The organism is Bradyrhizobium sp. 160, assembly GCF_023073735.1.
Taxonomy (GTDB): Bacteria; Pseudomonadota; Alphaproteobacteria; order Rhizobiales; family Xanthobacteraceae; genus Bradyrhizobium.
Genome location: NZ_JADPKD010000054.1, coordinates 402,092 through 456,542, shown reverse-complemented (window position 1 = coordinate 456,542; position 54,451 = coordinate 402,092). Strand labels below are relative to the sequence as shown.

Below are 54,451 nucleotides of genomic sequence, written 5' to 3'. Positions count from 1 at the left end.
CGGCTCCGCGATCATCACGACACATGATCGCCCCTCTCGGATGAGCCGGGATGGGCGACACATACGTCATTTCCGAATTTCGGTAAAGCGGAATATTTTTGCGCGACGGGATTGACAGAGCCGCGACACAGGCGCGGCAGCGTCGCCCGGCTGGAGTGGAAGCGCAATTCAGCGCCGTGCGCGCAACCAGAGGCCCGGGTTACACTGCGTTCCATCGGGTTACGAGAGGAGCTACGTGCAAGTGAGTGCGGGCGACCTCGCCGCTGCGATCGTTGCGAATATGCAACGGTTCCCCACGGTCTGAAGCCGGTCAAAAGAAACTCCCATTACGGCCACGAACCGCTCTCACAACGTCGTGAGACTAGCAGGGGAACTACGATGCGTGCACAGCGCGTTTGGAAAGTGAATGGGGCCGCCAGCATCGGGCAGCTCCAATCGAGACTGGATGACCTGAACAAGCGGCTTGGCCAGCTCGAAGGCCAGCATCCCGAGAGCTGGAAGATCGAAGAGCTGAGATCGAGCGCGCTCAGGCTGTCGCGCGAAATCGACGATATCCGCTGCGCCGAGGCGACGGCCGCGCTGAGCGAGTTGCTGCGCAAGTAATCAGGCCTATCGCAATTCGCTCGCCGGCCAAGGAACCAACCTCGCGCACCACCATTTCCATGCTGAGCATGGAGCAAGACCATGACGGCATCGCGCGCCTCGCACCGTGAGGGATTTCGCATGACGTCCGATCCCGAAGAGTCGGTGAGGCTGCAAGGCTATGGCGAGATGACGTTGCGCACCGCGATCGCGACGCTGATGGCGCTGGCGCCGCGCGAGCGATCCGACGCTGCCATCTTCCGCATCCGTGACGGCTCGCGCCTTGCCAGGCGCGAGATCACCGACCTCGCATCGGAATTGGGCATGGCGCCGCTCGCCGACGTCAGGTCTCCAAGACTCGTCCCGGAGCAGCACTGGCAGGACATCGTCCGCGGCATGGTGCGCGAGGCGCCGCTGCCCTCGCTGATGGTGGCGTTCTTGGTCGGCGTGCTTGTGGCGCGGCGTTGATCCTCACGCGGCGGCGCGGACCGATTTCGCGCGTTGCTCCAGCGCATTGATCGTCAACACGAGATTCTCACGTCGCGCGCGAAGGTTTGTCGCGAGCAGCGGATAGGACGGGTCCTTCACGTCAAACGCTCCGGCCTTGGCCTCTTCTTCGAGGATGTCGGAATTCATGAGCTGAACGCGCCACCACAAATCCGCAATCAGCGCGCTGAGCCGAAGCTCTCCAGTGGAGCCAAAACGGGACACTTCTTTCATTGTTTGCCTCACCCTGAAACAGTCCCTCCGCTGGGGACTGCCGATGGTCCTGACTGAGCAAACGGAATGCCAAGGCTGCAGGCCGGTCTAATACGCCGACCTGCACAACTTCTGGCCTGTACAGGGTCGACCGCAACCGGCGCGACCGAAAGGCGCGTTGATCGGCGTGAGCCATGCCACCCCGACAGACGTCCCTGCTAGGCCAAATCGACCGTGGACCCGCCCCGAAAATCGCTGCAAAAAGGCGCTCCCGAAGCGCCGGCGGCCGGTCTGCCAAGCCTTTAGGAATACGTCGACTTTTGGAAGAATGGTCGGAGTGGCAGGATTCGAACCTGCGACCCCTGCGTCCCGAACGCAGTGCTCTACCGGGCTGAGCCACACTCCGACAAGAAGGCGGCTTATAGCGTCGGGTTTGGCGCACCGCAAGCGGCCGAGTTGAGGAATTTTATCCCTGTGAAAATGGGTCTCGAAACGCTGATTTTGCCGGCCGGAGAGGCTGCGGCCGCGGCCGCGGCCCGAGCGCTCGCGGCCGGCGGGCTGGTCGCGTTTCCGACCGAGACGGTCTATGGGCTCGGGGCCGATGCCGCCAATGCCGCTGCAATCGCCCATCTCTACGCCGCCAAGGGCCGTCCTGCCTTCAATCCGCTGATCGCCCATGTCGCGGACGTTGCCGCCGCGCGGCGGATCGGGCGGCTCGATGCGCGCGCCCTTAAGCTTGCAGAGGCGTTCTGGCCGGGGCCGCTGACGCTGGTGGTGCCGAAGACGGAGAACTGCCCGGTAGCAGAGCTCGCGACCGCCGGTCTCGATACGGTCGCGATCCGCATCCCCGCCCATCCGGTGGCGCAGGCGATCCTGCACGCCTTTGGCGGGGCGGTGGTGGCGCCGTCCGCAAACATCTCCGGCCATGTCTCGCCGACGCTGGCCGACCATGTCGAAAGCGACCTTGCCGGACGGATCGACCTGATCGTCGACGGCGGGCCGGTCGAGGTCGGCGTCGAATCGACGATCGTCGGCTGCTTCGAGACCTTGATGCTGCTCCGCCCGGGCGGGCTGTCGCGCGAGCGTATCGAGGCCGTGCTCGGCGCATCCCTGGCGCGGCCACCCGCGGAGACCGAGAGCGGGGACAGCCAGCCGCTGGCGCCGGGCATGCTGGCTTCGCATTACGCGCCGCGCGCCCATGTACGGCTCAATGCGCACGAGGTGAAGCCGGACGAAGCGCTGCTGGCATTCGGCCCGGGGCGCCTGCCCGGCTTTGAAGCCGCCGCCGCTGTCATGAACTTGTCGCCCGCCGGCGATCTCGATGAAGCCGCCGCCAATCTGTTCGGCTATCTTCGCAGCCTCGATGCCAGGGGGCCACGCGCGATCGCCGTGATGGCGATCCCCGAAGAAGGACTTGGCGAAGCGATCAACGACCGGCTGCGCCGGGCGGCGGTTGCCCGATAGCGGATGATCCGGACTCTAAGGGACGCGTTAGCGAAAAGTGTGCGGCGGTTTTCCGATCAGATCATGCGCAAGGTATAAGTAGCGGAATGAAAGACGACCACATGAACATCAACACATCCGCCACCCCGCCGCTTGCGCCTGATTTGATCGAACAATTCCGCAAGATCGTCGGCGAGCGCCACGCGATCACCGATGCCGCCGACATCGAGGCTTACGTCACCGAGGAACGCAATTTGTTTCACGGCCGCTCGCCACTGGTGCTGCGTCCGGGCTCGACGGCGGAAGTCTCGGAGATCTGCAAGCTCGCCTCCGCGCACAGGATCGCGCTGGTGCCGCAGGGCGGCAATACCGGCCTCGTCGGCGGGCAGACGCCGCACAATGGCGAAGTGGTGGTGTCGCTGCGGCGGCTCGACAAGATCCGCGAGGTCGACACCGCCTCCAACACCATGACCTGCGAGGCCGGCGTCGTGCTGCAAATCGCGCAGCAGAAGGCGGCGGAGGTCAACCGGCTGTTTCCGCTCTCGTTAGGTGCCGAAGGCAGCTGCACTATTGGCGGCAATCTCTCGACCAATGCCGGCGGCACCGCCGCGCTCGCCTATGGCGTCGCGCGCGAGATGGCGCTGGGGCTCGAAGTGGTGCTGGCCGACGGACGCGTGCTGAACGTGCTGTCGAAGCTGAAAAAGGACAACACCGGCTACAATCTGCACAACCTCTTCATCGGCGCGGAAGGCACGCTCGGCATCATCACGGCGGCGACTTTAAAACTGTTTCCGAAGCCGCGGGCGGTCGAGACCGCCTTCGTCGGGCTGAAGTCGCCGGCCGCGGCGCTCAAACTGCTGACGATCGCGCAAGGTGAGGCCGCGAATGCGCTGACCAGCTTCGAGCTGCTGTCGCAGATGGCGGTCGACTTCTCCATCCGCCACGGCGTCGACGTGCGCGATCCGCTCGCAGAAAAGCATCCCTGGTACGTGCTGATGGAATTGTCTTCGCCGGGCGAGGATGCCCGCACGCCGCTGGAGACGATCCTGACCCGCGCCATGGAAGAGGAGATCGTCGACGACGCCGTGATCGCGGCCAATCTCACCCAGCGTGCCGGCTTCTGGAAGCTGCGCGACGAGATGTCGGCGGCGCAGAAGCCGGAAGGCGGCTCGATCAAGCACGACATCTCCGTCCCCGTCGCGGCCGTGCCCGCCTTCATCGCCGAGGCGGATGCCGCGGTGGTGAAGCTGATCCCCGGCGCGCGGCCGGTGCCGTTCGGTCACCTCGGCGACGGCAATCTGCACTACAACGTCAGCCAGCCGGTCGGCGCCAACAGTGCGGACTTTCTGGCCCGCTGGCACGAGATGAACGCGGTGGTGTTCGAGATCGTGCTGCGCATGGGCGGCTCGATCTCGGCCGAGCACGGCATCGGCGTGCTCAAGCGCGACGAACTGCCCGAGGTGAAGGACAAGACCGCGATCGAGCTGATGCGATCGATCAAGGCGATGCTCGATCCGCTGGGAATCATGAATCCGGGGAAGGTGCTGTGAGCGCTCTTGCGATCGACGCCATCGAGGACGCCGATGTCGAGCCGGTGGTGGCGCTGTGGCAGCGCTGCGGCCTGACCCGGCCGTGGAACGACCCGCGTGCCGACATCGCACTGGCGCGCCGCCGTGACAATTCCACGGTGCTGGTCGGCCGCGAGGGCGGCGCGATCGTCGCCACAATCATGGTCGGCCATGACGGCCATCGCGGCTGGGTCTATTACGTCGCCGTCGATCCTGATCGCCGCAAGCACGGCTACGGCCGCATCATCATGGCAGCAGCCGAGGACTGGCTGCGCGCGGCCGGAATTCTCAAGCTCCAGCTCCTGATCCGGCGCGAGAACGCGCAGGCCAATGCCTTCTACCAGTCACTGGGCTTTACGGAATCCACCTCGGTGATGTTCCAGAAGTGGCTCGACGGCCGCGAGACGACTCCAAGCAACTGAGATCGAGCCATGACCATTTCCGACCGTGTCCGCATCAAGGACGTCCGCGTGCTCTCGGACAACTGGGCGCCGCTGAAGAACACCACGTTCGAGTACCGGCGCGCCAATGGCGAGTGGCAGACGCAGCACCGGGAAACCTATGAGCGCGACAACGCCGCAGCCGTGCTGCCGTATAATCGCGTGCGGCGCACGGTGATCCTGGTGCGCCAGTTCCGCTTGCCGGCGTTCATTCGCGGCTATGACGATCTGCTGATCGAAGCCGCCGCCGGCGTGCTGGATGACGCCGCCCCCGAGGTCCGCATCCGCGCCGAGGCCGAGGAGGAAACCGGCTATCGCCTGCACGACGTCCACAAGGTGTTCGAGGCCTTCATGAGCCCGGGCGCCATCACCGAGAAGCTGCATTTCTTCATCGCCGAATACGAGCCGGAGATGCGGGTCAGCGACGGTGGCGGCCTCGCGCACGAGGGCGAGGACATCGAGGTGCTCGAGCTTGCCATCGACGAAGCGCTGGCGATGATCGGCGACGGCCGCATCATCGACGCCAAGGCGATCATGCTGCTGCAATATGTGGCGTTGCACGTGTTCAGGTGAGCTTGCGGCTGGCTTCTTCCCTTCTCCCCTTGGGAGAAGGTGGCGCGAAGCGCCGGATGAGGGGTATGCTTCCCCGAACTCCTGAGGGAGTTGGGCTCGCGGAGAGATACCCCTCACCCGTCTCGCCGCGACGCGGCGAGCCACCCACTCCCACAAGGAGAGAGGGGAAGAGCGCGGCTCGCTCTATCAAGCCTGCAATCCTGTCCCGCGTCCTCCTCGCCCCCATTGAGCGCCCCCAAATCTATCTCTAGTCTGGCCCCTAACCAAGAACCAGGAGACGCGCCCATGTCCGCTCCGCGCGACGACGAATTCGGCTTTGCGCCCGACTACGATTCTCCCGTCCCTTACATGCAGCGCACGCGCGACTATTACGCGGCGATCGGCTACACCACGCCGTATCGCTGGGCGCATTACACGGAGGCACCGTTCCAGCCGCTGAAGAAGAAAGTGGCGCAGTCGCGCGTCACGATCATCACCACGGCCGCACCGTTCGACCCGAGCAAGGGCGACCAGGGGCCGGGCGCGGCGTATAATGGCGGCGCGAAGTTTTACCAGGTCTATGACGGTGATACGTCGAAGCAGCACGATCTGCGCATCTCGCACATCGGCTACGACCGCAAGCACACCAGCGCGACCGACAGCGGCACCTGGTTTCCGCTGCCGCAGCTGCTGAAGGCCAGCGCCGCAGGCCGCATCGGCGAGGTCGCCCCGCGCTTCTTCGGCGCGCCGACCAACCGCAGCCATCGCGTCACGCTCGACACCGACGCGCCGGAAATCCTGGCGCGCTGCCTCGCGGATGCGGTTGATGTCGCGGTGCTAGTGCCGAACTGCCCGGTCTGCCACCAGACCACGGCGCTGGTGGCGCGGCACCTGGAGCGGAACGGCATTGCCACCGTGATCATGGGCTGCGCCAAGGACATCATCGAGCACGCCGCCGTGCCGCGCTTCCTCTTCTCGGATTTCCCACTCGGCAATTCCGCCGGCAAGCCGCATGACATCGCCTCGCAGGCGCAGACGCTGGAGCTGGCACTGCGGCTGCTGGAGACCGCAAGCGGCCCGCAGACGACGATGCAATCGCCGCTGCGCTGGAGCGAGGATGCCTCCTGGAAGCTCGACTACAACAACGTGGCGCAGCTTTCGCCGGAAGAGCTGGCGCGCCGGCGCGCCGAATTCGACAAGCAGAAGGAGATCGCGCGCGGCAACCGCGCCGCCTGACGTCCTCCACCAAAGAAAGAAAAAAGGGAGAGCGACGTGACGCGACCGTTCGAGGGCGTGAAGATCCTGGACTTCACGCAAGTGCTGGCCGGCCCCTATGCGAGCTATCAGCTCGCGCTGCTGGGCGCCGACGTCATCAAGGTCGAGCGGCGCGAGGGCGAGGACATGCGCCGCACGCCGCTCAGCCGCGAATGGGCCGAGCGCGGGCTGGCGCCGGCGTTCCAGGCCATCAACGGCAACAAACGCAGCCTGACGCTGGACCTGCAAAAGCCCGAGGCGATCGCGATCGTGAAGAAGCTCGCGAGCCAGGTCGACGTCGTCATGGAAAATTTCCGTCCCGGCGTGATGGACAAGCTCGGCATCGGCTACGAGGCGCTATCCGCCATCAATCCGAAGCTGATCTATTGCGCGGTGTCAGGCTTCGGCCAGACCGGGCCGGACCGCCTGCGGCCCGGCTATGACGGCAAGATGCAGGCGTTGTCGGGCATCATGGCGATCACCGGCCATCCCGAGACCGGACCGACGCGCGCGGGCTTTGCGGTGTGCGACGTGCTGTCGGGCGCGACCGCGGCGTTCGGCGTGTCGAGCGCACTGTATCAGCGCGACCGCACCGGCAAGGGCCAGCTCATCGACGTCTCCATGCTGGAGGCGACGCTGGCCTTCCTCTCGGGCCAGATCGCGGATTGGTCCGTTGCAGGCCATCGTCAAACACTCTCGGGCAACCAGGCGGTGAGCCGCAGGACCACGGCCAACCTGTTCAAATGCGGCGATGGTCACATCCTGCTCGCCGTCAACAACGAGAAGCAGTACCGCGCGCTCATGGTTGCGCTCGGCCGCGAGGACGCGCTGAGCGATCCGCGCTTCGCCGACTGGTTCTCCCGCAACGAGAACGAGGGCGCGCTTCGCGCCATCATCGAGGCAGCGCTGGCGGCACGGCCGGCGCGCGAATGGGAGACGATCCTGGAAGATGCCGGCGCACCCTGCGCCAGCATCTGGAAGGTCGAGGAGGTGATCGACCACCCGCAAATCAAGGCGCGCGGCGCGATCCAGGAGCTGGACACGCCTTATGGCCGCCTGCGCTTTGCCGGCAGCGGATTCAAGCTCGCCCATGGCGGCGGCAAGCTGGACCGCATGGCGCCGGAGCTTGGGGCGGATACGGATGCGGTGCTGGGCGAGTTGGGGTTCGATGCGGCGGAGATCGCGGCGCTGAGGGCGAAGGAGATCGTGTAAGCCGCGACATATGCCGCTGCCGTAGGGAGTGGGCAAAGGCGCAACGCGCCGTGCCCACCACCTGTCGATTTCTTGGCGCACGACGGTGGGCATGCTTCGCTTCGCCCACCCTACGGCATCGGCGATCAGAATAACGACCCCTGCCCGTCATCCACCGACCCAACCGCCGCCTTCCGCACTCCCTTCTTCGGCTTCACGACGTCCGCCTCCATCTCCTCGGCGCTGATCGGCAACAGCAACTGCTCGTCGTCATTGGCGACGCGGTTGACGCGGGTGGAGACCGGGTGCCAGGCGAATTCGCCAATGCGCGGAGCGGTCATCAGCGGCAGGATCGCGTCGATCTCGTCGCTGCGGCAATCGAGCCAGCGCTCGAAATCGCGCGGGCTGATGGTGACGGGCACGCGGTCATGCAGCGCCGCGAGATCTTCGCCGGCCGCTGCCGTGACGATGGCGACCGTGTCGAGCTCCTCGCCGTTCGGCCCAATCCAGGTTTCGAACAAAGCGGCAAAGCCGAGCGGCGCGCCATCGGCGCGATGGATGAAGAAGGGCTGCTTGCGGCCGCCCTCCACCTTCCACTCGAAATAGCCGTCCGCCGGGATGAGGCCGCGCCGGCGGCGAATCGCGTGTCTGAAGGCGGGCTTCTCCAGCACCGTCTCGCAGCGGGCGTTGATCAGGAGCGTAAACCCGCGAGGATCCTTGACCCAGCCCGGCAAAAACCCCCAACGCATCAGGCGGAAATGGCGCGCGCCGTTCTCGATCCATACGACCGGAATCGGCTGCGTCGGAGCCACGTTGTATCGGGGCGGAAAATTCGGCTGCTCGATATAGCCGAACAATTGCCGCAAAGCCGCGGGGGCCGAAGTTATGACAAAGCGTCCACACATCCCAGGGGGTCTATATAGGGTCCGTTCAGGTCCTTTTAACCCCGAACGTTAACACTGCGGCGAATGAGCTCAACGGCCTCCCAGCCCGCGCGGACGCATGTACAGACGGGCCCCGAGGCCGCCGCCTGGGCCGAGCGGCTGCGCGTCGCCAACATCAACCCGCGGACGGGGCTTGCCACCGACTATCTCAACCATTTCAATGAAGCGGTGATGCTGCTGGAAATGGTCCCTGACATGCCGGAATGCGCGGAAGATTTTCTGACCTGGACGCCGCTATCCTATGCCGAGCATTTCACGGCGTCGAATTTTAAGGCGCGCGACCTCGCCATCGAGGCTTATGAGAAGGCCGATCCCAAGGTGCGGGCCCAGTTCGACCACATCACGGACACCATGACCTCGATCCTGACCGCGGTCGGCTCGGCCATGCGCGAGGTCGACAAGGACACGACGCGCGTTCGGCTCGCCGAGCAGGCCACGGCATGGGTCAAGCCGCTGATCGCGGCCTGCGGCGGCATCATCAATGGCGGCGCGGAAGCCGACATCGACACCATCATGGCGAACTGAGCCGTGGCTTCCGCGGTCCAGCCGTCCCATCCCCAGATCGCGGTCAGTGCCGCGATTTTTCGCGACGGCAAGGTGCTTCTGACCCGCCGCGCCCGTTCGCCCGCAAAGGGGTTCTATTCGCTGCCCGGGGGTCGGGTCGAGTTCGGCGAATCGCTGCACCAGGCCCTGCTGCGCGAAGTCGACGAGGAGACCGGGCTTGCCATCGACATCATTGGCCTCGCCGGCTGGCGCGAGGTGCTGCCGGCCGCAGCCGGAGCCGGTCATTACCTGATCATGTCCTTTGCCGCCCGCTGGGTGGCCAAAGAACCGGTTCTGAACGACGAGCTCGACGACTACCGCTGGATCGCCCCGGATGCCATCGCAGGCCTGGGCGAGCTCAAGCTGACCGGCGGACTGGAGGAGGTCATCCAATCCGCCGCACGCCTGATCGGAGACTGACGCTCCGCCTTGCGTGCAACGCCCCGAGGAGGCATACACCCCGCCAATGTCCATGCGACTTCTGGCCATTTTCGCCCTGATTCTCGCTTGCGCCTCTGCGCCCGGCCGGGCTCAGGACGTGGCGGCGCCGTTTGACGGCGATTTGCAGCGGCTGGCGGAGATCCTCGGCGGGCTGCATTATCTGCGCGGCATCTGCGGGTCCAACGAGGGCAACAAATGGCGCAGCGAGATGCAGGCGCTGATCGATGCCGAAACCCCCTCCGGCGATCGCCGCACCCGCATGATCGCCGCCTTCAACCGCGGCTATAACGGCTTTCAGCAGACCTACCGGAGCTGCACGCCGGCAGCGACGGTGGCGATCCGCCGCTATATCGAGGAAGGCTCCAAGATCTCGCGCGATCTCACGGCGCGTTACGCGAACTGAGCTCTCCGTCCGGTTCGCACTGCGCGCGGCCCGGAAATGACGCGGATGGAACTCCGTCATCGACTTTGTTCACAGGCGTTAACCGTTCTTAAAGATGTGGCCTAGCGGTCGTTAACGCCCGTGCTACACCTCTCGCACAGCGCATCGCCGTGGATCGCGCCCCAGCCCTGACCGAGTTTCATGAGCCAGCCGATTTCCTACGCCCCCGCCCGCGCGCCGCTGCCCGATCACGAGCAGAAGCAGGCTGCGCTGAGCTATCTCAATGAGGCCTGGGCCGAGGCGCGCCACGACGGCGTCGACGGCGATTGCCTGGCGCAGGCGAGCCTGTTCGCGGCCTTTGCCGAGCTCGTCGGCACCTATGGCGAGGACGCGGTGGCGAAGTTCGTCGAGAGCTTTCCTGGCCGCATTCGCAATGGCGAGTTCTCGGTCGGAATCTCCAGACAATAACCTGTTCGAAAAATAACCCCGCCACGGCACGGGGCCGGTTGACGGATGAATGACTCTGCGACGTGCTCGCGAAGTCTGCCGCGTTTTATCGCACGGAAGCGATTGAGCGCGGACAAGCTTAGTCTGGCGATGACCGGGAGACATTCCCGATGCGATCGGGAATGCGCCCCCGGCGTCAGGGCTCGACATTCAGAGTCGCCTTCATATTGGGATGGTAGCGACAATAGTAATCGACCGTTCCCGCTTTCTTCACCACGAACGTCGCGGACTTCTTCGGCGGCAGAGGGACGTCAAAATCGCCGTTGGTCGCGGTGGCTGTGTGAGCGAAGATGTCCTTGTTGATCCACTCAACGGTGTCACCGACTTTTGCCGACATTTCGGCCGGTGAGATCACGAGATTGTCCATCGTGATTTGAATGGTCGCCGCACGCGCCGGGACGACCAGCAACATGACCGCAAGCGCGATCGAAGCGAGGCGTCCCGGCTTCATCGCACTCTCCTATTTTAGCTCGGCCGCGACGTGCTCGGCGTGCTGCTGATGACCCTGGAAGATCTTCAGGCCGGTCTGCAACAGGCTCTTCAGCTCGTTATTGCTCGCGGACGGAATGAGCTGGGTCTCCAGCGCGGCGTTGACCGCCTTGTGGTAGGCGACCTCGTTCTGGACATAGGCCTTGTCGAAGGCGGCGCCGCTCAGCTTGTCGAGCTCAGCCAGCTTGTCGGTTGCCTGCTTGGACAGCGCGCGGCTGGTGTCGTTGTCTTCAGGCGTGACGTTCAGCTTCTTGACCAGCGCGAGCGCCTGCTTGTTGACGGCCTCATGGTCGCGCACCATGTCCTCGGCGAAGGCCTTGACGTCCTTGTTCTTGGCCTTCTTCATCGCCTGCTTCGCTGCGTTGATGTCGATCACGCCCGCGGTGTAGGCAATATGGGCGATCTGCGGATCGGTGGGCTTGTCGGCTGCACTCGCGCCTTGCAGCAGCCCAAAACTCGACAACAAAAGGGCTGCGGCGGCCGCGCTCCATCGAATGAACATGGTTTGATACTCCTGTGGTGCCGGACGTTTGGCCGGCGCGTTGCTTCACAGGAATTGGATGGGTATTTCGCGCAAACGTTCCCGAAAACTTTAGCCGCTGAAGCCGAGCCGCTTCAGCACTGATACGGTCAAGCGCTCACATCGCCATCCGGCGAACGGGAACGCATTCATCACCACCGGCCCGATCTCCTTCTCGACATTCTCGCGCAGCATGGTGCGGGCGCGGTGCAGCCGCGTCTTCACGGTCTCGGGCTTTACGCCGAGCAAATCGGCGGTCTCCTCGATGGTCATCCCCTCCATGACCCGGGCAACGAAGACCATGCGGAAGACATCCGGCAACTCGTCAATTGCGCGTTCGACCACGCGCTGGATTTCACGTTGGGCCATGGTCCTTTCCGGATCGCCTGCGGGAGAAACGGGAAACTTGATGATCTGCGCATCGAGCGCGGCATTAGGTATCGCGCCGAGCTCGACATCGGGCTTTCGGCTGCGCATCCGGCCGAGCGCCTCGTTGATGGCGATGCGCGACAGCCAGGTCGACAACCCGGCCTCGCCCCGAAAACCGTCGAGGTGGGTGAAGGCCCGGACATACGTCTCCTGCACCACATCCTCGGCCTCGCTGTCACTGCGCAGGATGCCGCGCGCGAGGCGGTAGAGCCTGCGGTTGTTGGCCTGCATGATCTCGCGCAAGGCGGCCTCGTCACGGCCCCGCGCTCGGTCGATCAGCTCTGCTTCCGCGGTTCTAACGCCGGCGGACAGGCCGGCTGCGGTCGGTTGCATTGCGGTTACCCATCTCCGTTCGATCTGGCTATTGGATGCAGGCTCTGAGGAAAGGTTCCCGAGTTTCTTAGGCTCCACTGGAGCCGAGAAGATAAGAAGCGCCTTTCTTAATCCGTCTCGATCGGCAAGGCGGGATCCCTCGCCCATTCGCCCATCGAGGCGTCATAGAGCGTGAGCTTGTCATAGCCGAGCTGGGTCAGCAGGAACAGGTCGATCGTCGCCGAGATGCCGCCGCCGCAATACAGGATCACATTCTTATCGCGCGTAACGCCTTGGGCGGTGAATTTGTGCTCGGCATCGGCCAGTGTCGTCAGCGTTTTGTCGGCATTGGTGAGCGTCGCGGCGGGAACGTTGACGCTGCCGGGAACGCGGCCTGGCCGGCCGTAGCGGCTCGGCTCGAGACCGCGGTGAAACTGCGGACCGAGCGCGTTGACGATCACCGTCGCGGGATCGCCGATCCGCGCCTTCACGATGTTCTTGTCGACGAAGTAGCCTGGGCGAGGTGCAGCCTGGAACGTGGTGGTCGGATAGCCCTTCGGTACGCCTGATACGACCGGCCGCCCCTCGTCCTTCCATTTGTCGAAACCGCCGTCGAGCACAAGCGCATCGACGCCGAGCGAGCGCAGCATCCACCAGAACCGCGTCGACCACATCATCGTGCCGATACTGTAGAGCACGATGGTTTTGTTCGCGTCGAGGCCGTGGCGGCCGAAGGCGGCCTCCAGCTGGGCCAGATCCGGCATCATGAAAAACTGCTGCGCCGAGGCGTCGGAGAACTCGCCTTGCAGATCGAGGAAATCGGCGCCCGGAATGTGGCCGGCCGCAAACGTCTTGTCGCCTGGCACCGCGCGATAAGGCAGGTCGCTGCCCGGCGGCACCGGCTCGTTGTAGGTCGTACAGTCGTAGAGGCGAAGGTTGGGATTGTCGAGGATGGCTGCGAGTTGCTCGGTGGTGATGAGGGGTGTCCGTGGGGACATTACTCTCTCCCAATTGAACTTGCGCTTCCGGGCACGCTGTCGTCGCCTGCGAAGCGGGCAATCCAGTATTCCAGAGGCGGCAATCGTATCAGCCAATTATCGCGGCGGATTACTGGATGCCACGCCTTCGCGTGGCATGACAACGGAAGGAAAGGTTTGACCGAACTCTCTACGCCCTCAAGGTCTCCAGAAACCGCACCGGCTCGCCTTGCGAGGCCGTCACCAGCTCGCCTTGCCACATCACGCGGCGACCGCGGATGAAGGTGCCGACGGGCCAGCCGGTGACGCGCAACCCGTCGTAGGGGGTCCACCCGGCTTTGGAAGCCACCCATTTGTTGGTGATGGTCTCGCTGCGCTTTAAGTCGACGATGGTGAAGTCGGCATCGTAGCCGGCCGCGATGCGGCCCTTGCAGGCTATGTTGTAGAGCCGCGCGGGACCGGCGCTGGTGAGATCGACGAACCTCGCCAGCGACAGCCGGCCGGCATTGACGTGATCGAGCATAATCGGCACCAGCGTCTGCACGCCGGTCATGCCGGAGGGCGAAGCCGGATAAGTCTTCTGCTTCTCTTCCAGCGTATGCGGGGCGTGGTCGGAGCCGAGCACATCGATGATGCCCTGCTCGATGCCGCGCCAGATGCCGGCGCGGTGATCTGCCCCGCGCACCGGAGGATTCATCTGCGCCAGCGTGCCGAGCCGCTCGTAGCATTCCGGCGCGACCAGCGTGAGATGATGCGGCGTCGCCTCGCAGGAGGCGACGTCCTTGTGATCGCGCAGGAACTCAATCTCTTCCTTGGTCGAGATGTGCAGCACGTGGATGCGCTTGCCGGTCTCGTGCGCGAGCTTGACGAGGCGCTGCGTCGCCATCAGCGCCGCGGTCTCGTCGCGCCAGATCGGATGCGAGCGCGCGTCGCCCTCGATGCGCAGCGACTTGCGGTCGTTGAGGCGATACTCGTCCTCGGCGTGGAACGCGGCGCGGCGACGGATGACCTGAAAGATGCGGCGGAGGCTCTCGTCGTCCTCCACCAGCAGCGCGCCGGTTGAGGAGCCGATGAACACCTTGACGCCCGCGCAACCGGGCGCGCGCTCCAGCACCGGCAGGTCCTGTACGTTCTCGCGGGTGCCGCCGATGAAGAAGGCGAAATCGCAATGCATGCGGTGATGGGCCCGCTTCACCTTGTCGGTGAATTCGGCTTCCGTTACCGTTAACGGAGAGGTGTTCGGCATCTCGAACACGGCGGTGATGCCGCCCATCACGGCACTGCGCGAACCCGTCTCGAGGTCTTCCTTGTGGGTCAGCCCGGGCTCGCGGAAATGCACCTGCGTGTCCATCACGCCGGGCAGGATGTGCAAGCCCTGGCAGTCGATCACCTCCGCTGCGCTGGATTGCGACAGCGCGCCGATCTCGGCGATGCGGCCGCCCGTGATGCCGATGTCGCGCAAGCCCTCGCCGTCCTGGTTGACGACGGTGCCGCCTTTGAGGATCACGTCGAAACGCTGGGTCATGGCTAAGGGCCTCTCTCATCCCCAAGCGCAGGGCTCGAGGTCTTGTCGTTTATGGCTTGCGGGCTTACGTTCCGCAGCAACATGTCGCAAGAGATTTTCGTATGAAATCAGCGTTTCTTCCCGACCGGGGCGTGGTCAAGGTCGCGGGCGAGGATGCGCGCAACTTCCTCAACGGCCTCGTCACCACCGATCTCGACAGGCTCAAGCCGGGCCTGGGGCGATTCGGTGCGCTGCTGACGCCGCAGGGCAAGATCATCGTCGATTTCCTGATCACGGAGGTGCCCGCCGGCCATGGCGGCGGGTTCCTGATCGATTGCCCTAAAGCGCTGGCCGAAGGCCTCGCCACCAAGCTGAAATTCTACAAGCTGCGCGCCAAGGTCACGGTGGAAAACCTCTCCGATGCGCTGGGCGTGCTCGCGGCCTGGGACGGCCAGCCTGCCGCTCAGCCCGATCTCGGCTTCGCCGATCCGCGCCATAGCGAGCTCGGCTACCGCATCCTAATCCCCGAGGATCTCAGGCAGAAGCTGTCCGATCTCATCGGCGCCGAGCTCGTCGATGCCAGCGAATACGACGCCCACCGTATCGCGCTCGGCGTGCCGCGCGGCGGGCTGGATTTCATGTACAGCGACGCGTTCCCACACGAGACCAACATGGACCGGCTTGCCGGCGTTGATTTCGACAAGGGCTGCTATGTCGGCCAGGAGGTCGTCTCGCGCATGCAGCATCGCGGCACCGCGCGAACCCGCAGCGTCAAGGTGTTGCTCGATGGCCCCTCGCCCGAGATTGGCGCCACCATTCTCGCCGGCGACAAGCCGGTCGGCACCATCGGCTCGACCGCCGGCGGCAAAGGCATCGCGCTGGTGCGCGTCGACCGCGTCGCCGATGCGCTCGATGCGGGCCAGCCCCTCACCGCGGGCGGCCTCGCGCTGACACTCGCCGAACCCGACATCGTGCGCACTCCAACGAAGCAACCCATCGCATGAGCCGCGCCCCTCGCCTGCATCCCGACGGCCTGACACGCTGCCCCTGGCCCGGCGAAGATCCGCTCTATGTCGCCTATCACGACACCGAATGGGGCGTGCCGGAATATGACGACCGCGCACTGTACGAAAAGCTGATGCTCGACGGCTTCCAGGCCGGCCTTTCCTGGATCACGATCCTGCGCAAGCGCGACAATTTCCGCAAAGCCTTCGATGATTTCCAGCCGGAGAAGATCGCGCGCTACACGCCCAAGAAGGTGCACGCGCTGATGAACGACGCCGGAATCGTGCGCAACAAGGCCAAGATCGACGGCGCGATCCTGAGCGCAAAGTCCTATCTCGATATCATGGAGAAGGGGCCGGGCTTCTCGAAGCTCCTCTGGGACTTCATGGACGGAGAGCCTAAGGTCAACCATTTCAAGACCACGGCGAGCGTACCGGCCTCGACGCCGCTGTCGGTGCAGATCTCCAAGGAGCTGTCCGCGCGCGGCTTCAAGTTCGTCGGCCCGACCATCGTCTATGCCTTCATGCAGGCGACCGGCATGGTCAACGACCATCTGGTCGACTGCCATTGTCATGCAACCTGCGGCAAGACGCAGCGCAAGCCGCGCCTCAAGGTCAAATGACGGCGAAGAAGACCGCGCGCGATGCGCAGTCCCGCGCCTGGCAGCGCATGCTGTCGGGACGGCGGCTCGACCTGCTCGATCCCTCCCCGCTCGATGTCGAGATCGCCGACATCGCGCATGGACTGGCGCGGGTGGCGCGCTGGAACGGGCAGACCGTTGGCGCGCATATCTTCTCGGTCGCGCAGCACACGCTGCTGGTGGAGACGGTGATGCGGCACGAGATGCCGCGCGTGGATCCACGCATACGGCTGGCGGCCCTGCTGCATGACGCGCCCGAATATGTGATCGGCGACATGATCTCGCCGTTCAAGGCCGTGCTCGACGGCCATTACAAGGCGGTCGAAAAGCGCCTGCTCGGCGCCATCCACATCCGCTTCGGCTTGCCGCCGGTGCTGCCAGAGGAAATCACGCAAGCCATCAAGGCCGCCGATCGCGGTGCGGCCTATCTGGAGGCAACGGAGCTCGCCGGCTTCAGCGAAAGCGAGGCAAGGCGCCTGTTCGGCCGCGATCCGGGCCTGCCCGACAACGTCCGGCGCGACTATCTCACGCCCTGGACCGCGGCGCGGGCCGAGAAGCAGTTTTTGGAGCGGTTCAACGCGGTCTTTGCGTAACATCATCCCTTCGTGGGGTAGGCAAAGCGACTTGTCCGCCGTAACCCGCAGAGCGAAGGCGGGAGCGTGCCGACCAACAAGGCGAGATTGTACGCAGCGCGAAACAACGGTGGGCATGGCGCGATGCGCCTTTGCCCACCCTACGGCCGCTCGCTATAATCGACGCCAAAAAGGTCCGCCATGATCCACGTCTGTTCCCTCGCCGCGCTTCCCGAAACCGTCCGCCTGACCGGCGCCAGCCACGTGCTGACGGTGATGGCCAATGTCGAGCAGGTGGCGCGGCCCGTGTCCGTGCTGCCGGCCAATCATCTCAAGGTGTCGATGGACGACATCACCGAGCAGATGGACGGCTTCGTCGCACCGTCAGAGACGCATATCGAGCAGGTGTTGACCTTCGTGCGCGGCTGGGACCGCAGCGCGCCGCTGGTGGTGCATTGCTACGCCGGCATCAGCCGCTCCACGGCGAGCGCGTTTGCCGCGGTATGCGCACTCAATCCGAACCGCGACGAGATAGAGATCGCCAGGAAGATCCGCGCAGCCTCGCCGATCGCCTCGCCCAACCGGCGCATCGTCGGCCTCGCCGACCGTGCATTGGGACGCGACGGCCGCATGCTGCGCGCGCTCGACGAGATGGGCCCGGGCGCGATGATGGTCGAGGGCCGTCCGTTCGTGATCGAGCTCGAATGAGGCGAGAGCCGAATAGCAGCGGCTATGGGACTGCGCCCCCTCTCCTGCTTGCGGGAGAGGGTTGCGGAGAGGGTGCTTCCGCATCGGGGTTCTCCCGGCGTGGAGAAAGCCCTCACCTGCGTCTTTGGCGCGACCTCTCTCGCGAGCGGGAGAGGTGCAGCGAGCTCGCGGCGAGATTTGTTCAATGAGCCGACATATCTTTCTCACGACTCCCGCGACATTTGCCGCATGAGCGAGACGCTCCTGACGCCGATCGAGATTGGCCTGACCGCGGCCATCGTCGCGATCGAGGACCACGAGCCGCTGATCCTCACTGCGCGCGGCGGTGACGGGCTTGCCGGCCTGCCGTTCGGGCCGTTCGATGCGCTCGCCCATCGCACCTTCGAGATCGGCCTGCGCGCCTGGGTCGAGCAACAGACGGGCCTGCGGCTCGGCTATGTCGAGCAGCTCTACACCTTCGGCGACCGCGGCCGTCATGCCGATGCCGGCGACACCGGCCCGCATATGGTGTCGATCGGCTATCTCGCGCTGACGCGCGCCGCCAGCGGCGAGCTCGCCGCGACCGGTGCGAGCTTCGAGCCATGGTATCGCTTCTTCCCCTGGGAAGACTGGCGCGAGCAGCCGCCAGAGATCATCGCCCGCGACATCATACCGGCCCTGACGAAATGGGCCGAGGAGGAGACGCCGCAGACGACGCGGGCGCTGCCACGAAAGGATCGCGTGCGGTTCTATTTCGGTCTCGACGGTGCGCCCTGGGACGAGGAGCGCGTGCTCGATCGCTATGAGCTCCTGTACGAGGCCGGGATGATCGAGGAGGCGCGGCGCGACGGCAGGCCTGCGGCATTAGCGCGCAAGACGCTTCCTGCGCTCGGGACCTCGATGCGGTTCGATCATCGGCGCATCCTCGCCACAGCCATCGCACGGCTGCGCGCAAAACTGAAGTATCGTCCTGTTGTTTTTGAACTTTTGCCGGCCGAATTCACACTCACGGAATTGCAGCATACGGTGGAGGCCATCTCCGGCCGGCACCTGCACAAACAGAATTTCCGCCGCCTCGTCGAAATGGAAGCCCTGGTCGAACCGACCGGGGCGATGTCGACACAGACCGGCGGACGCCCGGCGGCACTCTATCGCTTCCGCCGCGAAGTACTCCAGGAGCGGCCCGCGCCGGGCTTGCGCGTACGCTCCCGGCGCTAGATTAAGAATTTGCGATCGGCCCTGCCCGCCGGTTGCCTGGAGGCTTCATGTTCGACGGCCCGTTTGACGTCTTTGCGTTGATCCTTGCGATCGCCGCCTTCCTGATCGCGATCAAGGCCTCCAGTCAGGCGGCTGAGTTGCGCCGCCGGCTGAGCTCGCTCGAAGAGATGTTTGACGCGCAGCGGCAAGTTAAGCCGCCGCCACTTACGCCGACTTGGGAGCAGGCGCCCGCAACCGCGACGGCCGCCGCGGAGCCGCCGCCGCTTGCGCCGGAAGCCGAGCAGGCGCCCCCGGCCCTCACCGAACCCGTTTCGCCGCCGCCGCTCGAAACGAGCACCGAGGCCGATGCACCGCCACCCCTGCCTGCACCCGCACCCGGCTTCGAGGAGCGACTCGGCACGCGCTGGGTGGTGTGGATCGGCGGGCTTGCGCTCGCGCTCGGCGGCTTCTTCATGGTGCGCTATTCGATCGAGGCCGGCCTCGTCGGGCCCGGCGTGCGCGTGTTCCTCGGCGGCCTGTTCGCGCTGGCGCTGCTCGGTGCCGGCGAATGGACACGGCGCAAGGAGAGCATCTCCAGCATCGCGGCGCTGCCGATCGCCAACATCCCCGCGATCCTCACCGCGGCCGGCACGGCGGTGGCGTTCGCGACCATCTATGCAGCCTACGCGCTCTACAGTTTCCTGTTGCCCGCCACCGCCTTCGTGCTGCTCGGCCTCGTCGCGCTCGGCACGCTGGCCGCCGCGCTGCTGCACGGGCCCGCGCTCGCCGGCCTCGGCGTCGTCGGCGCGTTCGTGACGCCGGTCCTCGTCTCCAGCGGCAAGCCGGACTATTGGGCGCTCTACATCTATCTTGCCATCGTCACCGCAGCGAGCTTCGGCCTTGCCCGCATCCGGCTATGGCGCTGGCTCGCGGTGACTACGATCGTCTTCGCGGTGCTCTGGACGTTCATGGGGCTCGAGCTCGAGCTGCAGGTGGCCCCGCACGCCTTCCACGTCATTGCGGGCTTCACGCTCGCTGCGCTTCTCGTCGTCTGCGGTTTCATGTTCGGCCCGACCATCGAGGACGGCGAGATCGAGCCGGTGTCGTCGAGCTCGCTCGGCGCCTATCTGTTCGCGGCAATGATCATCGTGCTGTCGAGCGCGCATGCCGATCTGGCGCTCACTGCCTTCACCCTACTGGTCGCAGGGACGCTGTTTGTCGCCTGGCGCGCGCCGGCGGCAACGGGTGCACTGGGCGCGGCTGCGGCGACCGTCTTCATCGTGTTCGCCGAATGGGCGGTGCGGGCCAATCCCGACATGCTGGTGCTGCCGGGCGGCCCCATGGCCGGCATCGGTCCTGTCCCCACCGATAGTTCGGTGACACTGCATCTGGTCACGGCCGCGATCTTCGCCGCGGGCTTCGGCACGGCAGGCTTCCTCGCGCAGGGCCGGTCCAATTCGGCGATCATCCCGGTGGTGTGGTCGGCAAGTGCGGTCGCGACGCCGATCGCGATCCTGGTTGCGCTCCACGCCCGCATCGCCCATCTCGATCGCTCGATCCCGTTTGCGATTCTCGCCGTGCTGCTCGCCGCCGCCTTTGGCGCTGCGACCGAATCGCTGACACGGCGCGAGACCCGGCCGGGCGCCATGATCTCGACGGCGCTGTTCGCGACCGGCACGCTCGGCGCGCTGGCGCTGGCGCTGACCTTCGCGCTGGAGAAGGGCTGGCTCACCATCGCGCTCGCGCTGATGTCGCTCGGCACCGCCTGGATCTCGATGCAGCGGCCGATCCCGTTCCTGCGCTGGCTCGCCGCCATCTTCGCCGGCATCGTCACGGCACGCATCGTCTATGATCCCTGCATCGTCGGCGATGCCGTCGGCACCACGCCGATTCTGAACTGGCTGTTGTGGGGCTATGGCCTGCCGGCGCTGTCGTTCTGGGGCGCGAGCATGTTCCTGCGCCGCCGCGCCGACGATGCGCCGCTGCGCATGGTCGAGACTGCGGCCGTCCTGTTCACCGCGCTGCTCGCCTTCATGGAAATCCGGCACCTTGCGACCGGCGGCCGCATGACCTCGCCGCCTTCGCTGCTGGAATTCGCGCTGCAAGTCTGCGTCACGCTGGCGATGGCGATCGGGCTGGAGCGCCTGCGGCTGCGTAGCCACAGCATCGTGCACAATGTCGGCGCGGTCGCGCTCACCGCGATCGCCGGGCTCATCAGCGTGTTCGGCCTGCTGATCCTGGAGAACCCGCTGCTGCTCTCCAGCGTCAATGTCGGCGGCCTTGTGTTCAACCTGCTGCTGCTCGGCTATGCGCTCCCCGCGGTGCTGATGCTGCTGTTGTCCTATGCAATGGCGGGCCATCGCCCCGTCGCCTATGCCAATACGATTGCGGGCGGGGCACTTGTGTTCGCGCTCACCTACGTGACGCTGGAGATCCGCCGCTTCTATCACGGCCCGGTCCTGCTCTACGGCGGCACCACGGGCGCGGAGCAATACACCTATTCGACCGGCTGGCTTGCCTTCGGCGTGGTGCTGCTCGGCATCGGCATCCTGGTCAATTCGGAGCGGGCGCGACTCGCCTCTGCCGCCGTCATCGCGCTGACGATCCTGAAGGCCTTCGTCATCGACATGTCGACGCTGACAGGCGTCTACCGCGCGCTGTCGTTCATGTGCCTCGGCGTCGTGCTGGTCGCGATCGGCTGGCTCTACCAGCGCATCCTGTTCCGGCGGCAAACCCCGTCGGCTCCGCAGACGAGCGCGTAGGGATCGGTGGAGCTCTCCTCACCTGGATCGCATCTTCGATGCGATCCGACCTCTCCGTTCGGGAGAGGTAAGCCAAGAGCCTGCGCCGCTGTTAGGCCGCGCGGACCGACTCCAGGAACTGCGCGACTTCGACCCTCAGACGGGTGCTGTCGGTCGCCAGTGATTTCGCCGCCGACAGCACTTCGGTCGAGGCCGAGCCGGTTTCGATCGCCCCGCGCTGCACGTTGGTGATGTTCGACGATACTTCCTGGGTGCCGAGCGAGGCCTGCTGGACGTTGCGCGATATCTCCTGCGTGGCCGCGCCCTGTTCTTCGACCGCAGCGGCGATCGCAGCGGAGACTTCGGACAGGCGCTCGATGGTGCCGCCGATCTCCTGGATGGCGCTGACGGATTCCTGCGTGGCGGCCTGAATCCCTGCGACCTGCGCACCGATCTCGCCGGTGGCTTTCGCGGTCTGCTCGGCGAGCGCCTTCACTTCCGAGGCAACGACGGCGAAGCCGCGGCCGGCCTCGCCGGCGCGTGCGGCCTCTATGGTGGCGTTCAGCGCCAACAGGTTGGTCTGGCCCGCGATGGTATTGATGAGCTCGACGACGTCGCCGATGCGCGAGGCTGCCTGCGACAGCGCGTTGACGCGCTCGTTGGTCCGCGCCGCCTGCTCGACGGCTTCTGCGGCCATCCGCGCCGAGTCCTGCACGCGGCGGCTGATCTCGGTGATGGAGGAGGACAGCTCCTCCGAGGCGGAAGCCACCGCCTGGACGTTGGTGGAGGCTTCCTCCGAGGCGGCGGCGACGACGGTCGCGAGCTCCTGGCCGCGCTGGGCGGTGCCGGTCAGCGTCGCTGCCGATGCTTCGAGCTCGGTCGAGGCTGATGACACGGTCTCGACCACCTCGCCGATCATGGCCTCGAAATTGCGCGTGATGGCATCGACGCGGCGGCCGCGCTCGATCTTGGCTTCGGCATCGCGCGCCGCTGCCTCGTCGGCGGCTTTCTTGGCGATCAGCGCCTCCTTGAAGATCTGGAGCGCATCGGCCATGGCGCCGATCTCGGTCTTGTCGCCGCGATGCGGCACGTCGGCCGAGAGGTCGCCCTGGCCGAGCGACTGCATCGGACGGATGATCGAAGCAATGCCACGAGAGACGTCGCGCACGAGATAATACGCGGCGCCGATCGCGATCACGACCGAAAACACGATGATGCCGACCAGGACGCGGAAGATCGTGGCGTAACTGTCGGACGCCTGCTTGGTCTCCAGCTCGGCGCCCTGATTGTTCAACTCGATGCCCTTCTGGAGCAGCGGATCGGCGGCCTGGGCCATTTTCGCGACCTTGGTCTGCAACAGCTCGTTGGCATCGGTCGGGAAGCGGCCGACGCTCTTGCGCGACAGCGCCATCACCTCCTGAACGCCACTCAGATACTCGGCCCACGCCTTCGCCCATTGTTCGTAGAGCGCGCGCTCCTCGGCGGCAGTGATCAGCGGCTCGTAGACCTTGCGGGTCTTCTCGATGCGTTCGCGGAGCGAGGCGAGGCGCTTCTCGGCGGCATCCTTGCCTTCAGCACTATCCTGCATCAGGTGCAAACGAAGTGCGACGCGCAGCTCGTTGATGTCGGCGCGCATCGAGCCGAGCGCACGCACGCTCGGCAGCCAGCTCTGCGCAATCTCGACGGTGTGGGCGTTGATGTTCTGCATCGTGCCGATCGCCGTCACGCCGACACCGGCGAGCGAGAGCACGAGGACTGACAACACGGTCAGCAGCTTGAAGACGATCGACAATTTCGACATCACAACAAATCCCAACGATGCCTGGCAACGCGCACATCACCTGCGCCACAAGCGTCACGACGGACGACCGGGCGGAGGTCAGTTCAACAATGCTGGCTGGTTCTTATCCCGTAAGATTGCGCTCTATCCTCGCAAGCAGGCGTTAACATCGTCCTACGTAAAACTACCGGGCGGGCCGACATTCGTTGTTGTCTGCAATCATCCGCTGCACCTGCACGGATCTCGCGCTGCGCCGCGCTCGATGGAGCAACATCTCCAATGCTAACGCTCGCGGGGCGAAATACGAACGCGCGCGACCGCCGCAGGTTCGCGCGCGGCGGCTGCAAGCGACGCTTGTTGAACGTCGTCAGCCGGCGCGCACAGAGCCGAGAAACTTGCCGACCTCGAGCTTGAGACGGTTGCTGTCGCCGGACAGCACTTGCGCAGCAGACAGGATCTGAGAAGACGCCGAGCCGGTCTCGCTTGCGGCGCGCTGCACGTCGGTGATGTTGGACGATACCTGATGAGTGCCCGCCGCCGCCTGCTGCACGTTGCGGGAAATTTCCTGCGTTGCGGCGCCCTGCTCTTCCACGGCGGCCGCAATCGTCGAGGAGATTTCCGACAGCTTCTCGATGGTATCGCTGATGGCCTTGATGGCACCGACCGAATGTTCGGTCGCGGACTGGATGCTGGCTATCTGCTGCCCGATCTCGCCAGTCGCCTTCGCAGTCTGCTCGGCAAGCGCCTTGACCTCGGAGGCAACCACCGCAAACCCCTTGCCGGCTTCGCCAGCGCGGGCCGCCTCGATCGTGGCGTTGAGTGCGAGCAGATTGGTCTGGCCCGCAATCGTATTGATCAGCTCGACCACGTCGCCGATGCGCGTCGCGGCCTTGGACAACACGCTGACCCGCTCGGTCGTGGCACGGGCCTGGCCGACCGCCTCGTTGGCCACCCGCGCGGACTGCTGAACCTGGCGACTGATCTCGTTGATCGACGAGGACAGTTCCTCGGTCGCAGATGCCACCGACTGCACGTTGGTCGAGGCCTCTTCGGAGGCAGCAGCGACCACCGTGCTCAAGCCCTGCGCGCGCTCGGCAGTCGAAGTGAGCGTCGAAGCCGATGCCTCGAGCTCGGTGGAGGCCGAAGAGACAGTCTCGACGATCTCGCCGATGGCGGATTCGAAACGGTCGGCCAGTTTGTGCATCTCGGCCTTGCGTCGCGCGGCCCCGATCTGGTCCTGCCTGATCTTTGTTTCGGCCTCCTCGCGCGCCTTCTGCTCGGACACGATCTTGAACTTTTCGACTGCAGCGGCAACACCGCCCACCTCGTCCTTGCGGCCGAGACCGGGCAGCACCACGGAGAAGTCGCCGCCGGCGAGCTTGTCCATGGCGACAGTGAGCGCGCGGATCGGCCGCGCGATGGTGAGGAACGAGATGAGCCAGGAGCCGATCAGAACGAGCGCCGCGAAGGCGCCGACCGCCGTTCCGATCTGCTCGCTCGATCTCATCTGAGCGGCAGCCGCGGCGTTGTCCTCGTCGGATTTGTGTTTCGCATGGTCGGCGATCTCTCTGATCAGTGCGTCGAGTTGGGCTGCGATCGGCAGCGTAACCTCCCGCGCGATGCGAATGCCTTCTTCATTGAGCTTCGCGGCGCGCGTCGCGCCGTCCGAGCCAGACGCGGCAAGTGCGACGGCTTCGCCGCGCACGCTCGCAATCTGCTGTGCAGCTTTGCCATAGTCCGCCGCGAGCGATCCCAGTTTCTCTATATGGACACGGTTCTCGGCCGCGTGAGAAAGCCTCAGCATCGCCTCGACCAGCGCGCCCGTCGATTTCTGTTGATCGCTCAGAGTCTGGGTGGCCTTCTGAAGATCGGCCGCACTATTGGCCAGGCGAAGATCTCGCACGGCGAGTTGCATATCGCGAACTGCGACCTCGGCCCTGACTGCGTCGCGCGCGATCTCCTGCTGTGCAAGTGCGCTTTGGCTGGTGTCGCGGATGCTCGCATTGCCGAGCATCTGGCTCGCAATCATTGCTCCAACCAGGAGCGCTCCGAGAGCCGAAGCGATCGCCAGCTTGGTTCCGATCTGCATGTCCCGAAACAGGCTCAACATGGTACGTTCCCAGCAAACGAGCTGCCAAGTCATTGCTGGCCGCCTGGACGTTGATCGCCCTTAGCTGTGAAAGCTATCGGTCAGAGTTCCACCTTTGGTTAACGAGCGCCCTCGCAGAAGTACTGACTTTACGCGCTAAATAATTGAAATTGAAAGAAGAAGGTCTCGTCATAGTTGTAAATTGCAGCCTCAAGTCGGACCTAGGAAGCTTTGCATCCGACGGTCTCTCCAACAAGGCTGACGCGAAAGACCGGCTGCTTGTTCTCGTCGAGCAGCTCCATGCGCCACTCGGCATTCGGCTTCAGGCCGCGGGCGATGCCGCCGAGCAGATTGGCACAAACCTCAGTCATCTCGGTCCAGGCCGCTGCGCGGTCCTCGAACTCGTACGGCTGATCGGCGGCGCCGGAATAGCGACCGGTGCTGATGCGGAAGAAGTACAGCGACATCGTTGAACTCTTGCCTCGGGCCGCGTCCCCCGGCCGTACGCAAACTGGGACGCGAACAGCTACCAAGGCATGAAAGCCGCCGTCCGTATGACTACGGCGCGGCGGCTTCGTGCTCGATCGACTCTTTCAACGAAAAACGGTGCGGCTGTCCTATGCAGCCAACTCACTGCGTCGAGCGGCGCAGCTCCAGCGGAGCCTCGGCCTTCGCGGGTTCCGGCTTGGCTTCCGCCTTCACCGGCTCGAGGCGACCGCTCTCGACACGCGGCGTCTCGACGCGTGCGGCGACTTCGGTGTTGGGTGCAGCGACCGAACCGGTGCGGTCCGAGCCGCGCAACGAGCGCGGACGCGCGGCGGCGCGCGCCATCAGCATCTGATTGCCGCCCTGATGGTGGAAGTCGCAATAGGCGAAGCCCATGCCCGACACCGAGCCGCGGAAGCTGCGATCATCGGTCTTTTCCAGGTTGAAGCAGGGCTCGAACGGAATCCCCTTGATCGAGGCGCAGACGTTCTGACCGCGGATCTGGAGCGTATTGCCGGGCAGGCGAAGATGCTTCACCGGGCCCGCGCCCGAGAACTGCACCGCCCCGGCGGCACCGAGGTCGTCGAGGATGCGGCCCGCACCGCGGGTGCCGTCGAAACAGGTGAAGGCGAACACCTTGCCGGCGACGAAACGGCGCGCCTCGTCAGCATTCATGCTCCCGGCAATGGCCGGCGCAAACGTCGCTGCCGCCGTGACAGCCCCCAACACAATACGCGCAAGCATGCTCAACTCCGAACCAACCCCCGCAGCGGGCGATGCCTTATCTCTCTTTACCCGCTGCTTACCATACCAACCATGGCAACATTGGAGCAGCTTGGTTGGTAAAGTCTGAACGCCGTCAGACAATTTTTACCACGATGCGGCCGCGGACCGCGCCCGCCAGAATTTTCGCGCCCCAGTCGGGCACCTCGGCGAGAGGAATTTCCTGAGTGATTTCAGACAGTTTTGTCCGGTCCAGATCGGATGCCAGGCGCTGCCAGGCGGCTTTCCGCGGCTCGATCGGGCACATCACCGAATCGATGCCGAGAAGGCACACTCCGCGCAAAATGAACGGCGCGACAGAAGATGGCAGGTCCATGCCGGCCGCCAGGCCGCACGCCGCGATCGCTCCACCGTATTTCGTCATCGACAGCAGGTTGGCGAGCGTGGTCGAGCCGACGCTGTCGACGCCACCCGCCCAGCGCTCCTTGGCCAGAGGCTTCGCCGGCGCCGACAATTCGTTGCGGTCGATCACCTCGGCTGCGCCCAGATGCTTCAGATAATCTGCCTCCGCGGCGCGACCGGTCGAGGCGATGACGTGGTAGCCGAGCTTCGACAGGACGGCGGTCGCAACCGAGCCGACGCCGCCGGCGGCGCCCGTCACCACCACCGGGCCACTCTTCGGCGAGAGGCCGTGTTTCTCCAGCGCCATGACCGCGAGCATCGCGGTGAAGCCGGCGGTGCCGATCGCCATGGCGTCGCGCGCCGACAGGCCCTGCGGCAGCGCCACCAGCCAGTCGCCCTTCACCCGCGCCTTCTCGGCATAGGCGCCGAGATGGGTTTCGCCCATGCCCCAGCCGGTGCAGACCACCTTGTCGCCCGCCTTCCACTGCGGATGCGAGGACGCTTCGACCGTGCCGGCGAAATCGATGCCGGCGATCATTGGGAAGCGGCGCACCACCGGCGCCTTGCCGGTGAGTGCGAGGCCGTCCTTGTAGTTCAGCGTCGACCATTCCACACGCACGGTGACGTCGCCGTCCATCAGCTCGGCTTCATCGAACTGCGTCAGCTGTGCGGTGGTGCCCTTGTCCGCCTTGTCGATCCGGATCGCCTTGAACGTGGCCACGACTAAACTCCCTGACTTGTTTGTCGGGGATGTTTAGCCGATCAGGCCGGCTGCGCAACCGCCCGTGTCACCGGTTTCTCCACGATCGGAAGATTGATCAGTGCAGAAAGCACGCCGAATACGATCGAGAGCCACCAGATCGGCGTATAGGAACCGAAGCGCTCGAATACAATGCCGCCGAGCCAGACGCCGAGGAAGCCGCCGACCTGATGGCTGACGAAGGCAAAGCCATAGAGCGTTGCGAGCCAGCGCGTGCCGAACATCAGCGCCACCAGCGCCGAGGTCGGCGGCACCGTCGACAGCCAGGTCAGGCCGGAGATCGCACCGAACGCGATCGCCGAGAACGGCGTGATCGGGAACGAGATGAAGGCAAGGGTCGCGAGCGCGCGAGTGAAGTAGATGGTCGAGAGGATGTAGCGTTTGGGCAGATAGTTCTGGAGGTAGCCGACGCTGAGCGAGCCCACGATGTTGAACAGGCCGATCGCCGCGATGACCCAGCCGCCGGTTTGCGCCGAGATGCCACGATCGACCAGGAAGGCCGGCAGATGCACGGTGATGAAGGCGAGCTGGAAACCGCAGGTGAAGAAGCCGAGCACCAAGAGCACGTAGGAGCGGTGACCGAAGGCTTCCGCCAGCGCCTTGGTGAAGCTCTGCTCATCCGCAGGCGCCGCGGTTGCCGTGCTTGCGACCGGCGGCGTCGAGAGCGCCAGCGACAGCGGGATGATCAGCAGCATCAGGAAGCCGAACACGGAGAGCGCCTGCTGCCAGCCGAAATTGTCGATCAGCGCGACGCCGATCGGCGCGAACAGGAATTGCCCGAACGATCCCGCCGCGGTGCCGGCGCCGAGCGCAAGGCCGCGCTTCTCGGCCGGCAGCAGCTTGCTGAAGGCCGACAGCACCAGGTTGAACGAGCAGCCGGCAAGACCGAAGCCGACCATCACGCCGGCGCCGATGTTGAGCGACAGCGGCGTCGAGGAGTAGCGCATCAGGAGCAGGCCGCCGGCATAGAGCAGAGCGCCGACACACATCACCCGGAACAGGCCAAAGCGATCCGCCACCGCCCCGGCGAGAGGCTGACCCAAGCCCCACAGCAGGTTCTGCACGGCGATCGCGAGGCCGAACACGTCGCGGCCCCAGGTGAACTCATGGCTCATCGGCTGCACGAAGAAGCCGAGCGCCGAGCGCGGACCGAAGCCGAGCATGCCGATGGCGCAGCCGCAGAGAATGATCACAGCCGGGGTGCGCCAGTTCGAGGAACGTGAGGCCGGAGCGAGCTCGCCGATCTGTGTCGACATGGTGGTCCTCGTCTGTCGTTGGCGGTTCTGCAAATCGGCAGCCGCGAATGAGCCCGGTTTAATGCACCTGCATGAAAATCCCAAGTCAAAAACGATTGCATTCCACGGGGAGCTGCCACCGGAGCATTGCATTTCACGCGGCCTCGCCTGACGGGCACTTGACGGGAATGTGTGCGGCAGCGCCTAGCCGTCCCTGCAAAAGCATGCTATCCTTGATTTACTCAGATTGAGCATATTAAACCTGCCTGACATCCCGCTCCGGCCTTCTCGGCCGGACTATTCAGGACCTTTATATACTCAAACTGAGTATAAACGATGCGAGGGAGGCTTCGATGCCGATCACTGGAATTTACGGCCCCGATGATTTTGCCAACCGGCCGTCCGGCGAAATCAATGGCCATCAAGTCAATGACCACGTCGTCAGCTCCCCTCCCGCCGCGCCGAGCCGGCCGGGGCTTGCGTTGCCGATGCCCTCGCTGGACTGGACGCCGGAGGTCGAGCGCGCCACGGCATCCCTGTATGAGCGCGTGAAGCAGGTGATCCCGCCGATCGAATGGCCGCTGATGGCGCCGACGATCAAGGCGATCAACGAGCTGAAGGCCGCGCGGGGCGCGGTGATCCTCGCGCACAACTACCAGGCCCCGGAAATCTTTCACTGCGTCGCCGACATCGGCGGCGACTCGCTCCAGCTCGCGGTCGAAGCCACCAAGGTGAAGGCCGGCATCATCGTCCAGTGCGGCGTGCACTTCATGGCGGAGACGTCAAAGCTGCTCAACCCGGATAAGACGGTGCTGATTCCGGACTCCCGCGCAGGCTGCTCACTGGCCGCCAGCATCACCGGCGCAGACGTTCGCCTGCTGCGCGAGAAATTCCCTGGCGTGCCGGTCGTTGCCTACGTCAACACCTCGGCCGAGGTGAAGGCTGAGGTCGACATCTGCTGCACCTCGTCGAACGCGGTGCAGGTGGTCGAGAGCTTGAATGCGCCTAGCGTGATCTTCCTGCCCGACCGCTATCTCGCCACCTACGTGGCCTCGAAGACCGACGTGAAGATTATTGCCTGGAAGGGCGCCTGCGAAGTGCACGAGCGCTTCACGGGTGAAGAGCTGCGCAGCCTTCGCGATGACGATCCCTCGGTGCAGATCATCGCGCATCCCGAATGCCCGCCGGACGTGTTGGCGGAGGCCGACTTCACCGGCTCGACCGCGCACATGATCAGCTGGGTGCGCAACAAGCGGCCGCGGCGGCTGGTGATGATCACGGAATGCTCGATGGCCGACAATGTGCGGGCCGAGCTGCCCGACGTGGAGATGCTGCGCCCCTGCAATCTCTGCCCGCACATGAAGCGCATCACGCTTGCCAATATCCTGGAGAGTCTGCTGACGCTCCGCGAGGAAGTGACGATCGATCCCGCGCTCGCGGAGCGCGCACGGCGCTCGGTCGAGCGGATGATCAATTTGAAGAATTGAGAGCGAGAAGCAGCAACACACCCGTCGTCTCAGACAAGCGCGCCTTCAAGCGCGCGCAGATCCGGGACCGAAAGGACGCGAGTATTGGCACGCTGGTGGTCCCGGCCTGCTGCAACAACAAACAGTCGGGGCAATCGTTCTGGCTCTCGCCAGGACGACAATGGAGAAACCATGCAAGACAAAATCGAAAATCTCACCCGCACCACCGACGACGTGGTCATCGTCGGCGGCGGCCTTGCCGGATTATTCTGCGCGCTGAAGCTCGCGCCGCGGCCCGTGACGCTGATCTCGGCTGCACCGCTCGGACAGGGCGCGTCCTCCGCATGGGCACAAGGCGGCATCGCGGCGGCGGTGGCCGAAGGCGATACTCCGGAAGCGCATACCGAGGATACGATTGCCGTCGGGGGCGGTCTCGTCGATGAAGCCGTTGCACTGGGGATGGCGCGGGAAGCGGCGCCGCGAATCCATGATCTTCTCGCCTTTGGCGTCCCATTCGATCGCGACCTAGAAGGAAAGCTCGCTGTCGGACGCGAAGCCGCGCACTCGGCCCGGCGCATCGTACATGTGCGCGGCGACGGAGCCGGTGCCGCGATCATCGCGGCCTTGAGCGAAGCGGTGCGCCACACGCCGTCGATCCGTGTCATCGAAGGTCTGGTCGCCGAAGCATTGTTGACCGAGCACGGTGCCGTCACGGGCATTCAACTGCGCGAGGCCGGCCGTCCCTCTGCACGGCCGATCACCCTCGCCTCGCGCGCGATCGTGCTGGCCACCGGCGGCCTTGGGCATCTCTATGCCGTCACCACCAATCCGCTCGAGGCCAGCGGCTCGGGCCTTGCGATCGCCGCACGCGCCGGTGCGGTAATCGCCGATCCGGAATTCGTGCAATTCCATCCGACCGCCATCAGGGTCGGGCGCGATCCGGCACCGCTTGCGACCGAGGCGCTGCGCGGCGAAGGCGCGACGCTCATCAACGGCAATGGCGAGCGTTTTATGGCGGCGCGCCATCCGCTCGCCGAGCTCGCACCGCGCGACATCGTCGCCCGCGGCGTCTTTGCCGAAATCGCGGCCGGACGCGGTGCCTTCCTCGATGCGCGCCAGGCGCTGGGTGCGCGCTTCGCCGACAAATTTCCGACCGTGCATGCAAGCTGCCTCGCCGCCGGAATCGATCCCGCGGCAGAGGCCATCCCGATCGCGCCGGCCGCGCACTATCACATGGGCGGCATCGCGGTGGACGCGCGCGGCCGCAGCTCGATCGACGGGCTCTGGGCCGGCGGCGAAGTGGCCTCCACTGGCGCCCATGGCGCCAACCGGCTCGCTTCCAATTCGTTGCTGGAGGCCGTGGTCTACGCCGCGCGCATCGCTGAGGACATCGCCGGCTGCGCCCTCCCCGCGCCTGCCCGGCTTCCGGACGCATTGGTGACGCCGCGCGGCGGCGCGCCGGAGGCTACGGCCGTGAAGCGGCTGCGAGCGATGATGAACACACGCGTCGGCGTCATCCGCGACGCCGACGGATTGGCGGAGGCCGTCCGCAGCTTCGCCGCGCTTGAACGCGAGGCCGGCAACATCACGCTGCGCAACATGGCGACCTCCGCGCTGCTGGTAGCCGCTGCTGCCTGGAGCCGGCGCGAGAGCCGCGGCGCGCATTTCCGCGCCGACCATCCGGCGGATGTCCCTGCCCTGGCGCAACGAACGATGACCACGCTCGACGCTGTGCGCGAAGTGGCCGACGGCCTCGCCGATCGCCCAATGCCACCCACCGCGCAACCCATCATGGCCTGACGGAGCTCTCATGATCACCGCAACCTCGCTGCTCTATCCCGACGCCTTTCTCTCGCCCCTCGCAATTGACGAGGCCGTGCAGCGTGCACTCGACGAAGATCTCGGTCGCGCCGGCGACGTCACCTCGCTGGCAACGATTCCGGAAGCAACGACGGCGCAGGCGATTCTGGTCGCGCGCCAGTCCGGCGTGATCGCCGGATTGCCGCTGGCGCTGGCGACGCTGCAAAAGCTCTCGCCCGACATCGACGTGCGTGCGCATGTCCGCGACGCCGCACGGGTTGCCCGCGGGCAGCAGGTGTTGACGATCTCAGGGCCCGCGCGCGCCATTCTCACGTCGGAGCGGACCGCACTGAACTTCGTCGGCCGCCTGTCGGGTATCGCGACGCTGACGGCCGCCTACGTCGCGCGCACCGAAGGCACGCGGATGCGCATCTGCTGCACGCGAAAGACCACGCCGGGATTGCGGGCGCTGGAAAAGTATGCCGTGCGCTGCGGCGGCGGTTTCAATCACCGCTTCGGCCTCGACGATGCGATCCTGATCAAGGACAATCACATCGCGGTCGCCGGCGGCATCCGCCCCGTGCTGGAGCGCGCCCGCGCTCATGCCGGCCATCTCGTCAAGATCGAGATCGAGGTGGACACGCTTGCGCAACTGCGCGAGGTGCTGGCCACCGGAATGGCCGACGCGGTGCTGCTCGACAACATGGATATCGCGACGTTGCGCGAGGCGGCGCGGATCAACGAGGGCCGCCTCAAGCTGGAAGCGTCCGGCGGCGTCACACTGGACTCGATCGCGGCGATCGCCGCCACCGGCGTCGACTACGCCTCGGCCGGCGCGCTGACGCATTCGGCGCCGAATTTCGACTGTGCGCTGGATATCGAGGCGTGATGGTCCTTGCTTCTCCCTGCAAGCGGGGCGAGGGAAGAAAACTACCGCCGCTCGCCCATCTCCGCGGAACTCTTGGCTTCCTGCGCGAGCGCGGCGGAAAGCGCTGCGGTCTGCGCCGGCGTGCCCCAGCTTGGCTCCTCGCTGCCATCGCCCCAGGCGCGCGGACGGTAGAAGGTGTGCACGCCGGTCTTGTACATCTTCTTCATCTCGGCGACCCAGGACGGGCGCACCCAATAGGCATGGTAGTGCGTGGACTTGCCGACCTCGGGCAGCCAGATCTGGCCATCGAGCATCGCCTTCGAAATCTTCTTGGCGCGCTCCCACATCTCGGGCTCGCGGATCACGTCGGCGTTGTTGTCGCAGGCGAAGGTGAACTGGCAGGCCAGGTGGCGGTATTTGTTCTGATAGACCACGCCGCACACGGTGTCGGGATATTTTCCCGAGAACACGCGGTTCATCACGACCTGCGCGACCGCCATCTGGCCGCGCACGGCCTCGCCGCGCGATTCGAAATAGACCGCTTCGGCGAGACACTTCTCGGACTTGGCGCGCGACTTGTCGTCGAGCGCGAGCCGCTCCGCGGGCGATCTGGCGCGCTGGTTGTCGGCGTTGACCTCGCCCTTCGGCGCGACGCTCTCGCCGCTCTCGATGTCCTTGGCGATCTCGGCTGCCGGCGGCGACAGCGAGGCCGTCACCTTCATATCGGGATCAGGCATCACGATCAGCGGCTCGGCCCCGGGCTGCCAGCTCTCGATGCTCTCGAGACTACCGCCGAGCGAGGAGCTGCCGAAGAACAGGTTCGACGTCTTGACGCTGAAGGGATCGCGCGCCGGGGCGGCCGGCGTCGTGGCCCGCTTCAGCGCTTCCAGCGGCTGCACCGCCAACGCGCGCGCGGCATCGCTGGCCTGCGGCGCATTGGTATATTGCGGCAGCGGCGGCGCACGGAGCGCTTCCTGGAGCTCGGGATCGAGCGCGGCCGCGGACTCCGGCGACATCGGCGGCGGTAAGGCGGCGGTCTTGGCACCGAACACCGAGCTGTTCGAGGTCGCGGGATTTTCCTGCGCGGGCGCTGCCGGCGGCGCAGCCGCCTCGGGAGGTGTCGTCGGGGTCATGATCGCGAGGCGATCACCCTTCATCGAGCGATCGACCTTTGGAAAATCGGCGGCCTGGTAGCGCGGCGGCGTCTGCGCCGCCGGATTGCGGCTGATCGCACCCGTGACGTCGCGGCCATCGATGCTGGCGAGGCGAACCATCGCGCTCTGCGGAACCGAAGTGCCGATCGGTCGGGAAAAACTGTAGGTGGCGAGCTGGATCGAGGACGCCGCGGAATACACCTGCTTCTGCCAACGCTCGGCGACGCCGGGTTGGCGCGCCAGCAGCGAGGCAATGTCCTGATAGCCGGTCTCTCTCGGCATCAATGCGAAGATGCAGAGACCGATGCCGAAGGACGCGAACCGCGCGCCCTTCGGATGGTTACGCAACACTGACATCGATACGCTCACGCTACGCTTACGCCAGTTCGATCGAACGTCAGTACATCCGTGCAATTCGATCTTGATTGTAAGTATCCAATTTAGGTTGCCGGGGCGTTAATCGACGTTGCGCGCCCGGCACACTCAAGCAAACACGGGTGTTTTCAGGGGGCGATCGCGCACGGTGGTAAATGCGTCGTCACATCGAGCGGTAAACAACCGGTCAACGCGAATGGTGAAGGAACTCTTGCGCACATGTATCAATACGGGACGCGCGATCATTATGCTGTTTCGCGTTTGCGCAAAGCGTTCCCCCATCACGGGTGTCACGCTCCGCGAAAGCGGGGCATCCAGTACGCCGCGTCGTCGCCATTCATCACGACCGCTCGGCGTACTGGATCGCCTGGTCAAGCCGGGCGATCACAGCGAGAAAGTGGCGAGCCCGTCCCATAACCTCGTCATTGCGAGCGCAGCGAAGCAAATCCAGTCTGCCTCCGCGGAACGATTCTGGATTGCTTCGCTGCGCTCGCAATGACAGCAGGGATACAGCATCACGCAAAAAGAGGCGGGGTTTGTCCCGCCTCTCTCGCACTCATCATTTCAATTCTGCTTACGCCTGGCTCGCGATTGCCTTGCCGAGCGCGGCTTGCGCCGCAGCCAGGCGGGCGATCGGCACGCGGTAGGGCGAGCAGGAGACGTAGTCGAGGCCGATCGTGTGGCAGAAGGCGACCGAGGCGGGATCGCCGCCGTGCTCGCCGCAGATGCCGACCTTGAGCGAGGCCCGCGTCTTGCGGCCGCGCGCGACGCCGATCTTGACGAGCTCACCGACGCCCTCTTGATCAAGCGCGATGAAGGGATCGACCGAGAGGATGCCCTTTGCCACGTAGGGACCGAGGAAGCTCGCCGCGTCGTCGCGGCTGATGCCGTACGTCGTCTGCGTGAGATCGTTGGTGCCGAACGAGAAGAACTCGGCGCTCTCCGCGATCTCGGCTGCGAGCAGACAGGCGCGCGGCAGCTCGATCATGGTGCCGACCTGATAGGCGAGCTTCGTATTCGTCTCGCGCATCACCGCCTGCGCAGTCGCATCGATCCGCGCCTTGACGAGGTCGAGCTCGGCCTTGGTCGCGATCAGCGGGACCATCACCTCGAGACCGACGGCCTTGCCGGTGCGCCTCTGCGCCTCGACCGCGGCCTCGAAGATCGCGCGCGCCTGCATCTCGGCTATTTCAGGATAGGCAATCGCGATGCGGCAGCCGCGGAAGCCGAGCATCGGATTGAACTCCGAGAGCTCGCGGGCGCGGTCGGCCAGGCGCCGCGGATCGGTGTTCATGGCGCGCGCCACCTCCTCGACCTCGGCATGGGTGTGCGGCAGGAACTCGTGCAGCGGCGGATCAAGCAGGCGGATCGTGACGGGAAGACCCTTCATGATCTCGAACAGCTCGACGAAGTCGGCGCGCTGCATCGGCAGCAGCTTGGCGAGCGCGGCACGGCGCGCCTGCTCGTCTTCGGAGAGGATCATTTCGCGCACCGTGCGGATGCGCGTCTCCTCGAAGAACATGTGCTCGGTTCGGCACAGGCCGATGCCTTCGGCGCCGAACTTGATCGCGGTGCGGGCATCCTCGGGCGTATCGGCATTGACGCGCACGCCGATCTTGCGGACCTGGTCGGCCCAGTTCATCAACGTGCCGAACTCGCCGGACAGCTCCGGCTCGATCATCGGCATGCGGCCGGCGAGCACCTGGCCGAGCGAACCGTCGATGGTGATGACGTCGCCGGTCTTGAAGGTGCGCGAGCCGATGCTCATGGTACCGCGGCCGTAGTCGACGCGGATGGTGCCGCAGCCGGAGACGCAGGGCTTGCCCATGCCGCGCGCGACCACCGCTGCGTGCGAGGTCATGCCGCCGCGCGTGGTCAAGATGCCTTCGGCGGCGTGCATGCCGTGGATGTCTTCCGGGCTGGTCTCGATCCGAACCAGGATCACCTTGCGTCCGTCGGCCTGGAGCTTGGCCGCCTCGTCCGAGGAGAACACGATCTCGCCGGAGGCCGCTCCCGGCGAGGCCGGCAGGCCGGTCGCGATCACGTCGCGCTTGGCATCGGGATCGATGGTCGGATGCAACAGCTGATCGAGCGAGGCTGGATCGATCCGGGTCACCGCTTCCCTTTTCGAAATCAGGCCTTCATTGGCGAGCTCGACCGCGATGCGCAGCGCCGCTTTCGCAGTGCGCTTGCCGCTGCGGGTCTGGAGCATCCAGAGCTTGCCCTGCTCGACCGTGAACTCCATGTCCTGCATGTCGCGGTAGTGCTTCTCGAGCAGCGTGTAGATCCGCGTCAGCTCCTTGAAGGCCTCCGGCATCGCCGATTCCATCGACGCCTTGTCGGAGCCCGATTCCTTCCGCGCCTCCTCGGTGATGTCCTGCGGCGTGCGGATACCCGCCACCACGTCCTCGCCTTGCGCGTTGATCAGGAATTCGCCGTAGAGCTTGCTCTCGCCGGTCGAGGGATTGCGCGTGAAGGCAACGCCGGTCGCGGAGGTATCGCCCATATTGCCGAACACCATGGCCTGCACGTTGACCGCGGTGCCCCAGGATTCTGGAATGTCGTGCAGCTTGCGGTAGGTCACCGCGCGCGCGTTCATCCAGGAGGAAAACACCGCGCCGATCGCGCCCCAGAGCTGGTCGTGCGGATCCTGCGGGAATTCCTTGCCGGTCTCGCGCGCGACCGCGTCCTTGTACTTGCCGACCAGCTCGACCCAGTCGTCTGCGGACAGATCGGTGTCGAGCGTGTAGCCCTGGCTGTCCTTGAAGGTGTCGAGGATTTCCTCGAAATGATGATGCTCGAAGCCGAGCACCACGTCCGAATACATGGTGATGAAGCGGCGATAGCTGTCATAGGCAAAGCGGCGGTCACCCGACAGCTCGGCCAGCGCTTCCACGGTCTGATCGTTGAGGCCGAGATTGAGCACGGTGTCCATCATGCCCGGCATCGAGGCGCGCGCGCCGGAACGCACGGAGACGAGCAGCGGGTTCTTGGTGTCGCCGAACACTTTGCCGGTCAACTTGCCGACATGCTCCAGCGCCTTCTCAACCTGCGACTGCAGTTCCTTCGGATAGGTCTTGTCGTGTGCGTAGAAGTAGGTGCAGACCGAGGTCGGGATGGTGAAGCCCGGAGGTACCGGCAGGCCGAGATTGGCCATCTCGGCGAGGTTGGCGCCCTTGCCGCCGAGCAGGTCACGCATTTCCGAGCGGCCTTCGGCCTTGCCGTCACCAAATGTGAACACCCATTTGCCGGCCTTGGCCGCTGCTGGCGCCGCCTTGGCGGACGGAGTCTTCTTGGGTGCGGGCTTTGCAGCGACCTTCGGCAGAGCCGCCCTGGTCACAGCTTTTGCCGCCGGCTTGGCAGCGGGCTTTGCGACCGGCTTCGGCGCGCTTTTGGCCAGCGCCTTGCGGGCCCGCGGCGCAGCCTTTGCGGCGGTGGAGGACTTTGATTTCGCTGGCATTTTTTTGGGCTTCGAGGCGGCTTTGGCCATAGCTTGCACACAACCTGCGAGAGGAATGGGAAATCGCGGGCCTTACACCACTTTGGGCGGGCCCGCGCAAGTCGGACAGTTCCGAAAAGTGAACGCCTAGAAGCGGAGCCACTTCAGGAGCCCAAGCCCGATCGCGCCATTCACGATGAGAAAGATCGCGACGATCAGATTGAGGAGTCGCGGCATGATCAGGATGAGCACGCCCGCAATCAACGACAGGATCGGCGAAATGTGGGCGACGGTGATGTGCATGAATTATCTTTCTGTGGAGGTGGACGAATCGCGGGCGGATCATAGCGGCCCCGGTTCCGCGAGTAGAGACGCGGAAAGCCGATGCGAGTTCCCGGCTTCTCGAAAACTGCCCGAAATTGCCGCGGATACGGCAGGCCTTTTCCCGGAACATTGCGAAGTCGCATGCATTGGCCACCGGTTGCGCCACTGGCGCTTGCCAAACATCACATCGAAGGAGTTGCCCATGCGGAACAGGATTCTTGCCCTTGCAGCGCTGGGCGTTGCGATCGGCTCGCCCCTTGCGGCACAGGCGCAAAGCGATGTCACGGTGGGACGCGCGCCTACCGTGGTCGACAGCGCCCCCAGCATTGCCGTCGACCAGCGGCCGGCCTTCCGCGACTATGTCGTCGAACAACGTGTGCCGCCCTTCCGCATTCCGGATCGCGTGGTGGTCGGTGCCACCTTACCCGAGAGCGGCGTCACGTATTATGACGTGCCGCAGCGTTTCGGCGCCACCACCTATCGCTACACCGTCGTGAACGGCGAGACCGTGCTGGTCGAACCGCGCTCGCGCCGCATCGTCGAGGTACTGGACTGAGACTGAGATCGACTACTTGAGATCGACTAGATGTCCGGCGCGCCACATCAGGCTGGCGCGAGCAGTGTTAAATCGGACATCAGGCCCCGCCCGGTCCTCCCCCCGCCGGGCGGGGCACTTTTTGCGTGCCACATCAACAGCCGTCATTCCGGGCTCGCGCCAAGTGGCGCGCCCCGGAATGACAGCGGTGGTAAAGGCGCTACTGCCCGTCAATCCTGGATCTTCGAGAAATCCGCCACCGCCCGCGTGGCGCTGCGAATCTCGTTCAGCAGCTTCAACCGATTCTCGCGCACCTTCCCATCGTCGTCATTGACGCGAACCTTTTCGAAAAACGAATCCACGGGCGGACGCAATTTCGCCAGAGCGCTCATGGCCGCGGCAAAGTCTTCCTTGGCGACGGCAGCGCTCGCCTCCGCCTTGACCTCGCCGATCGCTTTCGCCAGCGCCTTCTCTTCATCGAGGCTGTAGAGCGCAGCATCCGGCGCCCCGTCGAACGTGCGCTTGTCCTTCTTCTCCTCGATCGAGAGGATGTTGCTGGCGCGCTTGGTGCCGGCCAGCAGGTTCTTGCCGTCGTCACTGTCGAGAAACTTGCCCAGCGCCTCGACGCGGCGCACGATCATCAGAAGATCGTCCTGGCCGCCGAGCGCGAACACGGCATCGACGAGATCGTGGCGCGCGCCCTGCTCGCGGAGCTGGACCTTGAGGCGGTCGGCGAAAAAGGCGAGCAGGTCTATCGGAAGCTTTTGCGCATCGGCCGGCTTGACCGACAAACCGGCGAGTGCGGACGCCGCCACCTTCATGACCGACAAACGCAGCGCGTTCTCGGCAATCAACCGGATCACCCCGAGGGCAGCTCTCCGCAGCGCATACGGATCCTTGCTCCCCGTCGGCTTTTCGTCGATAGCCCAAAAGCCAACGAGCGTATCCATCTTATCGGCGAGCGCCACAGCAACGCTGACCGGATCAGTCGGCACGCGATCGGCAGGGCCTTGCGGCTTGTAGTGCTCCTCGCAGGCGGCGGCGACCGAGGCGTCCTCGCCCTGCGCCAACGCATAATACTTGCCCATCAATCCCTGCACCTCGGGGAATTCGCCGACGACTTCGGTCAGCAGATCCGCCTTGGCCAGATGCGCGGCGCGCGTTGCCTTGCCGACGCCGGCGCCAACCAGCGGCGCGATCTCGGCCGCCAGGCGCTCGATGCGCTTGATGCGCGCGGCCTGCGTGCCGAGCTTCTCGTGGAACACGATCTGCTCGAATTTCGGCAGCCGCTCCTCAAGCTTGGTCTTCAGATCCGTTTCATAGAAGAACTTCGCATCACTGAGCCGCGCGCGGATGACGCGCTCGTTGCCGGCGATGATGGTCTTGCCGCCGTCCGTCGCCTCGATATTGGCGACGAGGATGAACTTATTGGCGAGCTTTCCGGCGTTATCCGTATTCTTGGGATCGCTGACGACGAAGCACTTCTGGTTGTTGCGGATGGTGGCGCGGATGACTTCCGCGGGCGTTGTCAAGAATTCCGGCTCGAACGAGCCCATCAGTACGACCGGCCATTCGACGAGGCCGGCGACCTCGTCGAGCAGGTTCTGGTCCTCGACGAGCTCGAACCCTTGCGCGAAGGCGAGCTGCTTGGCGTCGGTGAGGATCGCATCCTTGCGGCGCTCAGGGTCGAGCACGACCTTTGCGGCGAGAAGTTTGGCCTCGTAATCCTCGAAACGACGCACGGAAATCGCCGCGGGTGCGAGGAAGCGATGGCCGTAAGTGGTTTGGCCGGCCTCGATGCCGTCGACCGAGAACTTCACGACGTCGGGCTGTTCCGTCTCGAGCCCGAAAGTCGCGGTGATTGCGTGCAGCGGACGCACCCAGTTCAGCGATCCGGGTTTGCCGGAGCGCGCGCCCCAGCGCATCGCTTTCGGCCAGGGGAAGGTGCGGATGATCACCGGCAGGATTTCCGCGAGCACGTCGATCGCGGCGCGGCCGGGCTTCTCGATCAGCGCAATATAGAAGTCGCCCTTCGGATCCCGTTGGATCTTGGCTTCGTCGAGCGAACTCAAACCGGTAGCCTTCAGAAAACCCTGCACGGCCGCATCGGGCGCGCCAATTTTCGGTCCGCGGCGTTCGGTCTTGAGGTCCGGCTGGCGCGCAGGGATGCCGTGCACGGTCAGCGCGAGGCGGCGCGGCGTCGCGAACGCCTTTGCGCCCTCGTAGACGAGGCCTTCGGCGACCAGCTTGTCGGTGACCATGCGGCGCAGATCGTCGGCCGCCTTGGCCTGCATGCGCGCGGGGATTTCTTCCGAGAACAGTTCGAGCAAAAGATCGGGCATCAGGCAGCTCCGCCCGCTTCAGTATGGATCCAGGCTTCGCCACAGGCCTTGGCCAGCTCGCGCACGCGCAGAATGTAGCTCTGCCGCTCGGTCACGGAGATCACGCCGCGTGCATCGAGCAGGTTGAAGACGTGGCTCGCCTTGATGCACTGGTCATAGGCCGGCAGCGCCATCAGATGCTGCTTGCTGTTGCCGCCTTCGCGCCAGCCGGCCTCGAGATATTTCCTGCAGGCCGCTTCGGCCATCCTGAACTGCTCGAACAGCATCGCGGTGTCGGCATGTTCAAAGTTGTGCCGCGAATATTCCTGCTCGGCTTGCAGGAAGACGTCGCCATAGGTGACCCTGGCGGCGCCATCGCGGCCGTTGAAGTTGAGGTCGTAGACGCGATCGACGCCCTGCACATACATCGCCAGGCGCTCGAGCCCGTAGGTGAGCTCGCCCGCCACCGGCGCGCATTCGAAGCCCGCGACCTGCTGGAAATAGGTGAACTGGCTGACTTCCATACCGTCGCACCAGCATTCCCACCCGAGGCCCCAGGCGCCCAGCGTCGGGCTCTCCCAATCGTCCTCGACGAAGCGGATATCGTGCACGGCGGAATCGATGCCGATCGCGGCGAGCGACTTCAGGTACAGCTCCTGAAGGTTCGGCGGCGACGGTTTCATGATCACCTGGAACTGGTAGTAGTGCTGCATCCGGTTCGGGTTTTCGCCGTAGCGACCGTCCTTGGGTCGGCGCGAGGGCTGCACATAGGCCGCGTTCCACGGCTTTGGCCCGAGCGCGCGCAGGGTGGTCGCCGGATGAAAGGTGCCCGCGCCCATCTCCATGTCATAGGGCTGCAGGATCACGCAGCCCTGCTCGGCCCAGAACCGCTGGAGCGCGAGGATGAAGCCCTGGAACGAGCGTTCCGGGCGCATATGGGCGGGCAAGGAGGCGTCCATCGTCAGATCAGGCTCTCGCGGGGGGTTTTGAATCGCGCGGGACCGTATCGGCGGCGGGGATGGGAATCAAGGCGAAGGGGGAGAAATGGCAGTCATTCCGGGGCGATGCGCAGCATCGAACCCGGAATCTCGAGATTCCGGGTTCGCCCTAGGGCGCCCCGGAATGACGGTGCGTGTGAAAGCCAGAACCACCTATCCCGGGCGGTAAGCTCCGGTCACGGGGTCACGTTTCAGCGTCGGGATGTCCCCCATATGGGCGGCTTCGGTGACGCGCGACAAGCGCATCTCCTCCAGCTCCTGGTTGATCCGGACAGCGGTCTTGTAGGCCCAGCGGACCACGGCAAGCCCGCCCAGCACGCCCGCGAAAGCGACGAACGGCGGCATCGGTCGATCCTTGTCTAGTGCTCAGCCCCCACGCGCATTGTTGCGCAGATGGACCTGCGCCGCAATCGGAGGGTCGAGGGGCCAAATGGCGCGGGAGTGCGAGCCCTAGAACCCGAATTTCGCCCAAATCGCCCGCGTCTCGACCGCCGAGATCAGCTCATCCGGCAGACCGGCCATTGATTCCAGCGCCGAAAGCTGACCCGCCCCGGGCGATTTCCGGCCCAGAAGACCGGACAACAGACCGGTCGGCTGCGCGATCACAGGGGTGAGAACCTTCTCGCCGTAGCGGGCACGAAGAGTTGAGCGGAGATCGCCGATGCTGTCGGCGAGCCCCAGCGCGACTGCGCTCTCGCCCGCCCAATATTCGCCCGTGAACAGGGTGTCGTCGGTGCCTCTCAGGCGCCCGCCGCGGCTGTCCTTTACCAGGGCAATGAAGATCTGGTGGATCTCGCGCTGGATCGCCTTCAGCTTCGCTACGTCATCAGGATTTTCCGGGAGGAACGGATCGAGCATCGCCTTATGGGCGCCGGCGGTGTAGAGGCGCCGCTCGACGCCGAGCCGCTTGATCGCCTCCTGGAAACCAAAACTGCCACCGACCACGCCGATCGAACCGAGGATCGAAGAGGGATCGCAGATGATCTCATCGCCGGCACAGGCGATCATGTAGCCGCCTGAGGCGGCGACGTCCTCGACGAAGACCAGCACGGGCAGCTTCTTCTCCGCCGCGAGCTGCTTGATGCGCAGGTAGATCTGGCGCGACTGCACCGGCGAGCCGCCGGGCGAATTGATCACCAGCGCCACCGCCTTGGCGTTGCGATGTGAAAACGCCCGCTCCAGCACGCGCGCTATGCCCGCGAGCGTCATGCCAGGGCGCAGCGGCGTCACTGCGCCGATCACGCCGGACAGCCGCACCACGGGCACAATTGCCGTGCCGGGCCGGAAACGCGCCGGCAGATATTGCATGAGCTTGTCGGCCAGGCCGGAACTCTCACGATCGTTCAAATCTTCGGCCATGCCGTTACCTCTGTTTAACCATTTTTTATCACGCGACTGTCATTGGAAGTGCCTGGAACGTGTTTTGCAGATTTCCCGTTGGGAGGCTGCAATGAGGCAGCGGAGAACGCCATGAAAATCTATTTGCTGATGCTGCTGATCGGTGCGCTGTTCATGGCGATCCGCCTGACGACGCCGCAGGAACAGCAGTCGGAATCGCTTCCGCAATAAGCGATCACGGCTCCGCCAGCGGCAAGACCGCCCTTCCCTCCAGAATCTCCTTCACCTCTTTTTTAGGCACGCCCGACTCGTCATTGAGCATGAGGCCCGGCAGCACTCGCGCCGGCGCCCGGCCGCCTTTGACCGCGCGCACCAGCACCCGGATCGCCGGCCGCCCCGCCTCACCGTGAACTGGCAGGATCGACAGACTGCCGAAGCCGCGTGACAGCGCTGCCAGGACGTCGGCGATCCCATCTGCACGCCAGATCAACGTCAGCACGCCGTTCGATCGGAGGATGCGCCGCGCCGCATGCACCCATGCATTCAGCGTCTCGTCGCGCGCGACATGGGCGGTGTGACGTGCCTGGTCCGGCGACCCGCGATGCCGAACCGGATCGTTGAAAGGCGGGTTCATCAGCACCACGTCGACGCTGTCGGGCACGAGACCATTTGCCGCAAACGCCTGCGCATCGGCAGTGACGTCGAGCACGATCGTCTCGGCGGCAATTCCATTCGCCGCCGCGTTGGACCGCGCAAGCTCTGCCAGCACCGGATCGATCTCGACCAGGCCGAGCCGCAATCCAGCCACGCGCCTGGCAAGCGCGAGGCCCGCCACACCGATGCCGGCGCCGAGATCGATCGCGCGATCGCCCGCCTTGGCCGTGGTCGCCGCCGCAAGCAGGATGGCGTCGTGTCCGGCGCGATGGCCGGATCGCTTCTGCTTCAGGCGCAGCTGCCCGCCGAGAAAGGCGTCTTCGGTGATATCGGCTGCGGCCTCAATCATCGCCGCGCAATTCGTGGCTGAGGCCGGCCTCGGTGAGAAGCTGGCGGGCCTCGACGGCGTCATCCTCATGGACCAGGATCCGCCGCGGCAGAATGCCGAGCGAGCCCTCGATGATGCTCATGTTCTGGTCAAGCACCAGATGATGGATATTGGCACCGTCGAGCAGCGCGCCGATCGCTGACACCAGCACCATGTCGTTGGTCCGAACCAGTTCACGCAAACGCAGGTCTCCTGCCTGAAAAAGAGGGAAGCGGCAAATGTCAATGGTTCCGCGGCACTTGCCGCATCCGCCACCAGTTTCTATTGTCTTTCCATCAGAATAGCCCTTCCGGGGCAAATATTGGAGACCGGCGTGGCCGTCATCGTACCTTTCGAAACTCCGGGCGCGTCGATCGAAGAGCTGGTTGCCCTTGTCGCCGGTGACATGGAGCGCGTCAACGCCACGATCCTGTCGCGGACCGGTTCTGATGTGACCATGATCCCTGAGGTCGCCAATCATTTGATCTCCTCCGGGGGAAAACGCCTGCGGCCAATGCTGACGCTCGCCATGGCCAACCTCGCCGGCTACACCGGCGACGGCCACATCAAGCTCGCCGCCTCCGTCGAGTTCATGCATACCGCGACCCTGCTCCACGACGACGTCGTCGACGAAAGCGAGATGCGCCGAGGCAAGCTGTCTGCGCGCATGCTCTGGGGCAACGAGGCGAGCGTGCTGGTCGGCGACTTCCTGCTCGGCCAAGCCTTCCGCATGATGGTCGAGGTCGGCTCGCTGCGCGCGCTGGACATCCTCTCTGCGGCCGCCGCGACCATCGCCGAGGGCGAGGTGATGCAGCTCGCCGCGGCCAAGAACACCGCGACCACCGAGGACGAATATCTCGCCGTGATCCGCGGCAAGACGGCCGAGCTGTTCGCCGCCGCCTGCGAGGTCGGCCCCGTGATCGCCAACCGCCCGAAGGCGGAACAGACTGCCTGCCGCTCGGTCGGCATGAATCTCGGCATCGCCTTCCAGCTCGTCGACGACGTGCTCGACTATGGCGGCAAGAGCGCCAAACTCGGCAAGAACACCGGCGACGATTTCCGCGAAGGCAAGATCACGCTGCCGGTCGTGCTCGCCTTCCGCCGCGGCAACGACACCGAGCGCGCCTTCTGGATTCGGGCACTGGAGCGCGGCGACGTCGGCGATTCCGATCTCGATCACGCCATCGGCCTGATGAACAAGCACCGCGCGCTGGAGGACACGCTGAGCCGCGCCCAGCACTACGGCGCCATGGCTGTGGACGCGCTGGCACTGTTCCCGTCCTCGCCGATGAAGAGCGCGCTGGAACAGGTCGTGGCGTTCTGTCTGGCGCGATCACATTAGGCGTGACCGCCCGACGCGCTCTCCACTCGTCAACTGCCGCGGTGACGATCTGGATTGCTGCTTCGCTCCGCTCCCAATGCCGGAGCGTTAGAGGCAGCATCGCACTCCCTTCCGTGTCCCGGACTGCAACGCTCGTCGCGTGGCCGCGCAGGGCCGGGACCCACGCGGCACGCGCAGCTCTCAGCAAGATGGGCCCCGGCGCTGCGCTGCGTCCGGGCGCGAGAGCGGTCCGGCAAGTGCCCGCCGCACATTCCGACCAGACGCGCTGTCTCCCACCGAACCGCTTTAGCCATCATATCACTTACGCTGCTCGCGCCTGCTGCTGCCTGCCCCAGTCACTTGCCTTTTGCAAGTCACTCACCTACCTTGCTGCCATGCAGCCCAAATCTCCCTCCATCCTGGAATGCCCTGTCGGCCGCGCCGTGGAGACGGTCGGCGAATGGTGGAGCATTTTGATCCTGCGCGATGCGTTTCAGGGCGCGACGAAATTCGACGAGTTTTCGCAAAGCCTCGGGATCGCGCCGAACATCCTGTCGCGGCGGCTCGCCCATCTCACCGAGAACGGCATGTTTGTTCGCCGCCGCTATCATGAGCGGCCGCCGCGCTACGAATATGCGCTGACGGACAAGGCGCGGGATTTCTTTCCCGTGATCGTGGCGCTGCTCGCCTGGGGCAACAAGCATCTCGCTCCGAAGGGCGAAGCCATCCTGCTGGCGAGCCGAGACGAGATCCGCCCGTTCGATCCTGTCGTCGTCGATGCCGCCGACCTGCGTCCGATCACGCTCACCAATGCAGTCGTCATCGCCGGTCCACGCGCCAGCCGCGGGATGCGCAAACGACTCGCTTCACTCAAGGCCATGAACCCGGCCGTCGCGCCGTCTGGAGACTGACATGCGTCGTATCGTCGTGACGGGAATGGGCGCGGTGTCGCCGCTTGGCTGCGGTGTCGAGCGGTCTTGGCGCCGGCTGTTGGCCGGTCAAAGCGGGCTGCGCCCTCTGCCCGAATGGGCGCAGGTACTGCCGGCGCACATCGCCGGGCTCGTGCCCGACAAGGCCGATGATGCCGAAGCCGGCTTCGATCCCGCACAGGCGGCTGCGCCAAAAGACCAGCGCAAGATGGACCGCTTCATCCTGTTCGCGCTGCTCGCCACCGCAGAAGCAGTGTCGCAGGCCAAATGGATGCCGCAGGACGCCGCGGCGCTGGCACGGACCGCGACGATCATCGCTTCCGGCGTCGGCGGCTTTCCGGCGATAGCAGAGGCGGTGCGCATCACGGAGCAGCGCGGCGCGCGCCGGCTCTCGCCCTTCACGATCCCCTCGTTCCTCGCCAATCTCGCCGCTGGCCACGTCTCGATCAGATACGGCTACAAGGGACCGCTGGGCACGCCCGTCACCGCCTGCGCGGCCGGGGTCCAGGCGATCGGCGATGCCGCGCGCATGATCCGCGCCGACGAGATCGACGTCGCAATCTGCGGCGGTGCGGAGGCCTGTATCGATATCGTCAGCCTCGGTGGCTTTGCTGCGGCACGTGCGCTGTCGAGCGGCTTCAACGATGAGCCTGCACGCGCCTCGCGCCCGTTCGATCGCGACCGCGACGGTTTTGTGATGGGCGAAGGCGCCGGCATCCTGGTGATCGAGGAACTGGAGCATGCTCTGGCGCGCGGCGCGGCGCCGATCGCGGAGATCGTCGGCTACGGCACGACCGCGGATGCCTATCACATGACCTCGGGTCCGCCCGATGGTGATGGCGCCCGCCGCGCGATGGAGATCGCGCTTCGGCAGGCGAACCTTGCGCCCGCGGATGTACAGCACCTCAATGCCCATGCGACATCAACGCCCGCCGGCGACGAGAGCGAGCTTGGCGCTATCGCCGCGCTGTTCGGCCGTGACCGCGGCATTGCCGTAAGCGCGACCAAATCGGCCACCGGCCATCTGCTCGGCGCCGCCGGCGGATTGGAGGCGATCTTCACCGTGCTCGCTTTACGCGACCAGATCGCGCCGCCGACGCTCAATCTCGAAAACCCGGATCCTGGCGCTGATGGCATCGACATCGTCGCCGGCGCAGCGCGGCCGATGCCGATGCAGAGCGCCATCTCGAACGGCTTCGGCTTTGGCGGGGTCAATGCCAGCGTGATCTTCCGCCGGATCGGCTAAACGAGGGGCCTTGCAATCGCGTCAGGCTTCGCTACCAAAACACAATGATCACGACGAATTTCTGGCTGTTCCTGGCGGCAGCTTGTCTCATTGCCGCCGTTCCCGGCCCCGGCATCTTCTATGTCGCGGCACGGACATTATCGGAGGGACGCGTCAGCGGTTTCGCATCGACTGCGGGCACGGCGCTGGGCGGACTGGTTCATGTGGTGGCGGGTAGCCTCGGCATCTCCGCGATCATCCTGGCCAGCGCCGAACTGTTCGCCGCAGTGAAATTTATCGGCGCGCTCTATCTGGTCTGGCTCGGTATCAAAACTTTTCGCAGCACCGGCCGGGCGCTGTCGCTCGCGAGCGAGCCCATCGGCGACAATCGCGCCTTTCGCGACGGTGTGCTGGTGGAGGCGCTGAACCCGAAGACCGCCGCCTTCTTCCTCGCCTTCATTCCACAGTTCCTCGATCCCGCAGGATCGGACCCCACGCTGCAATTCGTCCTCCTCGGCGCAATCTCGGTGACGCTGAATACGCTCGCCGATGTGGTGGTGGTGCTGATGGCAGCAGCGACGCGCAAGCAGCTGATCGGAAGGCCGCATCTGATGCGGCGCCTCACGCAGGGCTCGGGCGTCTTCATCGCCGGCCTCGGCCTGTCGCTCGCGCTGGCACGGCGGCCGGCAAATGGCTAGCGCCCCGCAAAGCCGGTTCTATGAATCGCACGGCCTGCGGCTGCATTGAGCAGACTGGGGCAACGAGGGCGCACCCATCGCCATCCTCGTCCATGGCGGCCGCGATCATTGCCGGAGCTGGGACGTCATCGCCGGATCGCTGCAGCCGCATTTCCACGTGCTCGCACCCGACCTGCGCGGACACGGCGATTCCGATTGGACCCGAGGCGGCAGCTACGCGCTGACGGAATATGTCTACGATCTTGCCCAGCTCGTCCGCATCATTGCTGCGCCGCAGGTGACGCTCATCGGCCATTCGATGGGCGGCATGGTCAGTCTGATCTTTTCGGGCTCATTCCCCGAGCTGGTCTCCAAGCTCGTCGTCCTCGACGGCGTGACCATGTTGCCGGACACGCCGAAGCCGCCGGTGCATGAGCGCATCGGCAAATGGGTGGCGCAGCTCGACAAGCTGCACGACCGCACGCCGCGCCGCTATTCGACGCTCCAGGCCGCAGCCGCGCAGATGATGCTTCACAACAAGCGGCTGTCCCGCGACCTCGCGCTGCATCTCGCCACGCATGGCGCGCGGCAGAACGAGGACGGCACCTATAGCTGGAAGTTCGATCACTACCAGCGCGCCAGTGCGCCGCACCGGCTCTGGCCAGACGACCACATCGAACTGTGGGCGCGCATCGCCTGCCCGACGCTGCTGCTCAATGCCGGCGAAAGTTTTCTGGCCGGCGCAAAGGCAGCGGGCCTGGAGAGGTATTTCCAGAACGCGCGCATCGAGACCGTCGCCGGGGCGGGACACTGGCTGCAGCATGACAAGCCGCAAGAGGTGCTGACTGAGATCCGGCGGTTTCTCGGGCTCGACGAGCAAAGTGCGGATTAGCTTGCTATCGTAGCCTTCATGAGCGCAGCGACATGCAGGGCGCGGCAAGAAAGAGGCCCGGATCGCCTCGCTCATCCGGGCTGCGCAGCGTCTCCAGGAAAATACTAGCTAGCTCAACGTTCCCGCATGCACCCACCAGCCGGGATGATCGCGCCGGATCTTTTCGGCGGCGGCATAGGCATCGGCCGGCGTGCCATAGATCGCAAAGCACGTCGCCCCGGAGCCGGACATGCGGGCGAGCTTGACGCCGGCAGAGGCACGCAAGGCTTGCAGTACCTTGCCGATCACCGGCTCGATGCGCATCGCGGGCGCTTCGAGGTCGTTGGCGACGGTCTCGAGAACGTTGACCCAGTCAGCGATCGAGGCGCCCTCCTCCGGCCAGGCCGGAGCGCGGATGACGTCGGTGACGCCGACCAGGAGCTCGCCGTTGCGCAGACCCAGCGCCTGGAACACGTCCTTGGTCGCGACCGGCACCCGCGGATTGACCATGACGCAGGGCATGCTCGGCAGCGCGAGCGGCAGCAGTTGCTCGCCGACTCCGGTCATGTCGCAGGCGCGCGAGAGCAGGCACACCGGCACGTCGGCGCCAGTTGCGAGCGCGACCTTCTGGAGACGGGGATCATCGAGCGATAAGTCGTTAAGACGGGCCAAGAGCCGAAGCGCCGCCGCGGCATCCGCCGAGCCACCGCCGATGCCGGCCGCGACGGGGAGCACCTTGTCGAGCACGAAGGCGCCCAGCTTCAGGCCCGGTACGGCCTCGGCCAGAAGCTTGGCCGCCTTGAGCACGAGATTGTCGGCGTTATCGCCGCAGGCTGTGGCCAGCGGTCCGGTGGTGGTGAGCTTCAACTCGCCGCCGGGCTCCAGCGTCAGCCGGTCGGCGCAGTCGGCAAACGCAACCACGCTTTCGAGATCATGATAGCCGTCGGCACGACGGCCGACGACGCGAAGGCTCAGATTGACCTTCGCCCGCCCCTCTTCAATCAACGCCGACATCGGCGACACGCCCCCAGAACCTACGTCTTTCCTTCACATGATCTTGCCGAAAAAGCGCTACACGATTTCCGGATCACGCGCTCAGCTCAGCCGCCCTTGCCGTCATCCTTCTTCTTCTCGGCCTGCGCCGCCGAAGAGTTCGAATTGTCGTCCGGCAGACCGTTGGCGATCTTGGCCTCGATCTTCGGCAGTTCTTCCGGCTCGGGCTTGAGATCGCGCGCATGCGACCACTGGAATTTTGCTTCCAGCGTGCGGCCGACGCGCCAGTAGGCGTCGCCGAGGTGATCGTTGATGGTGGGATCCTCGGGCTTGAGATCGATCGCGCGTTCGAGGTTCTTCACCGCCTCCTCGTAATTGCCGATGCGGTAATAGGCCCAGCCGAGGGAGTCCACGATATAGCCGTCGTCGGGACGCTGCTCGACGGCGCGCTTGATCATCTTCATGCCTTCGTCGAGATTCACGCCCTGGTCGATCCAGGAATAGCCGAGATAGTTGAGGACGTGCGGCTGGTCGGGCTGAAGCTCGAGCGCCTTCTTCATGTCGGCTTCGGCCTTGGCCCACTGCTTGGAGCGCTCCTCGCAGATGCCGCGATAGTAATACCAGACGCTGTTGGCCTTGTCGTTGCCGGGCGGCAGCACCTCGATGCCTTGCGAATAGGTCGCGCCGCAGTCGCCGAACCGCTTGCGGCCGCGCTCGATATTGCCGAGCGCCATGATGGCTTCGAGGTCCTTGGAATCCTCCGACGTGACGCCCTTGAGGATCTTGATCGCCTCATCGGTGCGGTCGGCGGAATCGAGGTCGATGGCGAGCTGGATCTGCGCGTTGCGCTTGAGCGGCGAGGACGAGGGCACGCGCTCATAGACCTTGATCGCCATCTGCGGCCGCTTCACCGATTCATAGAGGTCGGCAAGCGAGAGCAGCGCCAGCGGATGGCTGGGCTGGAGGTAGAGCGAGAGCTGGAGATAGACCAACGCCAGATCCTCGCCGCCGCGGCGGGTCAGCGTGGCGCCGATGCCGTAGAGCGCTTCGGCGGCGCCGGCTTGCGCGGAATCGACGAGCGGCGGCATCTTCTTGCCGGCCTTGGTCTCGCGCAGGCCTTCCAAGATCAGCGGATGACGGGCGAGCTTCTTGTCGAAAGCCTGGTAGACGGTGGTCGCCGCGGCGGAATCCTTGTTGCGCGACAGCCAGCGCGCATAGGCCTCGGTGATGCGCAGCATGGAATCGTCGAGCTTGTAAGCGCGCTCGAAGCGGGTGCCGGCGTCCTTCTCCTTGCCGGAGAGCTCGAGGATCATGCCGGCGTGCAGATCCTTGAACAGCGGATACCATTCCGGACCGGCCAGCTTGTCGATGGCGGCGACACCGCCCTTGGCATCGCCCGCACCATAGGCGGCCCAGCCCGACAACAGCGTGGCGACGAGATCGGTGATCGGGCCGCGGATCGACTGGTTGATGTTGGTTTGCGCCGCCGCGTACTTCTTCAGCTTGAGATCGTGAACGCCGACGACGAGCCGCGCGACGCGGTTGGTCTTGTCGATGGTGAGGATGCGCTCGGCGAGTTTGACCGCCTCGTCGATGTCGCCGTCGGCGACCGAGGAGATGAAGGCACGGTCGAGCAGTTCGTTGTTCTTCGGATCGGTGCGCAGGGCCGAGCGGTAGAACGCCGCGGCCGAGGTCGCGTCGCGCTCGACGCTGGCGTGGCGGGCGGCGAGATAGCTGCCGGCGCCGGTGAGCGACTTCAGATCGTTCCGGGTCGGAAACTGCGCCGCCGTGTTCTCCGGGTGATCCGGCGTCTGCGCTAGGACCGCGCCGGGGACCGCCACGATCGCGGTGCCCATGAAGGCGATGGCGGCAGCAGTCCAGCGGTTGAAACGATTTGAAAACATCAGGGCTCGCCTTGAGTTGGTAGTGCCTGGGTTTGCAGCAGAGGCCATGTCGCATGCGAACGCGGCCGGTGGCATCGGGACCCGGAACCGTCAGGCCGACAATGCCGCTTTTGGCGCCTCGCCGCAAGGATTCGGACCGGGCGATCCCCGCCGCACGTCCCAACGCGGCCAAGTGAATCCGCCACCAGCGCCCCAAGACGCCGCTACTATGGCCTTATCGTGGCCGCCGGCCGCTCCGGCGGCCCCCGGTTTCACGCGAACGTGCGTCACATTGCCGGGGGTCGCGTAACCCCGGCCACATCCGGTCTGGATATGTGATCCCGGCTTACATTGCCTCGTAATTCGGGCCGCCACCGCCCTCCGGGGGAACCCAGGTAATGTTGCCGTTGGGGTCCTTCACGTCGCAGGTTTTGCAGTGGACGCAATTCTGGGCGTTGATCTGGAAACGCGGGCCAGACCCCTCCTCAATCCACTCATAGACGCCGGCCGGGCAATAGCGGCTCGAGGGACCGGCAAACACGTCGTGCTCCGAGGTCTTCTGGAGGTTCATGTCAGCGACCTTGAGATGGATCGGCTGGTCCTCCTCGTGATTGGTGTTGGACAAGAACACCGAGGACAGCTTGTCGAAGGTGATCTTGCCATCCGGCTTCGGATAGTTCTTCGGTGCATGCTGCTTGGCCGGATCGAGCGTGGCGCGGTCATGCTTGAGATGCGATTGCGTGCCGAACAGCGAGGCCCCGAACAGCGTGTTGCACCACATGTCGAAGCCGCCCAGCGCGACGCCGAGCACGGTGCCGAACTTCGACCACAGCGGCTTGACGTTGCGGACCAGGAACAAATCCTTGCCGACCGACGAGGAACGCCAGGCGTTCTCGTATTCCACGAGCTCGTCATTGGCGCGCTCGGCCGCGATCGCCGCGGCGACGTGCTCGGCGGCGAGCATGCCGGTGCCCATCGCATTGTGCACACCCTTGATGCGCGGCACGTTGACGAAACCGGCCGCGCAGCCGATCAGCGCGCCGCCGGGGAAGCTCAGCTTCGGCACCGACTGGTAGCCGCCCTCGGTGATGGCGCGCGCCCCGTAAGCGAGCCGCTTGGCGCCATCGAAAGTGCCGCGGATCGAGGGATGGGTCTTGAAGCGCTGGAATTCGTCGAATGGGGACAGATAGGGATCGTCGTAATTCAGATGTACGACGAAGCCAACGGCGACGAGATTGTCGTCGTAGTGATAGAGGAATGAGCCACCGCCGGTCTTCATATCGAGCGGCCAGCCGAAGGAATGCTGAATCAAGCCCTTCTGGTGCTTGGCGGGATCGATCTGCCAGACCTCCTTGAGCCCGATGCCGAATTTGGGCGGTTCGGCCTTGGCGTCGAGCGCGAATTTGTTGATGAGCTGCTTGGTCAGGCTGCCGCGCGCGCCTTCGGCGAACAGCGTGTACTTGCCGAGCAATTCCATGCCGCGGGTGAAGGAGTCCTTCGGCTTGCCGTCCCGGCCGATGCCCATGTCGCCGGTGGCGATGCCCTTGACCTTGCCCTCCTCGTCATAGAGCACTTCGGCCGCCGCAAAGCCCGGATAGATCTCGACGCCGAGCGCCTCGGCCTTGCGCGCCAGCCAGCGGCAGACATTGCCGAGCGAGCCGATGTAGCAATGATGATTGTCCATCAGCGGCGGCATCATGAAGTTCGGCAGCTTGATCGCGCCGCCGGCCGTCATCCAATAGAAGCGATCGTCCTTCACCTGGGTTTTCAGCGGGCAGTCGGCATCCTCGCGCCAGTCCGGAACGAGCTTGTCGAGCCC

General features: G+C 65.2%; 53 protein-coding genes, 1 tRNA gene and 1 pseudogene (1 of these 55 only partly in view). 29 read left to right on the top strand and 26 right to left on the bottom strand.

Going from position 1 to position 54,451, the window contains the following annotated elements:
* The first annotated feature begins 378 nt into the window (after positions 1 to 378).
* Positions 379 to 603: a hypothetical protein gene (locus IVA98_RS21750; protein ID WP_247303329.1), complete on the top strand. Its 225-nt coding sequence runs from the start codon at positions 379 to 381 to the stop codon at positions 601 to 603.
* 81 nt (positions 604 to 684) lie between these two features.
* Positions 685 to 1,050 carry a hypothetical protein gene (locus IVA98_RS21745; RefSeq protein ID WP_247303331.1) on the top strand — a complete coding sequence of 122 codons (366 nt, stop codon included), beginning with the start codon at positions 685 to 687 and terminating at the stop codon, positions 1,048 to 1,050.
* A 3-nt stretch (positions 1,051 to 1,053) separates the two neighbouring features.
* Here IVA98_RS21745 and IVA98_RS21740 read toward each other — a convergent pair whose 3' ends face one another.
* Together IVA98_RS21740 and IVA98_RS21735 are read right to left on the bottom strand one after the other, a co-directional pair.
* A complete protein-coding gene (locus tag IVA98_RS21740; RefSeq protein WP_247303332.1) occupies positions 1,054 to 1,302 on the bottom strand; it encodes a hypothetical protein in 249 nt (82 codons plus the stop codon).
* 308 nt (positions 1,303 to 1,610) lie between these two features.
* A tRNA-Pro gene (locus tag IVA98_RS21735) sits at positions 1,611 to 1,687 on the bottom strand.
* Positions 1,688 to 1,761: 74 nt separating this feature from the next.
* Here IVA98_RS21735 and IVA98_RS21730 point away from each other — a divergent pair.
* From IVA98_RS21730 to IVA98_RS21705, 6 genes are all read left to right on the top strand, one after another.
* Positions 1,762 to 2,745 (top strand): L-threonylcarbamoyladenylate synthase, encoded by a 984-nt coding sequence (locus tag IVA98_RS21730; protein ID WP_247303398.1) that lies wholly within the window; start codon positions 1,762 to 1,764, stop codon positions 2,743 to 2,745.
* A gap of 101 nt (positions 2,746 to 2,846) precedes the next feature.
* Positions 2,847 to 4,274, top strand: coding sequence for an FAD-binding oxidoreductase (locus tag IVA98_RS21725; RefSeq protein ID WP_247303334.1), 1,428 nt, complete (start codon positions 2,847 to 2,849; stop codon positions 4,272 to 4,274).
* On the top strand, positions 4,271 to 4,714 hold the full coding sequence (locus IVA98_RS21720; RefSeq protein WP_247303336.1) for a GNAT family acetyltransferase: 444 nt from the start codon (positions 4,271 to 4,273) through the stop codon (positions 4,712 to 4,714). Before IVA98_RS21725 ends, IVA98_RS21720 begins: the two co-directional genes overlap by 4 nt.
* A 9-nt stretch (positions 4,715 to 4,723) precedes the next feature.
* Positions 4,724 to 5,305, top strand: coding sequence for an NUDIX hydrolase (locus tag IVA98_RS21715; RefSeq protein ID WP_247303338.1), 582 nt, complete (start codon positions 4,724 to 4,726; stop codon positions 5,303 to 5,305).
* A 285-nt stretch (positions 5,306 to 5,590) separates the two neighbouring features.
* Positions 5,591 to 6,520: a glycine reductase gene (locus IVA98_RS21710; RefSeq protein WP_247303340.1), complete on the top strand. Its 930-nt coding sequence runs from the start codon at positions 5,591 to 5,593 to the stop codon at positions 6,518 to 6,520.
* A gap of 36 nt (positions 6,521 to 6,556) precedes the next feature.
* Positions 6,557 to 7,750 (top strand): CaiB/BaiF CoA transferase family protein, encoded by a 1,194-nt coding sequence (locus IVA98_RS21705; RefSeq protein WP_247303342.1) that lies wholly within the window; start codon positions 6,557 to 6,559, stop codon positions 7,748 to 7,750.
* Positions 7,751 to 7,875: 125 nt separating this feature from the next.
* Here IVA98_RS21705 and IVA98_RS21700 read toward each other — a convergent pair whose 3' ends face one another.
* Positions 7,876 to 8,634: an SOS response-associated peptidase gene (locus IVA98_RS21700; protein WP_247303344.1), complete on the bottom strand. Its 759-nt coding sequence runs from the start codon at positions 8,632 to 8,634 to the stop codon at positions 7,876 to 7,878.
* Positions 8,635 to 8,697: 63 nt separating this feature from the next.
* On the opposite strand from IVA98_RS21700, the gene IVA98_RS21695 reads away from it, so the two are divergent.
* The 4 genes from IVA98_RS21695 to IVA98_RS21680 all read left to right on the top strand — a co-directional run bounded on the left by IVA98_RS21695 (position 8,698) and on the right by IVA98_RS21680 (position 10,507).
* Positions 8,698 to 9,198: a hypothetical protein gene (locus IVA98_RS21695; protein ID WP_247303346.1), complete on the top strand. Its 501-nt coding sequence runs from the start codon at positions 8,698 to 8,700 to the stop codon at positions 9,196 to 9,198.
* 3 nt (positions 9,199 to 9,201) lie between these two features.
* A complete protein-coding gene (locus IVA98_RS21690) occupies positions 9,202 to 9,636 on the top strand; it encodes an NUDIX hydrolase (protein ID WP_247303348.1) in 435 nt (144 codons plus the stop codon).
* A gap of 46 nt (positions 9,637 to 9,682) precedes the next feature.
* The gene (locus tag IVA98_RS21685) at positions 9,683 to 10,060 is read left to right on the top strand and encodes a TIGR02301 family protein (RefSeq protein WP_247303351.1); all 378 of its coding nucleotides are present in this window, start codon (positions 9,683 to 9,685) and stop codon (positions 10,058 to 10,060) included.
* 180 nt (positions 10,061 to 10,240) lie between these two features.
* The gene (locus tag IVA98_RS21680; RefSeq protein ID WP_247303353.1) at positions 10,241 to 10,507 is read left to right on the top strand and encodes a hypothetical protein; all 267 of its coding nucleotides are present in this window, start codon (positions 10,241 to 10,243) and stop codon (positions 10,505 to 10,507) included.
* Between the two features lie 175 nt (positions 10,508 to 10,682).
* On the opposite strand, the gene IVA98_RS21675 is transcribed toward IVA98_RS21680, so the two are convergent.
* The 5 genes from IVA98_RS21675 to IVA98_RS21655 all read right to left on the bottom strand — a co-directional run bounded on the left by IVA98_RS21675 (position 10,683) and on the right by IVA98_RS21655 (position 14,798).
* Entirely contained in the window at positions 10,683 to 10,997 is a 315-nt protein-coding gene (locus tag IVA98_RS21675; protein WP_247303355.1) for a cupredoxin domain-containing protein, read from the bottom strand.
* A 9-nt stretch (positions 10,998 to 11,006) separates the two neighbouring features.
* Positions 11,007 to 11,537: a DUF4142 domain-containing protein gene (locus tag IVA98_RS21670; RefSeq protein WP_247303356.1), complete on the bottom strand. Its 531-nt coding sequence runs from the start codon at positions 11,535 to 11,537 to the stop codon at positions 11,007 to 11,009.
* A gap of 90 nt (positions 11,538 to 11,627) precedes the next feature.
* Complete coding sequence (locus IVA98_RS21665) at positions 11,628 to 12,317, bottom strand: RNA polymerase sigma factor (RefSeq protein ID WP_247303357.1); 690 nt, start codon at positions 12,315 to 12,317, stop codon at positions 11,628 to 11,630.
* A gap of 107 nt (positions 12,318 to 12,424) precedes the next feature.
* Positions 12,425 to 13,294: a sulfurtransferase gene (locus IVA98_RS21660; RefSeq protein WP_247303358.1), complete on the bottom strand. Its 870-nt coding sequence runs from the start codon at positions 13,292 to 13,294 to the stop codon at positions 12,425 to 12,427.
* 169 nt (positions 13,295 to 13,463) lie between these two features.
* Entirely contained in the window at positions 13,464 to 14,798 is a 1,335-nt protein-coding gene (locus IVA98_RS21655; RefSeq protein ID WP_247303359.1) for a dihydroorotase, read from the bottom strand.
* Between the two features lie 101 nt (positions 14,799 to 14,899).
* Between IVA98_RS21655 and ygfZ the strand changes: the two genes are divergently transcribed.
* From ygfZ to IVA98_RS21625, 6 genes are all read left to right on the top strand, one after another.
* Positions 14,900 to 15,781, top strand: a complete 882-nt coding sequence (gene ygfZ, locus IVA98_RS21650) for a CAF17-like 4Fe-4S cluster assembly/insertion protein YgfZ (RefSeq protein ID WP_247303360.1) — start codon at positions 14,900 to 14,902, stop codon at positions 15,779 to 15,781.
* A complete protein-coding gene (locus IVA98_RS21645; protein WP_247303361.1) occupies positions 15,778 to 16,404 on the top strand; it encodes a DNA-3-methyladenine glycosylase I in 627 nt (208 codons plus the stop codon). The genes ygfZ and IVA98_RS21645 overlap by 4 nt, the downstream gene beginning before the upstream one ends.
* The gene (locus IVA98_RS21640) at positions 16,401 to 17,015 is read left to right on the top strand and encodes a YfbR-like 5'-deoxynucleotidase (protein WP_247303362.1); all 615 of its coding nucleotides are present in this window, start codon (positions 16,401 to 16,403) and stop codon (positions 17,013 to 17,015) included. Before IVA98_RS21645 ends, IVA98_RS21640 begins: the two co-directional genes overlap by 4 nt.
* Before the next feature lie 180 nt (positions 17,016 to 17,195).
* Positions 17,196 to 17,702 carry a tyrosine phosphatase family protein gene (locus IVA98_RS21635; RefSeq protein WP_247303364.1) on the top strand — a complete coding sequence of 169 codons (507 nt, stop codon included), beginning with the start codon at positions 17,196 to 17,198 and terminating at the stop codon, positions 17,700 to 17,702.
* Between the two features lie 228 nt (positions 17,703 to 17,930).
* Positions 17,931 to 18,899 carry an NUDIX hydrolase gene (locus IVA98_RS21630; protein WP_247303366.1) on the top strand — a complete coding sequence of 323 codons (969 nt, stop codon included), beginning with the start codon at positions 17,931 to 17,933 and terminating at the stop codon, positions 18,897 to 18,899.
* A 47-nt stretch (positions 18,900 to 18,946) separates the two neighbouring features.
* Positions 18,947 to 21,640 carry a DUF2339 domain-containing protein gene (locus IVA98_RS21625; protein WP_247303368.1) on the top strand — a complete coding sequence of 898 codons (2,694 nt, stop codon included), beginning with the start codon at positions 18,947 to 18,949 and terminating at the stop codon, positions 21,638 to 21,640.
* Positions 21,641 to 21,731: 91 nt separating this feature from the next.
* Here IVA98_RS21625 and IVA98_RS21620 read toward each other — a convergent pair whose 3' ends face one another.
* A complete protein-coding gene (locus tag IVA98_RS21620; RefSeq protein WP_247303371.1) occupies positions 21,732 to 23,420 on the bottom strand; it encodes a methyl-accepting chemotaxis protein in 1,689 nt (562 codons plus the stop codon).
* On the opposite strand from IVA98_RS21620, the gene IVA98_RS21615 reads away from it, so the two are divergent.
* On the top strand, positions 23,395 to 23,685 hold the full coding sequence (locus IVA98_RS21615; RefSeq protein ID WP_247303373.1) for a hypothetical protein: 291 nt from the start codon (positions 23,395 to 23,397) through the stop codon (positions 23,683 to 23,685). The genes IVA98_RS21620 and IVA98_RS21615 overlap by 26 nt on opposite strands.
* Positions 23,686 to 23,766: 81 nt before the next feature.
* On the opposite strand, the gene IVA98_RS21610 is transcribed toward IVA98_RS21615, so the two are convergent.
* From IVA98_RS21610 to IVA98_RS21590, 5 genes are all read right to left on the bottom strand, one after another.
* Positions 23,767 to 25,509, bottom strand: coding sequence for a methyl-accepting chemotaxis protein (locus IVA98_RS21610; RefSeq protein WP_247303375.1), 1,743 nt, complete (start codon positions 25,507 to 25,509; stop codon positions 23,767 to 23,769).
* A 200-nt stretch (positions 25,510 to 25,709) separates the two neighbouring features.
* Entirely contained in the window at positions 25,710 to 25,955 is a 246-nt protein-coding gene (locus tag IVA98_RS21605) for a DUF6894 family protein (RefSeq protein ID WP_247280305.1), read from the bottom strand.
* Between the two features lie 163 nt (positions 25,956 to 26,118).
* Positions 26,119 to 26,718 (bottom strand): hypothetical protein, encoded by a 600-nt coding sequence (locus IVA98_RS21600; protein ID WP_247303377.1) that lies wholly within the window; start codon positions 26,716 to 26,718, stop codon positions 26,119 to 26,121.
* Positions 26,719 to 26,833: 115 nt separating this feature from the next.
* On the bottom strand, positions 26,834 to 27,820 hold the full coding sequence (gene acuI, locus IVA98_RS21595; protein WP_247303379.1) for an acrylyl-CoA reductase (NADPH): 987 nt from the start codon (positions 27,818 to 27,820) through the stop codon (positions 26,834 to 26,836).
* Positions 27,821 to 27,861: 41 nt separating this feature from the next.
* Entirely contained in the window at positions 27,862 to 29,115 is a 1,254-nt protein-coding gene (locus IVA98_RS21590; protein WP_247333020.1) for an MFS transporter, read from the bottom strand.
* A gap of 332 nt (positions 29,116 to 29,447) precedes the next feature.
* Here IVA98_RS21590 and nadA point away from each other — a divergent pair, with 332 nt between their 5' ends.
* From nadA to nadC, 3 genes are all read left to right on the top strand, one after another.
* Complete coding sequence (gene nadA / locus IVA98_RS21585; RefSeq protein ID WP_247303382.1) at positions 29,448 to 30,581, top strand: quinolinate synthase NadA; 1,134 nt, start codon at positions 29,448 to 29,450, stop codon at positions 30,579 to 30,581.
* A gap of 171 nt (positions 30,582 to 30,752) precedes the next feature.
* Positions 30,753 to 32,360, top strand: a complete 1,608-nt coding sequence (locus IVA98_RS21580; protein ID WP_247303384.1) for an L-aspartate oxidase — start codon at positions 30,753 to 30,755, stop codon at positions 32,358 to 32,360.
* A gap of 10 nt (positions 32,361 to 32,370) precedes the next feature.
* Positions 32,371 to 33,249 (top strand): carboxylating nicotinate-nucleotide diphosphorylase, encoded by an 879-nt coding sequence (nadC, locus tag IVA98_RS21575; RefSeq protein WP_247333019.1) that lies wholly within the window; start codon positions 32,371 to 32,373, stop codon positions 33,247 to 33,249.
* A gap of 41 nt (positions 33,250 to 33,290) precedes the next feature.
* Here nadC and IVA98_RS21570 read toward each other — a convergent pair whose 3' ends face one another.
* A complete protein-coding gene (locus IVA98_RS21570) occupies positions 33,291 to 34,739 on the bottom strand; it encodes a cell wall hydrolase (protein WP_247303388.1) in 1,449 nt (482 codons plus the stop codon).
* A 214-nt stretch (positions 34,740 to 34,953) separates the two neighbouring features.
* Between IVA98_RS21570 and IVA98_RS21565 the strand changes: the two genes are divergently transcribed.
* Complete coding sequence (locus IVA98_RS21565; protein ID WP_247333018.1) at positions 34,954 to 35,256, top strand: hypothetical protein; 303 nt, start codon at positions 34,954 to 34,956, stop codon at positions 35,254 to 35,256.
* Positions 35,257 to 35,331: 75 nt separating this feature from the next.
* On the opposite strand, the gene ppdK is transcribed toward IVA98_RS21565, so the two are convergent.
* Both ppdK and IVA98_RS21555 read right to left on the bottom strand, forming a co-directional pair.
* Positions 35,332 to 38,247 (bottom strand): pyruvate, phosphate dikinase, encoded by a 2,916-nt coding sequence (gene ppdK / locus IVA98_RS21560; RefSeq protein WP_247300858.1) that lies wholly within the window; start codon positions 38,245 to 38,247, stop codon positions 35,332 to 35,334.
* 96 nt (positions 38,248 to 38,343) lie between these two features.
* Positions 38,344 to 38,499 (bottom strand): DUF3096 domain-containing protein, encoded by a 156-nt coding sequence (locus tag IVA98_RS21555; protein ID WP_008562090.1) that lies wholly within the window; start codon positions 38,497 to 38,499, stop codon positions 38,344 to 38,346.
* 223 nt (positions 38,500 to 38,722) lie between these two features.
* On the opposite strand from IVA98_RS21555, the gene IVA98_RS21550 reads away from it, so the two are divergent.
* Positions 38,723 to 39,076 (top strand): DUF1236 domain-containing protein, encoded by a 354-nt coding sequence (locus tag IVA98_RS21550; protein ID WP_247279670.1) that lies wholly within the window; start codon positions 38,723 to 38,725, stop codon positions 39,074 to 39,076.
* Between the two features lie 209 nt (positions 39,077 to 39,285).
* Here IVA98_RS21550 and glyS read toward each other — a convergent pair whose 3' ends face one another.
* The 6 genes from glyS to IVA98_RS21520 form a co-directional block, all read right to left on the bottom strand.
* A complete protein-coding gene (gene glyS, locus IVA98_RS21545; RefSeq protein WP_247300859.1) occupies positions 39,286 to 41,397 on the bottom strand; it encodes a glycine--tRNA ligase subunit beta in 2,112 nt (703 codons plus the stop codon).
* The gene (locus IVA98_RS21540; protein WP_247300860.1) at positions 41,397 to 42,335 is read right to left on the bottom strand and encodes a glycine--tRNA ligase subunit alpha; all 939 of its coding nucleotides are present in this window, start codon (positions 42,333 to 42,335) and stop codon (positions 41,397 to 41,399) included. The genes glyS and IVA98_RS21540 overlap by 1 nt, the downstream gene beginning before the upstream one ends.
* A gap of 192 nt (positions 42,336 to 42,527) precedes the next feature.
* Positions 42,528 to 42,719 carry a hypothetical protein gene (locus IVA98_RS21535; protein WP_247300861.1) on the bottom strand — a complete coding sequence of 64 codons (192 nt, stop codon included), beginning with the start codon at positions 42,717 to 42,719 and terminating at the stop codon, positions 42,528 to 42,530.
* Positions 42,720 to 42,824: 105 nt separating this feature from the next.
* Entirely contained in the window at positions 42,825 to 43,733 is a 909-nt protein-coding gene (locus IVA98_RS21530; protein ID WP_247300862.1) for a S49 family peptidase, read from the bottom strand.
* 214 nt (positions 43,734 to 43,947) lie between these two features.
* The gene (locus tag IVA98_RS21525) at positions 43,948 to 44,715 is read right to left on the bottom strand and encodes a tRNA1(Val) (adenine(37)-N6)-methyltransferase (protein WP_247300863.1); all 768 of its coding nucleotides are present in this window, start codon (positions 44,713 to 44,715) and stop codon (positions 43,948 to 43,950) included.
* Entirely contained in the window at positions 44,708 to 44,935 is a 228-nt protein-coding gene (locus IVA98_RS21520; RefSeq protein ID WP_166817884.1) for a putative signal transducing protein, read from the bottom strand. The genes IVA98_RS21525 and IVA98_RS21520 overlap by 8 nt, the downstream gene beginning before the upstream one ends.
* A 132-nt stretch (positions 44,936 to 45,067) precedes the next feature.
* On the opposite strand from IVA98_RS21520, the gene IVA98_RS21515 reads away from it, so the two are divergent.
* From IVA98_RS21515 to IVA98_RS21495, 5 genes and pseudogenes are all read left to right on the top strand, one after another.
* Positions 45,068 to 46,075: a polyprenyl synthetase family protein gene (locus IVA98_RS21515; RefSeq protein ID WP_247300864.1), complete on the top strand. Its 1,008-nt coding sequence runs from the start codon at positions 45,068 to 45,070 to the stop codon at positions 46,073 to 46,075.
* Between the two features lie 374 nt (positions 46,076 to 46,449).
* The gene (locus IVA98_RS21510) at positions 46,450 to 46,965 is read left to right on the top strand and encodes a winged helix-turn-helix transcriptional regulator (protein ID WP_247300865.1); all 516 of its coding nucleotides are present in this window, start codon (positions 46,450 to 46,452) and stop codon (positions 46,963 to 46,965) included.
* 1 nt (position 46,966) lies between these two features.
* Positions 46,967 to 48,229 carry a beta-ketoacyl-ACP synthase II gene (fabF, locus tag IVA98_RS21505; RefSeq protein ID WP_247300866.1) on the top strand — a complete coding sequence of 421 codons (1,263 nt, stop codon included), beginning with the start codon at positions 46,967 to 46,969 and terminating at the stop codon, positions 48,227 to 48,229.
* Positions 48,230 to 48,273: 44 nt separating this feature from the next.
* Positions 48,274 to 48,906 (top strand): LysE family translocator, encoded by a 633-nt coding sequence (locus IVA98_RS21500; RefSeq protein ID WP_247300867.1) that lies wholly within the window; start codon positions 48,274 to 48,276, stop codon positions 48,904 to 48,906.
* A pseudogene (locus IVA98_RS21495) lies at positions 48,899 to 49,777 on the top strand (alpha/beta fold hydrolase). The gene IVA98_RS21500 and the pseudogene IVA98_RS21495 overlap by 8 nt, the downstream one beginning before the upstream one ends.
* Positions 49,778 to 49,885: 108 nt before the next feature.
* Here IVA98_RS21495 and IVA98_RS21490 read toward each other — a convergent pair.
* The 3 genes from IVA98_RS21490 to IVA98_RS21480 form a co-directional block, all read right to left on the bottom strand.
* On the bottom strand, positions 49,886 to 50,770 hold the full coding sequence (locus IVA98_RS21490) for a 4-(cytidine 5'-diphospho)-2-C-methyl-D-erythritol kinase (protein WP_247300869.1): 885 nt from the start codon (positions 50,768 to 50,770) through the stop codon (positions 49,886 to 49,888).
* 86 nt (positions 50,771 to 50,856) lie between these two features.
* Positions 50,857 to 52,653, bottom strand: coding sequence for a tetratricopeptide repeat protein (locus IVA98_RS21485; RefSeq protein ID WP_247300870.1), 1,797 nt, complete (start codon positions 52,651 to 52,653; stop codon positions 50,857 to 50,859).
* A 325-nt stretch (positions 52,654 to 52,978) separates the two neighbouring features.
* A protein-coding gene (locus IVA98_RS21480) for an electron transfer flavoprotein-ubiquinone oxidoreductase (RefSeq protein ID WP_247300871.1) crosses the window boundary here: on the bottom strand, positions 52,979 to 54,451 show its 3' portion. The gene runs 189 nt beyond the window's last position; only the last 1,473 of its 1,662 coding nucleotides appear in the window; the start codon falls outside the window, past its right edge — the gene reads right to left on this strand; its stop codon occupies positions 52,979 to 52,981.

Bases quoted from the DNA above. Each gene is read 5' to 3' on its own strand.
- nadC (WP_247333019.1), top strand. From the start codon at position 32,371: ATGATCACCGCAACCTCGCTGCTCTATCCCGACGCCTTTCTCTCGCCC.
- IVA98_RS21640 (WP_247303362.1), top strand. From the start codon at position 16,401: ATGACGGCGAAGAAGACCGCGCGCGATGCGCAGTCCCGCGCCTGGCAG.
- IVA98_RS21540 (WP_247300860.1), bottom strand. From the start codon at position 42,335: ATGGACGCCTCCTTGCCCGCCCATATGCGCCCGGAACGCTCGTTCCAG.
- IVA98_RS21580 (WP_247303384.1), top strand. From the start codon at position 30,753: ATGCAAGACAAAATCGAAAATCTCACCCGCACCACCGACGACGTGGTC.
- IVA98_RS21745 (WP_247303331.1), top strand. From the start codon at position 685: ATGACGGCATCGCGCGCCTCGCACCGTGAGGGATTTCGCATGACGTCC.
- IVA98_RS21490 (WP_247300869.1), bottom strand. From the start codon at position 50,770: ATGTCGGCGTTGATTGAAGAGGGGCGGGCGAAGGTCAATCTGAGCCTT.
- ygfZ (WP_247303360.1), top strand. From the start codon at position 14,900: ATGAAATCAGCGTTTCTTCCCGACCGGGGCGTGGTCAAGGTCGCGGGC.
- IVA98_RS21695 (WP_247303346.1), top strand. From the start codon at position 8,698: ATGAGCTCAACGGCCTCCCAGCCCGCGCGGACGCATGTACAGACGGGC.
- IVA98_RS21550 (WP_247279670.1), top strand. From the start codon at position 38,723: ATGCGGAACAGGATTCTTGCCCTTGCAGCGCTGGGCGTTGCGATCGGC.
- IVA98_RS21510 (WP_247300865.1), top strand. From the start codon at position 46,450: ATGCAGCCCAAATCTCCCTCCATCCTGGAATGCCCTGTCGGCCGCGCC.
- IVA98_RS21535 (WP_247300861.1), bottom strand. From the start codon at position 42,719: ATGCCGCCGTTCGTCGCTTTCGCGGGCGTGCTGGGCGGGCTTGCCGTG.
- IVA98_RS21665 (WP_247303357.1), bottom strand. From the start codon at position 12,317: ATGCAACCGACCGCAGCCGGCCTGTCCGCCGGCGTTAGAACCGCGGAA.
- IVA98_RS21740 (WP_247303332.1), bottom strand. From the start codon at position 1,302: ATGAAAGAAGTGTCCCGTTTTGGCTCCACTGGAGAGCTTCGGCTCAGC.
- glyS (WP_247300859.1), bottom strand. From the start codon at position 41,397: ATGCCCGATCTTTTGCTCGAACTGTTCTCGGAAGAAATCCCCGCGCGC.
- fabF (WP_247300866.1), top strand. From the start codon at position 46,967: ATGCGTCGTATCGTCGTGACGGGAATGGGCGCGGTGTCGCCGCTTGGC.
- IVA98_RS21675 (WP_247303355.1), bottom strand. From the start codon at position 10,997: ATGAAGCCGGGACGCCTCGCTTCGATCGCGCTTGCGGTCATGTTGCTG.
- IVA98_RS21525 (WP_247300863.1), bottom strand. From the start codon at position 44,715: ATGATTGAGGCCGCAGCCGATATCACCGAAGACGCCTTTCTCGGCGGG.
- IVA98_RS21725 (WP_247303334.1), top strand. From the start codon at position 2,847: ATGAACATCAACACATCCGCCACCCCGCCGCTTGCGCCTGATTTGATC.
- IVA98_RS21570 (WP_247303388.1), bottom strand. From the start codon at position 34,739: ATGTCAGTGTTGCGTAACCATCCGAAGGGCGCGCGGTTCGCGTCCTTC.
- ppdK (WP_247300858.1), bottom strand. From the start codon at position 38,247: ATGGCCAAAGCCGCCTCGAAGCCCAAAAAAATGCCAGCGAAATCAAAG.
- IVA98_RS21600 (WP_247303377.1), bottom strand. From the start codon at position 26,718: ATGCTTGCGCGTATTGTGTTGGGGGCTGTCACGGCGGCAGCGACGTTT.
- IVA98_RS21625 (WP_247303368.1), top strand. From the start codon at position 18,947: ATGTTCGACGGCCCGTTTGACGTCTTTGCGTTGATCCTTGCGATCGCC.
- IVA98_RS21635 (WP_247303364.1), top strand. From the start codon at position 17,196: ATGATCCACGTCTGTTCCCTCGCCGCGCTTCCCGAAACCGTCCGCCTG.
- IVA98_RS21700 (WP_247303344.1), bottom strand. From the start codon at position 8,634: ATGTGTGGACGCTTTGTCATAACTTCGGCCCCCGCGGCTTTGCGGCAA.
- IVA98_RS21610 (WP_247303375.1), bottom strand. From the start codon at position 25,509: ATGTTGAGCCTGTTTCGGGACATGCAGATCGGAACCAAGCTGGCGATC.
- IVA98_RS21750 (WP_247303329.1), top strand. From the start codon at position 379: ATGCGTGCACAGCGCGTTTGGAAAGTGAATGGGGCCGCCAGCATCGGG.
- IVA98_RS21565 (WP_247333018.1), top strand. From the start codon at position 34,954: ATGGTGAAGGAACTCTTGCGCACATGTATCAATACGGGACGCGCGATC.
- IVA98_RS21630 (WP_247303366.1), top strand. From the start codon at position 17,931: ATGAGCGAGACGCTCCTGACGCCGATCGAGATTGGCCTGACCGCGGCC.
- IVA98_RS21530 (WP_247300862.1), bottom strand. From the start codon at position 43,733: ATGGCCGAAGATTTGAACGATCGTGAGAGTTCCGGCCTGGCCGACAAG.
- IVA98_RS21660 (WP_247303358.1), bottom strand. From the start codon at position 13,294: ATGTCCCCACGGACACCCCTCATCACCACCGAGCAACTCGCAGCCATC.
- IVA98_RS21685 (WP_247303351.1), top strand. From the start codon at position 9,683: ATGTCCATGCGACTTCTGGCCATTTTCGCCCTGATTCTCGCTTGCGCC.
- IVA98_RS21645 (WP_247303361.1), top strand. From the start codon at position 15,778: ATGAGCCGCGCCCCTCGCCTGCATCCCGACGGCCTGACACGCTGCCCC.
- IVA98_RS21680 (WP_247303353.1), top strand. From the start codon at position 10,241: ATGAGCCAGCCGATTTCCTACGCCCCCGCCCGCGCGCCGCTGCCCGAT.
- IVA98_RS21605 (WP_247280305.1), bottom strand. From the start codon at position 25,955: ATGTCGCTGTACTTCTTCCGCATCAGCACCGGTCGCTATTCCGGCGCC.
- IVA98_RS21485 (WP_247300870.1), bottom strand. From the start codon at position 52,653: ATGTTTTCAAATCGTTTCAACCGCTGGACTGCTGCCGCCATCGCCTTC.
- IVA98_RS21710 (WP_247303340.1), top strand. From the start codon at position 5,591: ATGTCCGCTCCGCGCGACGACGAATTCGGCTTTGCGCCCGACTACGAT.
- IVA98_RS21715 (WP_247303338.1), top strand. From the start codon at position 4,724: ATGACCATTTCCGACCGTGTCCGCATCAAGGACGTCCGCGTGCTCTCG.
- IVA98_RS21655 (WP_247303359.1), bottom strand. From the start codon at position 14,798: ATGACCCAGCGTTTCGACGTGATCCTCAAAGGCGGCACCGTCGTCAAC.
- IVA98_RS21590 (WP_247333020.1), bottom strand. From the start codon at position 29,115: ATGTCGACACAGATCGGCGAGCTCGCTCCGGCCTCACGTTCCTCGAAC.
- IVA98_RS21670 (WP_247303356.1), bottom strand. From the start codon at position 11,537: ATGTTCATTCGATGGAGCGCGGCCGCCGCAGCCCTTTTGTTGTCGAGT.
- nadA (WP_247303382.1), top strand. From the start codon at position 29,448: ATGCCGATCACTGGAATTTACGGCCCCGATGATTTTGCCAACCGGCCG.
- IVA98_RS21500 (WP_247300867.1), top strand. From the start codon at position 48,274: ATGATCACGACGAATTTCTGGCTGTTCCTGGCGGCAGCTTGTCTCATT.
- IVA98_RS21555 (WP_008562090.1), bottom strand. From the start codon at position 38,499: ATGCACATCACCGTCGCCCACATTTCGCCGATCCTGTCGTTGATTGCG.
- IVA98_RS21620 (WP_247303371.1), bottom strand. From the start codon at position 23,420: ATGTCGAAATTGTCGATCGTCTTCAAGCTGCTGACCGTGTTGTCAGTC.
- IVA98_RS21730 (WP_247303398.1), top strand. From the start codon at position 1,762: ATGGGTCTCGAAACGCTGATTTTGCCGGCCGGAGAGGCTGCGGCCGCG.